Annotated in this window: 55 protein-coding genes, 1 tRNA gene and 2 pseudogenes (1 of these 58 cut by a window edge); 31 read left to right on the top strand and 27 right to left on the bottom strand. The window is 68.8% G+C overall.

Annotation, left to right across the window (positions count from 1 at the left end; genetic code table 11):
- Positions 1-141, bottom strand: partial view of a helix-turn-helix transcriptional regulator gene (locus E4V01_RS05525; RefSeq protein ID WP_135297660.1) — the start only. Its footprint begins 1026 nt before the window's first position; only the first 141 of its 1167 coding nucleotides appear in the window; its start codon is at positions 139-141; its stop codon lies beyond the left edge, outside the window.
- Positions 142-523: 382 nt separating this feature from the next.
- On the opposite strand from E4V01_RS05525, the pseudogene E4V01_RS05520 reads away from it, so the two are divergent.
- Positions 524-1216, top strand: a pseudogene (locus E4V01_RS05520) (MBL fold metallo-hydrolase); the annotation flags it as partial.
- Between the two features lie 27 nt (positions 1217-1243).
- Here the strand turns inward: E4V01_RS05520 and E4V01_RS05515 are convergent.
- Positions 1244-1549 (bottom strand): alkylphosphonate utilization protein, encoded by a 306-nt coding sequence (locus tag E4V01_RS05515; RefSeq protein WP_060769578.1) that lies wholly within the window; start codon positions 1547-1549, stop codon positions 1244-1246.
- 205 nt (positions 1550-1754) lie between these two features.
- Between E4V01_RS05515 and E4V01_RS05510 the strand changes: the two genes are divergently transcribed.
- The gene (locus tag E4V01_RS05510; RefSeq protein WP_135297659.1) at positions 1755-2309 is read left to right on the top strand and encodes a DUF2059 domain-containing protein; all 555 of its coding nucleotides are present in this window, start codon (positions 1755-1757) and stop codon (positions 2307-2309) included.
- A 6-nt stretch (positions 2310-2315) separates the two neighbouring features.
- Here the strand turns inward: E4V01_RS05510 and E4V01_RS05505 are convergent, their stop codons facing one another.
- The 3 genes from E4V01_RS05505 to hemA are packed head-to-tail and all read right to left on the bottom strand — an operon-like array spanning position 2316 to position 4372.
- Complete coding sequence (locus E4V01_RS05505; RefSeq protein WP_135297658.1) at positions 2316-2783, bottom strand: hypothetical protein; 468 nt, start codon at positions 2781-2783, stop codon at positions 2316-2318.
- Complete coding sequence (locus E4V01_RS25570) at positions 2780-2944, bottom strand: hypothetical protein (protein WP_193763146.1); 165 nt, start codon at positions 2942-2944, stop codon at positions 2780-2782. Before E4V01_RS25570 ends, E4V01_RS05505 begins: the two co-directional genes overlap by 4 nt.
- A gap of 39 nt (positions 2945-2983) precedes the next feature.
- A complete protein-coding gene (gene hemA, locus E4V01_RS05500) occupies positions 2984-4372 on the bottom strand; it encodes a 5-aminolevulinate synthase (RefSeq protein WP_060769575.1) in 1389 nt (462 codons plus the stop codon).
- Between the two features lie 588 nt (positions 4373-4960).
- On the opposite strand from hemA, the gene E4V01_RS25565 reads away from it, so the two are divergent.
- Both E4V01_RS25565 and murA read left to right on the top strand, forming a co-directional pair.
- Positions 4961-5110 (top strand): hypothetical protein, encoded by a 150-nt coding sequence (locus tag E4V01_RS25565; protein ID WP_193763145.1) that lies wholly within the window; start codon positions 4961-4963, stop codon positions 5108-5110.
- Between the two features lie 193 nt (positions 5111-5303).
- Positions 5304-6593, top strand: a complete 1290-nt coding sequence (murA, locus tag E4V01_RS05490; RefSeq protein ID WP_012253521.1) for a UDP-N-acetylglucosamine 1-carboxyvinyltransferase — start codon at positions 5304-5306, stop codon at positions 6591-6593.
- An 88-nt stretch (positions 6594-6681) separates the two neighbouring features.
- On the opposite strand, the gene E4V01_RS05485 is transcribed toward murA, so the two are convergent.
- Entirely contained in the window at positions 6682-7062 is a 381-nt protein-coding gene (locus E4V01_RS05485; RefSeq protein ID WP_135297656.1) for a hypothetical protein, read from the bottom strand.
- Positions 7063-7355: 293 nt separating this feature from the next.
- On the opposite strand from E4V01_RS05485, the gene E4V01_RS05480 reads away from it, so the two are divergent.
- From E4V01_RS05480 to E4V01_RS05465, 4 genes are all read left to right on the top strand, one after another.
- Positions 7356-7811, top strand: coding sequence for a DUF2948 family protein (locus E4V01_RS05480; protein ID WP_135297655.1), 456 nt, complete (start codon positions 7356-7358; stop codon positions 7809-7811).
- 31 nt (positions 7812-7842) lie between these two features.
- Positions 7843-9138, top strand: coding sequence for a histidinol dehydrogenase (hisD, locus tag E4V01_RS05475; protein WP_135297654.1), 1296 nt, complete (start codon positions 7843-7845; stop codon positions 9136-9138).
- Positions 9139-9396: 258 nt separating this feature from the next.
- Entirely contained in the window at positions 9397-9921 is a 525-nt protein-coding gene (locus E4V01_RS05470; RefSeq protein WP_060769572.1) for a UPF0262 family protein, read from the top strand.
- Between the two features lie 307 nt (positions 9922-10228).
- On the top strand, positions 10229-10702 hold the full coding sequence (locus tag E4V01_RS05465) for a low molecular weight phosphatase family protein (RefSeq protein ID WP_060769571.1): 474 nt from the start codon (positions 10229-10231) through the stop codon (positions 10700-10702).
- Positions 10703-10824: 122 nt separating this feature from the next.
- Here E4V01_RS05465 and E4V01_RS05460 read toward each other — a convergent pair whose 3' ends face one another.
- On the bottom strand, positions 10825-11655 hold the full coding sequence (locus E4V01_RS05460; protein ID WP_371688510.1) for an FTR1 family protein: 831 nt from the start codon (positions 11653-11655) through the stop codon (positions 10825-10827).
- Positions 11656-12107: 452 nt separating this feature from the next.
- Here E4V01_RS05460 and E4V01_RS05455 point away from each other — a divergent pair, with 452 nt between their 5' ends.
- From E4V01_RS05455 to E4V01_RS05440, 4 genes are all read left to right on the top strand, one after another.
- Positions 12108-12356 (top strand): hypothetical protein, encoded by a 249-nt coding sequence (locus E4V01_RS05455; protein WP_060769569.1) that lies wholly within the window; start codon positions 12108-12110, stop codon positions 12354-12356.
- A 246-nt stretch (positions 12357-12602) separates the two neighbouring features.
- Entirely contained in the window at positions 12603-13040 is a 438-nt protein-coding gene (locus tag E4V01_RS05450; protein ID WP_135297652.1) for a hypothetical protein, read from the top strand.
- A 104-nt stretch (positions 13041-13144) separates the two neighbouring features.
- Complete coding sequence (locus tag E4V01_RS05445; protein ID WP_060769567.1) at positions 13145-14041, top strand: diguanylate cyclase; 897 nt, start codon at positions 13145-13147, stop codon at positions 14039-14041.
- A gap of 211 nt (positions 14042-14252) precedes the next feature.
- Complete coding sequence (locus E4V01_RS05440) at positions 14253-14960, top strand: response regulator transcription factor (protein WP_135297651.1); 708 nt, start codon at positions 14253-14255, stop codon at positions 14958-14960.
- Positions 14961-15108: 148 nt separating this feature from the next.
- Here E4V01_RS05440 and E4V01_RS05435 read toward each other — a convergent pair whose 3' ends face one another.
- Positions 15109-16524, bottom strand: coding sequence for a cytochrome ubiquinol oxidase subunit I (locus E4V01_RS05435; RefSeq protein ID WP_135297650.1), 1416 nt, complete (start codon positions 16522-16524; stop codon positions 15109-15111).
- Positions 16525-16834: 310 nt separating this feature from the next.
- On the opposite strand from E4V01_RS05435, the gene E4V01_RS26530 reads away from it, so the two are divergent.
- Complete coding sequence (locus E4V01_RS26530; RefSeq protein WP_135297648.1) at positions 16835-17929, top strand: methyl-accepting chemotaxis protein; 1095 nt, start codon at positions 16835-16837, stop codon at positions 17927-17929.
- 18 nt (positions 17930-17947) lie between these two features.
- Here E4V01_RS26530 and E4V01_RS05420 read toward each other — a convergent pair whose 3' ends face one another.
- Positions 17948-19150 carry a DNA topoisomerase IB gene (locus E4V01_RS05420; RefSeq protein ID WP_135297647.1) on the bottom strand — a complete coding sequence of 401 codons (1203 nt, stop codon included), beginning with the start codon at positions 19148-19150 and terminating at the stop codon, positions 17948-17950.
- 83 nt (positions 19151-19233) lie between these two features.
- Here E4V01_RS05420 and E4V01_RS05415 point away from each other — a divergent pair, with 83 nt between their 5' ends.
- The 5 genes from E4V01_RS05415 to E4V01_RS05395 all read left to right on the top strand — a co-directional run bounded on the left by E4V01_RS05415 (position 19234) and on the right by E4V01_RS05395 (position 23900).
- On the top strand, positions 19234-20385 hold the full coding sequence (locus E4V01_RS05415; RefSeq protein ID WP_135297646.1) for a glycosyltransferase: 1152 nt from the start codon (positions 19234-19236) through the stop codon (positions 20383-20385).
- Positions 20382-21032, top strand: a complete 651-nt coding sequence (locus E4V01_RS05410; protein ID WP_135297645.1) for a methyltransferase — start codon at positions 20382-20384, stop codon at positions 21030-21032. Before E4V01_RS05415 ends, E4V01_RS05410 begins: the two co-directional genes overlap by 4 nt.
- A gap of 101 nt (positions 21033-21133) precedes the next feature.
- Positions 21134-22384, top strand: a complete 1251-nt coding sequence (locus tag E4V01_RS05405) for a NupC/NupG family nucleoside CNT transporter (protein ID WP_135297644.1) — start codon at positions 21134-21136, stop codon at positions 22382-22384.
- Positions 22385-22441: 57 nt separating this feature from the next.
- On the top strand, positions 22442-22798 hold the full coding sequence (locus tag E4V01_RS05400) for a hypothetical protein (RefSeq protein ID WP_135297643.1): 357 nt from the start codon (positions 22442-22444) through the stop codon (positions 22796-22798).
- Positions 22799-22916: 118 nt separating this feature from the next.
- The gene (locus E4V01_RS05395) at positions 22917-23900 is read left to right on the top strand and encodes a hypothetical protein (RefSeq protein WP_135297642.1); all 984 of its coding nucleotides are present in this window, start codon (positions 22917-22919) and stop codon (positions 23898-23900) included.
- 39 nt (positions 23901-23939) lie between these two features.
- On the opposite strand, the gene E4V01_RS26100 is transcribed toward E4V01_RS05395, so the two are convergent.
- On the bottom strand, positions 23940-24128 hold the full coding sequence (locus E4V01_RS26100) for a hypothetical protein (RefSeq protein ID WP_245517429.1): 189 nt from the start codon (positions 24126-24128) through the stop codon (positions 23940-23942).
- Positions 24129-25116: 988 nt separating this feature from the next.
- On the opposite strand from E4V01_RS26100, the gene E4V01_RS26525 reads away from it, so the two are divergent.
- A complete protein-coding gene (locus E4V01_RS26525; RefSeq protein WP_256371241.1) occupies positions 25117-25239 on the top strand; it encodes a hypothetical protein in 123 nt (40 codons plus the stop codon).
- Positions 25240-25362: 123 nt separating this feature from the next.
- Here E4V01_RS26525 and E4V01_RS05380 read toward each other — a convergent pair whose 3' ends face one another.
- Positions 25363-25602: a hypothetical protein gene (locus E4V01_RS05380; protein ID WP_135297641.1), complete on the bottom strand. Its 240-nt coding sequence runs from the start codon at positions 25600-25602 to the stop codon at positions 25363-25365.
- A gap of 225 nt (positions 25603-25827) precedes the next feature.
- Here E4V01_RS05380 and E4V01_RS05375 point away from each other — a divergent pair, with 225 nt between their 5' ends.
- On the top strand, positions 25828-26052 hold the full coding sequence (locus tag E4V01_RS05375) for a hypothetical protein (protein ID WP_060769556.1): 225 nt from the start codon (positions 25828-25830) through the stop codon (positions 26050-26052).
- 145 nt (positions 26053-26197) lie between these two features.
- Here the strand turns inward: E4V01_RS05375 and E4V01_RS05370 are convergent, their stop codons facing one another.
- Positions 26198-26515, bottom strand: coding sequence for a hypothetical protein (locus tag E4V01_RS05370; protein ID WP_135297640.1), 318 nt, complete (start codon positions 26513-26515; stop codon positions 26198-26200).
- 318 nt (positions 26516-26833) lie between these two features.
- Positions 26834-26959, bottom strand: coding sequence for a hypothetical protein (locus tag E4V01_RS26520; protein ID WP_256371240.1), 126 nt, complete (start codon positions 26957-26959; stop codon positions 26834-26836).
- On the opposite strand from E4V01_RS26520, the gene E4V01_RS05365 reads away from it, so the two are divergent.
- The 3 genes from E4V01_RS05365 to glpX all read left to right on the top strand — a co-directional run bounded on the left by E4V01_RS05365 (position 26958) and on the right by glpX (position 30815).
- On the top strand, positions 26958-28064 hold the full coding sequence (locus tag E4V01_RS05365) for a tyrosine-type recombinase/integrase (RefSeq protein WP_245517427.1): 1107 nt from the start codon (positions 26958-26960) through the stop codon (positions 28062-28064). The genes E4V01_RS26520 and E4V01_RS05365 overlap by 2 nt on opposite strands.
- A complete protein-coding gene (locus E4V01_RS05360; protein WP_135297638.1) occupies positions 28061-29383 on the top strand; it encodes a homoserine dehydrogenase in 1323 nt (440 codons plus the stop codon). Before E4V01_RS05365 ends, E4V01_RS05360 begins: the two co-directional genes overlap by 4 nt.
- A 436-nt stretch (positions 29384-29819) precedes the next feature.
- On the top strand, positions 29820-30815 hold the full coding sequence (glpX, locus tag E4V01_RS05355) for a class II fructose-bisphosphatase (protein ID WP_060769553.1): 996 nt from the start codon (positions 29820-29822) through the stop codon (positions 30813-30815).
- A gap of 70 nt (positions 30816-30885) precedes the next feature.
- On the opposite strand, the gene E4V01_RS05350 is transcribed toward glpX, so the two are convergent.
- The 4 genes from E4V01_RS05350 to purE form a co-directional block, all read right to left on the bottom strand.
- On the bottom strand, positions 30886-31266 hold the full coding sequence (locus E4V01_RS05350) for a response regulator (RefSeq protein WP_060769552.1): 381 nt from the start codon (positions 31264-31266) through the stop codon (positions 30886-30888).
- Between the two features lie 484 nt (positions 31267-31750).
- Positions 31751-32611: a tetratricopeptide repeat protein gene (locus E4V01_RS05345; RefSeq protein ID WP_056194475.1), complete on the bottom strand. Its 861-nt coding sequence runs from the start codon at positions 32609-32611 to the stop codon at positions 31751-31753.
- Between the two features lie 388 nt (positions 32612-32999).
- Positions 33000-34112, bottom strand: a complete 1113-nt coding sequence (locus tag E4V01_RS05340) for a 5-(carboxyamino)imidazole ribonucleotide synthase (protein WP_135297637.1) — start codon at positions 34110-34112, stop codon at positions 33000-33002.
- Between the two features lie 17 nt (positions 34113-34129).
- Positions 34130-34627 (bottom strand): 5-(carboxyamino)imidazole ribonucleotide mutase, encoded by a 498-nt coding sequence (gene purE / locus E4V01_RS05335; RefSeq protein ID WP_015822543.1) that lies wholly within the window; start codon positions 34625-34627, stop codon positions 34130-34132.
- A gap of 301 nt (positions 34628-34928) precedes the next feature.
- Here purE and E4V01_RS05330 point away from each other — a divergent pair, with 301 nt between their 5' ends.
- Entirely contained in the window at positions 34929-35105 is a 177-nt protein-coding gene (locus tag E4V01_RS05330) for a DUF3606 domain-containing protein (RefSeq protein WP_083530819.1), read from the top strand.
- A 150-nt stretch (positions 35106-35255) separates the two neighbouring features.
- Here E4V01_RS05330 and E4V01_RS05325 read toward each other — a convergent pair whose 3' ends face one another.
- On the bottom strand, positions 35256-35477 hold the full coding sequence (locus E4V01_RS05325) for a YdcH family protein (RefSeq protein ID WP_003603178.1): 222 nt from the start codon (positions 35475-35477) through the stop codon (positions 35256-35258).
- A gap of 251 nt (positions 35478-35728) precedes the next feature.
- Between E4V01_RS05325 and E4V01_RS05320 the strand changes: the two genes are divergently transcribed.
- The gene (locus E4V01_RS05320; RefSeq protein ID WP_003603176.1) at positions 35729-35905 is read left to right on the top strand and encodes a YdcH family protein; all 177 of its coding nucleotides are present in this window, start codon (positions 35729-35731) and stop codon (positions 35903-35905) included.
- Positions 35906-36121: 216 nt separating this feature from the next.
- Positions 36122-38053: a propionyl-CoA synthetase gene (locus E4V01_RS05315; RefSeq protein WP_135297636.1), complete on the top strand. Its 1932-nt coding sequence runs from the start codon at positions 36122-36124 to the stop codon at positions 38051-38053.
- Between the two features lie 92 nt (positions 38054-38145).
- On the opposite strand, the gene E4V01_RS05310 is transcribed toward E4V01_RS05315, so the two are convergent.
- Positions 38146-38805 (bottom strand): ceramidase domain-containing protein, encoded by a 660-nt coding sequence (locus E4V01_RS05310; protein ID WP_135297635.1) that lies wholly within the window; start codon positions 38803-38805, stop codon positions 38146-38148.
- Positions 38806-38963: 158 nt separating this feature from the next.
- Between E4V01_RS05310 and xth the strand changes: the two genes are divergently transcribed.
- Complete coding sequence (gene xth / locus E4V01_RS05305) at positions 38964-39758, top strand: exodeoxyribonuclease III (protein ID WP_060769546.1); 795 nt, start codon at positions 38964-38966, stop codon at positions 39756-39758.
- A 65-nt stretch (positions 39759-39823) separates the two neighbouring features.
- Here the strand turns inward: xth and E4V01_RS05300 are convergent, their stop codons facing one another.
- The 5 genes from E4V01_RS05300 to E4V01_RS05280 all read right to left on the bottom strand — a co-directional run bounded on the left by E4V01_RS05300 (position 39824) and on the right by E4V01_RS05280 (position 45440).
- Positions 39824-40165: a hypothetical protein gene (locus E4V01_RS05300; RefSeq protein ID WP_135297634.1), complete on the bottom strand. Its 342-nt coding sequence runs from the start codon at positions 40163-40165 to the stop codon at positions 39824-39826.
- A gap of 63 nt (positions 40166-40228) precedes the next feature.
- Entirely contained in the window at positions 40229-41116 is an 888-nt protein-coding gene (locus tag E4V01_RS05295) for a tetratricopeptide repeat protein (RefSeq protein ID WP_135297633.1), read from the bottom strand.
- The gene (ilvD, locus tag E4V01_RS05290) at positions 41103-42833 is read right to left on the bottom strand and encodes a dihydroxy-acid dehydratase (RefSeq protein WP_060769544.1); all 1731 of its coding nucleotides are present in this window, start codon (positions 42831-42833) and stop codon (positions 41103-41105) included. Before ilvD ends, E4V01_RS05295 begins: the two co-directional genes overlap by 14 nt.
- A 445-nt stretch (positions 42834-43278) precedes the next feature.
- Positions 43279-44061, bottom strand: coding sequence for an ethanolamine ammonia-lyase subunit EutC (gene eutC, locus E4V01_RS05285; RefSeq protein ID WP_135297632.1), 783 nt, complete (start codon positions 44059-44061; stop codon positions 43279-43281).
- Complete coding sequence (locus tag E4V01_RS05280; RefSeq protein ID WP_135297631.1) at positions 44058-45440, bottom strand: ethanolamine ammonia-lyase subunit EutB; 1383 nt, start codon at positions 45438-45440, stop codon at positions 44058-44060. Before E4V01_RS05280 ends, eutC begins: the two co-directional genes overlap by 4 nt.
- A gap of 620 nt (positions 45441-46060) precedes the next feature.
- Here E4V01_RS05280 and oxlT point away from each other — a divergent pair.
- The gene (oxlT, locus tag E4V01_RS05275) at positions 46061-47359 is read left to right on the top strand and encodes an oxalate/formate MFS antiporter (RefSeq protein WP_060769541.1); all 1299 of its coding nucleotides are present in this window, start codon (positions 46061-46063) and stop codon (positions 47357-47359) included.
- Between the two features lie 116 nt (positions 47360-47475).
- Here oxlT and E4V01_RS05270 read toward each other — a convergent pair whose 3' ends face one another.
- Positions 47476-49566, bottom strand: a complete 2091-nt coding sequence (locus E4V01_RS05270; protein WP_245517425.1) for a methyl-accepting chemotaxis protein — start codon at positions 49564-49566, stop codon at positions 47476-47478.
- A 414-nt stretch (positions 49567-49980) separates the two neighbouring features.
- On the bottom strand, positions 49981-50946 hold the full coding sequence (locus E4V01_RS05265; RefSeq protein WP_135297630.1) for a hypothetical protein: 966 nt from the start codon (positions 50944-50946) through the stop codon (positions 49981-49983).
- Between the two features lie 258 nt (positions 50947-51204).
- On the opposite strand from E4V01_RS05265, the pseudogene E4V01_RS05260 reads away from it, so the two are divergent.
- Positions 51205-51354, top strand: a pseudogene (locus E4V01_RS05260) (oxalate/formate MFS antiporter); the annotation flags it as partial.
- 267 nt (positions 51355-51621) lie between these two features.
- Here the strand turns inward: E4V01_RS05260 and E4V01_RS05255 are convergent.
- Positions 51622-51696: transfer RNA gene (locus E4V01_RS05255), tRNA-Val, on the bottom strand.
- A 321-nt stretch (positions 51697-52017) separates the two neighbouring features.
- Here E4V01_RS05255 and E4V01_RS05250 point away from each other — a divergent pair.
- Together E4V01_RS05250 and E4V01_RS05245 are read left to right on the top strand one after the other, a co-directional pair.
- Complete coding sequence (locus E4V01_RS05250) at positions 52018-53064, top strand: hypothetical protein (RefSeq protein ID WP_135297629.1); 1047 nt, start codon at positions 52018-52020, stop codon at positions 53062-53064.
- 6 nt (positions 53065-53070) lie between these two features.
- Positions 53071-55224, top strand: coding sequence for a glycosyltransferase family 2 protein (locus E4V01_RS05245; RefSeq protein WP_135297628.1), 2154 nt, complete (start codon positions 53071-53073; stop codon positions 55222-55224).
- Positions 55225-55318: the final 94 nt, after the last annotated feature.

The raw sequence follows: 55318 nt of genomic DNA, 5'->3' as shown, positions 1-55318 counted from the left end.
CACCTCGCGCCACAACTCGGGCAAGGCCGCCGCCTCGTAGATCCGGTCGATCAGGGCGGCGCCCTCGGCCGACAGGGCGGCAGCCGGCTCGATCGAGGCCGAGCGGATCGCGGCGGGGAAGGGGTGGGAATGGATCGTCATGAACCGAGCGAGAACAAGGGACCGAACGCGGTCACACGGCCGGAATTTGGCATCTACGCAGGCCGCGGGATACTGTACCCGGCTCATTGAAACAGTATTTTGTCGGATTCTGCCCCCTGAAAAGCAATTCCAGCCTGCGCACGGTCAGACTCTACCCCTCTAACAGGACACAGAAATCAGTATGCCGCGCTGAATTCGAATTTCCAGCAGATTAACAAATGAAATTAAACCTGTCTCTTTTGACAGCGGGCCTGCGTCTTGCCGACACGCGGGAGACGCCCTCCGAAGAATGCGCGCGATCCACGCCGGCCGGAGACGATTGATCGCGGCGCCCGGTGACCGAAATCCCCGCCGAAGGTCGGCAAGGCAGAGGGCGTGAGTCATGCGGCTTCAAGTTCTCGGTTGCGGAGACGCGTTCGGCTCGGGCGGGCGCTTCCACACCTGCTTCCACGTCGATGCATCCCCCGACGCGTCTGTCGATGCGCGCGGCGGCGCCTTCCTCATCGATTGCGGCGCCTGCGCGCTCATCGCGATCCGGCGCTTCGGAGCCGAGCCGAACCGTATCCGCACGGTGTTCCTCACCATCTCCACGGCGACCATTTCGGCGGCCTGCCCTGGCTGATCCGCGACGGGCAGTTCGTCAGCGGGCGCACGGAGCCGTTGACCGTGGTCGGGCCGCCGGGGCACGGCCGAGGGCCGGTTCCGGATCGAGGTCGTGGAGATGGAAGCCGGGCGCCCGGTCGAGGCCGGGGGCGTGCGTGCCACCGCCTTCACCATGCGCCACCCCTCCGGCGCGCCCGCGCACGCCCTGCGGATCGAGGCGGCGGGCAAGGTCGTCAGCGATACCGGCGACACCGAGTGGGTGGAGGACATCGTCGCCGTGGGGCGGACCTGATGATCGCCGAGGGCTACACCGTGGAGCGTCCGGTGAAATTCCACCTCGATTGGGCGACGCTGAAGCGGCGCCTGCCCGAGATCGCCCCCAAGCGGCTGATGCTCACGCATGAGTCCGGAGGTGATCGCTCACCCGCCGGACGGTTACATCGCGGCGGAGGACGGGCGCGTCGTCACCCTTTTGCCCCGCCTCGCTCGCTGCGCGCGATCAGCGCTTGCGCACGAATTCCGTGCGCAGGACGAGACCCTTGATGCTATCGTGGCGGCAATCGATTTCTTCCGGATCGTCCGTGAGGCGGATCGACCGGATGACGGTGCCCTGTTTCAGGGTCTGGTTCGCGCCCTTGACCTTGAGATCCTTGATCAGGGTGACCGCATCGCCGTCGGCCAGGATGTTGCCCGCGGCGTCGCGGACAGGCGCCCTCGCAGCCGCCGTCTCGGCCGCCGCCGCGCCAGCGGGGCGCCATTCGCCGAGCGCTTCGTCGTAGATGTAGGTGTCGTCCGTATCCGGCATCGTCTGGCTCCCCACGGTCACGCCACCGTGAGCGCGGCCATAGCGGTGCCTCGGGCCGGCCGACAAGCGCGTTGCGGGCATGGCTCCGAACCGACTACCGTTGCGGGAGTTGGGGCCGGGTGCTCCAAGGATCACCGTCGCCTGCGCGTCGTCCCGCTCGGCTCGACAGCCCGACCCCATGCTCACGACCGGAAACACTCCGACCATGCGCCAGAAAATGCTCTCCGGACTGCTGGGCCTCGGCCTGCTCTGCGCGCCGGCCCTCGTCGCCGGCACCGTTCCTGCCTCGGCGCAGGCGCCCGCCAAACCCGCCGCCCCGGCTGTCACCGCCGATCCCGAGCGCTTGGCCGCCGCCCGCGAGGTCGTCGCCGCGGCGCAGGGAGACCGAGCCGCCGTGCTCGCGGCGATGAAGGCGCCGATGGCCGGGGTGATGCAGCAGATGGGTCTGACGGACCCGAAGAAGGCCCAGGTGATGGTGGACGAGGTGGTGATGCCCACCCTCTCGGAGAATTACGACGACCTGCTCGCGATCCAGGCCCTCAGCTTCGCCTCCGTCCTCTCGAAGGAGGATCTGAAGGCGATTGCCAGCTTCTACGCCACGCCGGCGGGCAAGAACCTCGTCAAAGCGCAGCCGCAACTGAGCCAGGCGATGCTGACGGGCATGCAGCAATGGATGGGCACGCTGTTGCCGCAGCTCAAGGAGAAGGTCGAGAAGGCCGCCGCGGCGCATGGCTGGTCGAACGAGGTCAAGCGGCGCTGAGCCCCCTCACCGCTCCGGCTCGAACAAGGCCGCGGCCGCGGGCCCCTGCGGAAAGGTCAGGGGCATCCGGACCACGCCGCGGTGATAGGGGAAGCGGGCGCGCTGGAGCGGGTCGGGCCCGGTGAAGATCAGCCGCGGCCGGAACGAGACCGGGCTGACGCAGAGCAGGTAAGTGCGCAGGTTGCGCTCATCGGGCACGAACATCGCCCTGTCGAGGTAGCGGGCCTCGTGCCGCACCCAAGCGGGGATGAACGGCAGCCGCCAGCGCCGGGCGAGGTGCTCGCCGACCCCGCCGAGGAACGCGTCGGGCCGCGCGTCTCCCAGAAAGCCCGGATCCTCGGCGATCATCGCCCCCTGGGCGGCGGTGTCGCCGTCGCGCGCGTAGAAGGCATCGAGGAAGTTCTGCAGGTGGTGATCCCAGTCGCCATCCGCGCGCGCCCGCTCGACCACCGCGCGCAAGGAGGCGGGCCTCATCGTGGTCCATCCTGAAGCACCGACCGGAAGCGCAAACTCGCCTCGTCCGGTGGTGCCTCGTCGTAGACGGCGAGTTCGACGAACAGCCCCCGCGCGGACAGATCCGCGCCGAGCCGTTCGAGAGCCTGGAGGAGGCGGGTGCGGTCGAAGGCCAGGGCCATGCGGACAATGTAGCCGATGCCGCAGCCTTCGTGAAAAGGCTACTCCGCGGCTGCGGCGAACACCGTCCCGGCCCGCGGCAGATCCAGCGTATCCCAGGTTTCCACCAGCGCGGCCGTCAGCGCGCCGATCCGCTCGTCGTCATGGAAGGGCGAGGGCGTGATGCGCAGGCGTTCGGTGCCGCGCGGGACGGTGGGGTAGTTGATCGGCTGGATGTAGATGCCGTGGTGCTCCAGCAGGTGGTCGGCGGCTGCCTTGCACAGCTCGGCGTCGCCCACCATCAGCGGCACGATGTGGGTCTCGGTGTGCAGCACCGGCAGACCGGCGGCCTCCAAAGCCGCCTTGGTGCGGGCGGCCTGGCGCTGATGCGCCTCGCGCTCGGTCTTCGAGCGCTTGAGGTAGCGCACCGAGGCGCGCGCCGCCGCGGCGACCGCCGGCGGCAGGGCGGTGGTGAAGATGAAGCCGGCCGCGTGGCTGCGGACCGCGTCGCACAGGGTCGCCGAGCCGGTGATGTAGCCGCCGACGCAGCCGAAGCCCTTGGCGAGCGTCCCCTCGATCACATCGACCCGGTGCATCACGCGATCGCGCTCGGCGATGCCGGCACCACGCTCGCCGTAGAGGCCGACCGCGTGGACCTCGTCGAGATAGGTCATGGCGCCGTAGGCGTCGGCGAGGTCGCAGATCGCGGCGATCGGCGCCACGTCGCCGTCCATCGAATAGACCGACTCGAAGGCGATCAGCTTGGGCCGGTCGCCGGCCTCGGCGAGCAGTTGCTCGAGATGTTCGAGGTCGTTGTGGCGGAAGACGCGCTTCTCGCAGCCGGAATGGCGCACGCCCTCGATCATCGAATTGTGGTTGAAGGCGTCCGACAGGATCAGGCAGTTCGGCAGCAGCTTCGCGATGGTCGAGATGCCGGCCTGATTCGAGACGTAGCCCGAGGTGAAGACGAGGCCCGCCTCCTTGCCGTGCAGGTCGGCGAGTTCGCGCTCCAGATCGACCAGCGGCGAGTTGTTGCCGGCGATGTTACGGGTGCCGCCGGCGCCGACGCCGCAACGGGCGGCCGTGTCGGTCAGGGCCGCGACGACCTCGGGGTGCTGGCCCATGCCGAGATAGTCGTTGGAGCACCATACGGTGATCTCGCGGTTGCCGCCCTCCGGGCGCCGCCACGTGGCCTGCGGAAAGCGGCCGGAGATCCGCTCGATGTCGGCGAAGACGCGGTAGCGGCGCTCACTGTGCAGCCGGTCGAGGGCGGCGCGGAAATGGCCGTCGTAATCCGTGCGCGGGCCGGCGGGGCGCACCGGCGGCCGCTCGAATTTGGCCCGGCCATTGCTCGCACCGGCATCGTCCACGCCGCCATCGCCGCCGACGATCGACTCGTCGGGCAGGGTGGCGCTGTCGGCCGCGTTCACAGGCATCAGGTTCACGGGCATCCGTCCTCGACGCTTTCGGCTGGCCGGGCGTTCTTCTTGGGACGCCTCGGTTCTAAAGAGATTCGGGCCCGGGCCCTACCCCGGAGAGCGTGGCCGAACCGTTCGCGGCCGGTGCGGTGATCTCCCGAGGTTCAGCCCCCAGGGAGCGGCACGGCCTTCGCCGCGCGTCATCGTCCGACCGGCGGCTTTTCGCGTTCCGTCCGGGACGAGTCCCTCGCCGGCGCCGCCGTGAACGCAAGATAGGAGGTAATTTCGAACTGGTTCAAGGTGAGTTCGAGACATTCCTGCTTTGCACAGGCGCGAAGGGCCCTGCGATCTTGCCCGGATCCGGGCTCGATCATCGAATGCTCGCCCTGCGATGCCGTCGTAGCGCGACCTCATGCAACGCCCGCGAGAGCCGAAGCCGGCTGATTCGCTCATGAACCCCGCCTTGGGTGACGATGGGTCGCGGCGGGAAACGAGGCCCGTGCTTGGCAGCCGATGCGCTGGCGACGGGGACGAAATCGGGATACGGCTTCACGCGTGACGGCCAAGCGCGCGCATCCGGCGACGGATGCTCCGCCGGGTGAAATCGTTTCGGAACGCGCGATGGCGACCAAGGACGAGGAGCGTGCCGCCCGCCTCAAAGCGGCCCTGCGCGACAACCTGCGCCGCCGAAAGGCACAGGCCCGGAGCCGGGCCGACGACGCCCCCGAGCCCGCGAAGGCGCAGCCGGCCGAACCGACCGAGAAGAGTTAGCTCCCGTCGACCGGCCTGCCTCTCCTGCGCCACGTTGTCGGAGCGATGCTTCGGGCGCGGGATGGAACCGAACGGCCACGCTTCTTCTTTTTGCCGGATACCGCCTATACCTCCACCCTGAACGAGGGGCGCCCGCGCGCCCGGCACGCAAGGCGACCTCCGCGATCGGAACGGGGGTGCTCCGAGGATCCCGATGGACCGCATCCACATCACCGGCGGCACGCCGCTCAACGGCACGATCCCGATTTCGGGCGCCAAGAACGCGGCACTGCCGCTGATGATCGCGAGCCTTCTCACCGGGGAGACGCTGGAACTCATCAACGTGCCACGGCTCGCCGACATCGCGGCGCTGACGCGCATCCTCGGCAATCACGGCGTCGATCACATGGTCGTCGGCAAGCGGCCGGGACAGACCGCCGAGACCGGCCAGACGGTCCGGCTCACCGCCTCGAACGTCATCGACACCACCGCGCCCTACGAACTCGTCTCGACCATGCGGGCGAGCTTCTGGGTGATCGCGCCGCTGCTGGCCCGCTTCGGCGAGGCCAAGGTCTCGCTGCCCGGCGGCTGCGCCATCGGCACCCGGCCGGTCAACCTGCTGATCATGGCGTTGGAAAAGCTCGGCGCCGAGATCGAGATCGATGGCGGCTACGTCGTCGCGAAGACCAAGAACGGCTTGCGCGGCGCCGAGATCGTCTTCCCCAGCGTCACCGTCGGCGGCACCCATGTCGCCCTGATGGCGGCCGCGCTCGCCTACGGCACCACCGTGATCGACAACGCCGCCCGCGAGCCGGAAGTGGTCGATCTGGCCGAATGCCTGATCAAGATGGGCGCGCGGATCGAGGGGGCCGGCACCTCCCGCATCGTCGTGGAGGGCGTGGCCCGCCTCGGCGGCACCCGGCACGAGGTTCTGCCGGACCGGATCGAGACCGGCACCTACGCCATGGCGGTCGCGATGACCGGGGGCGACGTCTCCCTGGTCAACACCCGGACCGACCTGCTCGCCTCGGCCCTCGAGACGCTGGCCTCCACCGGCACCGAGGTCACGGCCCTGCCCGACGGCATCCGCGTGCGCCGCAACGGCGGCGGCATCAGCCCGGCGGACGTGACGACCGATCCGTTCCCCGGCTTCCCGACCGATCTCCAGGCGCAGTTCATGGCGCTGATGACGCTGGCCAAGGGCCAGTCGCGCATCCGCGAGACGATCTTCGAGAACCGCTTCATGCACGTGCAGGAGCTGGCCCGCCTCGGCGCGCGGATCCGCCTCGACGGCGACCTCGCCGTGGTCGAGGGCGTGGAACGCCTGAAGGGCGCGCCCGTCATGGCCACCGACCTGCGCGCCTCAGTCTCGCTGGTGATCGGCGCGCTCGCCGCGGAAGGCGAGACGCAGATCAACCGCGTCTACCACCTCGACCGCGGCTTCGAGGCCCTGGAGGCCAAGCTCGCCCGCTGCGGCGCGCAGATCGAGCGCGTGCGGGCCTGACGGCGCCCATCTGACCGCTCGGCCCCCGACGAAAACGGCCTGCACCGCGCGGCGCAGGCCGAGACTGTCTTGAGACGATCCCGAGGGGTCAGCGGGCGATGGCGCCGCGCTTCACGCCGAAGCCGGGAATATCGCAGGCACAGGGCGCGTTCGGGGGCGCGAAGCCCGTCGCGCAACTGCCGCGGGCGGTGACGCAGACGCTGCCGCCACGTCCGCCGCGGGGCGGCCCCCGGAAGCGCGGACCATCGTCGTCATCGTCGAAGCGGCGGCGGCGGCCGCCATCATCGCCGTAGCGGCGGCGACCATAGCCGTCGTCGTCATCGCGGGAGCGGCGGCTGTAGCCGTCGTCGTAGCGGCGCGGACCGTCATAGCCGTCGCGATCATACTGGGCGCTCGCCGGGCTCGCCGCGAACCCGAGGGCCAGGACGACCCCCAAGGTGCGCCCTATGGCCAGAACTCCGTTTTGCATCGTCCGCATCCCCTCCGGATGACTTGAAAATGTCACGCTGACCGTAGCCATGCGCTCATGAACGCACGATGAGCCCGAAAGAACCGCAAGGTCATCATCCCCGCTCGGACCTGACGCGCCGGGCACGGCACGCGCTCCCGGGCGGGGCGGACTTTCGGATGCCGAACCGGCTTCCCGGTCGCCGAAGCGGCCCGACCCGTCCGGCTGCCGGTTGCCGCAGGCGGGTCGCGTCGCTACCTACGCCTCGAAATCCGCTCGCCGCGCGTTCGGTCGGGGAGCTCGGAGCGTCAATGATGGAGCTTCTCAAGCTCGCCGCCCTCGATGCCGAGGATCTTGCCGTCATCTCCGCCCACCTTCAGGACGCGATCCTGCGGGCGCAGGATCTCGCGTGGCTGCCGGGCGAGCACCGCTTCGCCCTGGCGGCGCGCCGCTTCGATTGGTCGGTGCCGCCGGGCCAACCGCCCCGGCGGCGCCTCTCGGGCCTGCATTTCGAGCGCGTGCTCTCCGTGAAGACGAAGGGCATCACGCCGGGTGCGACCTCCGGCGATCCCTTGAGCCTTCTGGCGATCACCTTCGAGGAAACCGAAGCGCCCTCCGGCGTCGCCACCCTGGTCTTTTCGGGCGGGGCCGCGATCCGGCTCGAACTCGAATGCATCGAGGTGCGCCTGAAGGATCTCGGCCCCGTCTGGGAGGCCGATGGCCGCCCCGACCACGAGGCCGTGCGCAACCTCGTCGAGAACCGCCCGTGACCCCCCTCCCCCGAACCGCCGATATCGCCCGATGATCCGTCTCGACAGCCGCTCTCCCGATTTTGCGGAGGCGTTCAAGCGCCTGCTCGGCCTCAAGCGCGAGATCTCCGAGGATGTGGACGAGACCGTGCGCGGCATCATCGCGGGGGTCGTCTCCGGCGGCGACGCGGCTCTCGTCGATTACACCCGCCGCTTCGACCGGCTCGGCCAGGACTTCTCGCCGGCCTCCCTGCGCATCACCGCCGAGGAGGTGGAAGCGGCCGTGGCCGCCTGCCCGGCCGAGGCTCGCGCCGCCCTGGCTCTCGCGGCCGAGCGGATCGAGGCCTATCACCGCCGCCAGATCCCCGAGGATCATCTGTCCACGGACGATCTCGGCGTCACCGCCGGCTGGCGCTGGACCGCGATCGAATCGGTCGGCCTCTACGTGCCCGGCGGCACCGCGAGCTATCCCTCCTCGGTGCTGATGAACGCGGTGCCGGCCCGCGTCGCGGGCGTGCCGCGCATCGTCATGGTGGTGCCGACCCCCGAGGGCCAGCTCAACCCGCTGGTGCTGGCCGCGGCCAAACTCTCCGGCGTCACCGAGATCTACCGGGTCGGCGGAGCGCAGGCGGTGGCCGCGCTCGCCTACGGCACGGAAACCATCGCTCCGGTGGCCAAGATCGTCGGACCCGGCAATGCCTGGGTCGCGGCGGCCAAGCGCCGGGTGTTCGGACAAGTCGGCATCGATATGATCGCCGGCCCCTCCGAAGTGCTGATCCTGGCCGACCGCCACGCCAACCCCGACTGGATCGCCGCCGACCTGCTGGCCCAGGCCGAGCACGACACCGCGGCGCAGGCCGTGCTCGTCACCGATTCGGATGAGCTGGCCGATGCGACCGAGGCCGCGGTCGAGCGCGCGCTCTCGACCCTGAAGCGGGCCGAGATCGCCCGCGCCAGTTGGCGCGATTACGGCGCGATCATCCGCGTCCGAAATTTCGACGAGGCGGTGCCGCTCGTGGACGCCATCGCACCCGAACATCTCGAGATCGAGACCGAGGACGCCGACGCGTTGTCGATCAAGATCCGGAACGCGGGGGCGATCTTCCTCGGCGCGCACACGCCCGAAGCCATCGGCGATTATGTCGGCGGGCCGAACCACGTGCTGCCGACCGCCCGCTCGGCGCGGTTCTCCTCGGGACTCGGGGTGCTCGATTTCATGAAGCGCACCTCGATCCTGCGCTGCGATCCGGCCGCGCTGCGGGCGCTCGGGCCCGCCGCGATCGCCCTGGGCGAATCCGAGGGCCTGGACGGGCATGCCCGCTCCGTATCGATCCGGCTCAACCTCTAGAGCATCATCCCGAAAGGTGGTCTCCGGCATTCGGAAAAAAGATGATGCGAAAACAAGAGGCTCGAGCATCGTCCCGAAAGGTGGTTGCCGGCTTTCGGAAAAATCGATGATGCGAAAACAAGAGCCTGAAGCATCCGTTCGGCCGGAATCACGTTTCGGATCGATCGCCCGGAGAGCTTGCGTGCGGGCTCGGCTTTCGGCTCATGTGACGGAAACAGGGCGCCCGGATTCGGGTGCCGACGCGAGAAGGCGCCGGCGATGAAGGCCGAAGCGAAGCAGGGGGCGCAAGACGCGCAGGGCGAGGCACCGGCGAGGCCGCGAAATCGGCTCGCGGCGGTGCATCTCGACGAGGGCTCGATCGGCCGGGGCAACCCGGACCAGGAGCACGAGCGCGCCATCGCGATCTACGACATCCTGGAGGAGAATTCCTTCACGATCCCCGAGCGCGACGAGGGCCCGTACGGGCTGGTCCTCGGCCTCGTCGAGAACAAGCTGTCCTTCGCGATCGCGACCGAGGCGGGCGATCCGGTGATGACCCACCTGCTCTCGCTCACGCCCTTCCGCCGGGTCATCCGCGACTACGAGATGATCTGCGAGAGCTATTACAGCGCGATCCGCACCGCCTCGCCGACGCAGATCGAGGCGATCGACATGGGGCGGCGCGGCCTGCACAACGAAGCGTCCGAGCTGCTGAGGCAGCGCCTCGAAGGCAAGGTCGATCTCGACCATGACACGGCACGGCGCCTGTTCACTCTGATCTTCGCCCTTCACTGGAAGGGCTGACGATCGCGGCTTTACCCGGCCCGAAGGTGGAGCGCTCGGCAGAACGTTACGCTTTCGGGAAGTCCGGGGCGGATCTATATCAGCGTGCGCGCGAGCACCTCATGAAACGCCCGACCCGTGGTGCATCGGTGCAAGACGGCATGGGCGTTTCGCGAGGGGTCACGGTGTTTGCATCGTCTTTTCCGACAAGCCGGCGCCCGTTCCCGGCGATGCTCTCGGAATGCGCCACAGGACTTCCGGTCGTTGACCGCTCTCCTGCAAGAATGACGGTGTGGCGGGGGTTTCGTGGGAAGCACCCAGGCGGGGCATGACGGACGACACCATCCCCGGGACCGGACCCAAGAAACGGCGGGTTCAGTCCGTCCTGTTCATGTGCAACTTCAATGCGGTGCGCTCGCTGGCGGCGGAGGCGATCGCGCGCCATTATTTCGGCAAATCCACCTACGTGCAGTCCGCCGGCGTGCGCTCGGGCGAGCCGAGCGATCCGTTCATGGTCGCGGCGCTGGACGAGATCGGCATCGACGCCTCCCGCCACAAGCCGCGCACCATCGAGCAGCTGGAGGATTGGGAGGGGCTGAACTTCGACCTGATCATCACCCTCTCGCCGGAGGCGCATCACCGGGCGCTCGAACTGACCCACACGCTTGCGGCGGATGTCGAGTACTGGCCGACACCGGACCCGACGCTGGTGCAGGACGGCACGCGCGAGCAGCGCCTCGACGGCTACCGCGACGTGCGCGACGGGCTGACCTACCGGATCAAGTCCCGGCTGAAGGTGTGAGGGCCCGGGCCTCTCGCCCTGAAACGAAAACGCCGCCGATGACGGCGGCGTGAAAGCAAAAGGGCTCCCCGAGCGGGGAGCCCCATCGCCAAAATCAGGACGCGAAAATCAGGACGCGAAAATCAGGACGCTGCCGAGACCGGCCGCCCCTCGCGCACCTCGGTGGCGCCGCCTGCCTTGCGCCGGAGGCTGACAAGGGCCGCCGCCGCGGCCACGGCCAGGATCGCGAGCTGGGTGCCGAGCGCCTCCCAACTGCCGTTGCTCAGGCCCCATTCCGAGACGAAGGCGGGCACGCCGTCCGTGGTGAAGGGGATCAGCGCCTGCTCCTGAAGCTCCTGGAACGCCTGGCCGACCATCCGCAGGCCCATGAAGAACAGGAAGGCCGAGGTCACGACGAACATCGGGCGCAGCGGCAGGCGCAGCGCCAGCCATTGCATCGCCACGAACATCGCCACCAGCGCCAGGGTCGCGGCCGCGAGCCCGCCCAGCAGCGCGGCATCGAAGCCGTTGGCGGTCTTGGCCAGGGTGTGGACGAACAGGATCGTCTCGGCGCCCTCGCGGAACACCGCCAGGAAGGCGATGCCGGCGAGCGACAGCATGGTGCCTGCACCGAGCGCCCGCTCGGCAAGCCGGTTGAGGTCCGCCTGCCACGCCTTCGGATCCTGGCGGAGGAACATCCAGCCGCTCATGTAGAACAGCAGCACCGCGGCCGCGAGCATCACGCCGGCCTCGAACAGGTCGCTGTGATTGCCGTCGTAGAAGGTCGCGAACACCCACGCCATGACGATGCTGGCGACGACGGCCGCAAGCGCACCCATATAGACCGGCGCGATTCGCTCCGCGGCATTCGCGCGGCGAAGGAAGGCAGCGAGCGCCGCGATCACCAGCAGAGCTTCCAGTCCCTCGCGGAACAGGATGATGAAAGCCTGCACTAACGTCGATCCGTCCGTCATCCGATTGCTCCCGTTTCGATCGGCGGAACGCGCGTCCCGGCGAATTGTCTGCCTCAACGGCGATGCGGCGTCTCGCAGCATCGCGAATACTTGTCACGATACAATGATGTTCTAATGCAAAACGTAGTTTGGAACCGTTCCTAACAAGAAGAGCGGTCCAGTTTCGGACGACGAAGCCCGATGTTTCGCTTCGCGTGCCAGTACAACCCTTTGCACCATTCTCGCAAGCATCGCAGAGGGCACACGCGATCGCGCTCCGTTGCCGCAGGCAACACCGCGAACAACGCATGGAGGCGGAGACAAATTTTTGCCGTTTTCCGGAAGGTCGCGCGAAACCCAACGGCCACGTTGTGGATTGTTGATTCAATATGCGGCGGCGCCTGCACGGCGGGACACCGGCCGCCCCAACTGAACCGTTGAAGCGCGCCCCCGCGGTGCGCGGGTAGGATATCATGAACGCGCACTCCACCGCCGCGGCCGTCCTCGGCCTCGCCCTGATCGGCTTGACTGCGACGCCGAGCCTTGCCGCACCGGGCACGGGCCGCAGCACCACCCAGGTCGCCGAGGCCGCGCAGGTCTCTCAGGCAGCTGCGACGACCTCGGAGAGCGACGAGGAGAGCGCCAACTGCAACAAGCAGCGCCGTCGCCTGTGGATCGAGGGCGAGGGCTGGATCGTCCGCCGCGTCACAATCTGCCGCTAAGCGGCTCTCACCAAACGCCCGCCGCGCTGTCATCGCCAGAACGAGAACGGTCAGAGACCGGGAGTTTTATGAGGCGCTCTGAACACGGAACGACGAAGGCGAATGCCGTCGACCGGCAGAGCGCCCGTCTCAGCATTCTGCATCGGCTGGCGGGACGAGGGGGAGCGGAACGAGCATAGGCGCCGCCGATTTGGTTTCATGAATCGCGCATGTTTCGCCAATGCGCCACCGGAGAAGCCCCGCCCCATGCGCCCTGCCCTCGCCGCCGGTCTCGCCACCCTGCTCACACTCGGCGCCGCCTCGGGCGCCGCGGCCGACCCTTACGTCTACGGCTACGGCAATGGCGGATACCGCTTCGCCGGTCCGGTGATCGAAGGCGCTTATCTCGGCGCACCATTCACGCATCTGCCCAGCACGAGCCGCCTCGTGCCGCCGGCTTGGGGCTACGGCACCTACGGCATCCCCACGGCTGCCGGCATCCGCGACGCCCCCGCCGCACGCCCGACCCTGACCGTGATCGAGCGGCCCGCCTCCGCCGGTCTCCGCCCCACGGCCCGGCGACACGGCGCCCGCGTCCTCTCGAAGGATTCCCGGGGCATCTGGACCGATCCGGCACCCCGTTCCGAGGGTGAGGGAATCGGTGCCCAGGTGGTGTCGGTCCGGGTCCCGGCCCGTTCCCGGTAGGGTCGTCTCCCGAGCCGCGCCTTCCTCCTCAATGCGGCACGCGTTCTAGACGGGCCCTTAACCGGTCTTGCGCACAATCTACTCCTGTCAGCGGGGGTAGAGCCGTGCACATCGTCATCGTGGATTCGAGCCGTGTCGTCCTGCGGATCGTGGCCGGCATGCTCGAACCGCGGGGGCATGTGGTGACACAGTTCACGGATTCCGGTGAGGCCCTGACCTACATCACCGACAATCCGAAGGTCCGTGCCCTGATCACGAGCCTGGAAGTCCGTCCGCTGAGCGGATTGGAGCTGTGCTGGTCGGCCCGGCTGCTCGCCGAATCGAGCCGTCCGCTCTCGATCATCGCCATGTCCTCGGCCCGCAACGCCCGCAACCTCGCCGAGGCTCTCGACAGCGGCGCCGACGACTTCATCGACAAGCCGCCGGGCGCCGAGGAATTGCAGGCGCGCATGCGGGCGGCCGAGCGCCTCACCACGCTTCAGAGCGATCTGATCCGGCTCGCCGAGACCGATTCGCTCACCGGCCTGCTCAACCGCCGCGCCTTCCTGCAGCGCACGCGGGAGGCCGCCCAGAAGGCCGGGTCGTTCGGGCATCTCTGTGCCGTGATCCTCGACATCGACCATTTCAAGCGCATCAACGACGAGCACGGCCACGATGTCGGCGACATGGCGATCAAGGCCGTGGCGGGGATGATCGAGGCGGAGGGCATTGCGGGGCGCCTGGGCGGGGAGGAGTTCGCGGTGATGCTCGCCGGCCAGCGCCTCACGGAGGCCGAGGCGGTCGCCTCCCGCCTGCGCCTCAAGACCTCGGACCTGCGCATCCGCTCGACCAAGGGTCCGGTGCGGCTCACCTGCAGCTTCGGCGTCAGCGAATGGTCCGAGGGCGAGACCGTCGAGGGCCTTCTGAAGCGGGCCGATATCGCCCTGTACGAAGCCAAGACGACAGGCCGCAATCGGGTGGTCTCGGCGATGTCCGACCTCGTCCTCTCCCGGACGGCGTGAAACACGCGCGGCCGGAGCACTGTCCCGGCGTCCGGACCGCAGCGGGAAATGGGCCGCTCCCACCCCGTCCCGAAGCGGGACGGTGACCGCCGGGCGGCGCCGCGAGGGAACGTTTCGGGGCAATAATGGCCCCTAAACCGCTGGAACGACTCTTGTTCTTCTCTTCCCGTACAAGCCGCACCGTTCTGCGGCGGGACGAGAGGGGAGCGGCATGAGTCAGGCCGTCAATCACACCGCCAGCCACACGGCGAGCCGGGCTGTCGAGCTTTTGATCGTCGACGAGCCGTCGGGGCTCGACGCACGGATGCGCGCCGAGCTGGAGCACGCGCCGGCCCTGCGGACCATCGGCGAGGACGATCTGGCCCGTGGCGGTCCGGTGCCGGCCGTCGCGCTGGTCCCGGTGGACGGAGCGCGTGCGGAAGCCGGCTGCGCGCGGATCGCGGCCTTGCGCGACGGGAGGCCCTGGCTGCGGGTGCTCGCGGTGTTCCGAACCCTCGATGCGCCGGCGATGAACCGGCTGATCGCCGCCGGCGCCGACGCCTTCGTCGGCTGCGGCACCCCGGCGGACGAGGTCTGCGCCAGCGTGCTCGCCCTCGCAAAGGGAGCGTCACCCGCGCCGTCAGCCGCATCGTCGGCCGCCTCCCCCTCCGCCGAGGAGCCCGTCATCGGTCTCACCCCGCGCGAGGCGGAGGTTCTGCGCTTCCTCAGTGCCGGATTCAGCAACAAGGAGGTCGCCCGGCGGCTCTCGCTGAGCGTCCGGACGGTCGAGACCCACCGGCTGAACCTGCGCCGCAAGACGCAGACCGGCCGCCTCAAGGACCTCGTCACCCTCGCCCGCCAGCTCGGCCTCGCCCCGGTGCTCGACACCGAGATACCGCGTGGCCCGACCCGCCACACCGCACACGCCGCCCGTGCCTGAAGGCCTGTCCGCCCGATCGTATCGGGCAGGCGTATCCGAGCCATGGTTCCGACGCGCCGTCGGACGCTTGGCCGGGACGATGCTTGAGGCTCTTGTTTTCGCATCATCTTTTTTCCGAAAGCCGGCGACCACCTTTCGGGACGATGCTCTAGATGGAGCGCGGCTCCAGCTTCTCGTCCAGCGCCGAGAAGGGACGCTTGGGCTTGCGGCCGACCTCATCGCCGGGCACCGAGGGCTCGAACGGTTCGGGGCCTTTGCGCAGCAGCTTGGCGAGATAGTAGCTGCCGAAGCCGAAGATGATCGCGTAGGCGACGATGAAGGCGATCAGCGAGGTCGTCACCGCCTGGGCCGTCAGCGGCGAATGGGCGTCCGCCGTCTTGAGCTGGCCGTAGACGATGTAGGGCTGACGCCCGATCTCGGCGGTGAACCAGCCGAAGATCACCGCGCCGAAGCCCGCGGGCGTCATCAGCATGGCGCAGTTGAGGAAGACGCGGTTCGTGTACAGCGTGCCCTTCCAGCGCAGATACAGGCTCCATAGGCTCAGGAGCAGCATGGCCATGCCGATCGCGACCATGGCGCGGAACGCGTAGAACACCGGCCAGACCGGCGGGCGCTTGTCCGGCGTCACGTCCTTGAGGCCCGGCACCACGCCGGAGAAGTCGTGGGTGAGAATGAACGAGCCGAGCTTCGGGATGCCGATCTCGAAGTCGTTGCGCTCGGCCTCCATGTTCGGGATCGCGAAGAGCAGCAGCGGCATGTTGGCCTGGCTGTCCCAGTTCGCCTCGATCGCCGCGAGCTTGGTCGGCTGGTGCTTGAGCACGCCGAGGCCGTGGGTGTCGCCGACGAAGATCTGGATCGGCGTGAAGATCAGCGCGAACCACAGGGCCATGGAGAGCGAGACCCGGGCCCCCTGGACCTTCGCCGGCGGCTCCTTGCGGGCGCGCAGGATCATCCAGGCGGCCATGCCGGAGACCGCGAAGGCGGTCGTGAGGAAGCAGCCGAGCACCATGTGCGCGTAGCGGATCGGGAAGCTCGGGTTGAAGATCACCTCGAACCAGTCGGTGGCCACCGCCCGTCCGTTCTCGATCGCGAAGCCCGCCGGCGTCTGCATCCAGGAATTGGCCGAGAGGATCCAGAAGGCGGAGATCAGCGTGCCGAGCGAGACCATGCAGGTCGCCAGGAAGTGCAGCCGGTCGCCGACCCGGTCCCAGCCGAACAGCATGATTCCGAGGAAGCCCGCCTCCAGGAAGAAGGCGGTGATGACCTCGTATTGGATCAGCGGGCCCAGCACGTTTCCGGTGAAGTCGGAGTAGCGCGACCAGTTCGTGCCGAGTTGGTAGCTCATCACGATGCCCGACACGACGCCGAGGCCGAACGAGACCGCGAAGGCCTTCACCCAGAAGCGGTAGAGCACCCGGTACATCGGGTTCCTCGTCCACAGCCACTGCGCCTCGAGCCGGACGAGGAAGGCGGCGAGACCGATGGTGAAGGCCGGGAAGATGATGTGGAAGGCCATCGTGAAGCCGAACTGGATGCGCGAGAGCATCAGGGCGTCGAGTTCCATCGCTTCACCTTCCTGACCGTGGCGTCACCGCGGTTCGCCCGGCCGCGGCTTCTGTGCCGTACGGACGGCCGCGGCGATTCATCCGTCAACCGGTCTTCGACGACGCTGGTTCTGCGCGCCCATCCCTCGTGTGGACTGACGGCGCCGGGATCGGCCATTGCCAACCCCGAACCCTAGACAGGTCAGCCGGCGTGCCAACGCGCTGATTTCTCTCCGATGTCTCGGCTTGGACGGCGCTGCGCGTCATTATTTAGATCTATGTTAATCCTGCTGCCGATAATCCGGCTTGCACGCAAACCGGGTTATCGCCATGCCGGCACCAGCATTGGTTCCTTCCTCGTCCCAAGCCGAAGCCGGGCAACAGCCGGATCCCGAGCCGAAGACCATCGCCGACCTGACCCGGGAAGTCGGCCGCATCGCCCAGGACCGGGTCGGACGCATCCGGCAGATCACCGCTCAGGCGAAGATGCTGGCCCTCAACGCCTTGATCGAGGCTGCCCGCGCCGGTGAGCACGGGCGCGGCTTCTCGGTGGTGGCGCAGGAGGTGCGCGGAATCGGTGCCGAGATCGAGGCGTTGGCGCGGGAACTGGAAACCGGCCTGACCGCGCGGATCACCGAGTTGCAGCAGGGCGTCGACGTGATGACGGCGAAGGCGCAAGGAGAGCGCTTGGTCGATCTCTCCCTCAACGCCATCGAGCTGATCGACCGCAACCTCTACGAGCGAACCTGCGACGTGCGCTGGTGGGCCACCGATCCGGCGGTGGTCGCCTGCGCCGCGCGGCCGGACCGGGGCGGCGGTTCGGAGACCGCCGACCATGCCTCCAAGCGGCTCGGGGTGATCCTCTCGGCCTACACGGTCTATCTCGATCTCTGGCTGTGTGGCCGTGACGGCACCGTCCTCGCCAACGGCCGACCCGAGCGCTACCCGAACCTGCGCGGACGCAGCGTCGCGAGCGAACCCTGGTTCCGGGAAGCGATCCGCTTGCCGGGCAGCGACGACTACGTTCCCGGCGAGGTCCGGCGTGAGGCGCAGCTCGGCGGCGCACAGGTCGCGACCTATGCCGCCGGGATCTACGAGACGAACGGCGCTCCGGCCTGCGGCGTCCTCGCCATCCACTTCGATTGGGAAGCCCAGGCGAAATCGATCGTCGAAGGCGTGCGGATCGCCCGGGAGGACCGGGCGCGCACCCGCGTGGTGCTCGTGGATGCGCAACGGCGCATCCTCGCCGCTTCCGACGGCAGGGGCTCGCTCACCGAAACGCTCGCCGTGGACCTGAACGGGCAGGAATGCGGCATCGTCCGCGATGCCCGGTCCGGCAGCGTCACCGCGTTTCACAGAACGCCGGGCTACGAGACCTATCGCGGGCTCGGCTGGTACGGCGCCATCGTCCAGAGCGGCAGCTGACCGGCGTCTGAGGGCGTCTCACGCTGCCCGTCTGCCTCCGGACGTACGCGTCGTGCCGGTCGCCCTCGCCTTGCGGCCTCCGGTCTGACGCGGCGGCTCGATCTTTGTCGTGCTCTCGATCTTCGTGCCCTTGGAAGCCGCCTTCGTCGCCCGTTCCAGCCGGGCCCGAAGCAGGCTGAGCACCGCCGCCTCCTCCGGGCGCAGCGCGCCGAGGTCGTTCTTGAGTTCGCCCTCGACCGCCTCCTTCACCTGCAGCAGCATCCCGCCTTCGAGATAGCAGTCGAGGATCTGCGGGTGGATGTAGCACTTGCGGCAGATGGTCGGCGTGTTGCCGAGCCGGGACGACACCGACTCGATCGCCGCGCGCAGGTTCTTCTTGGCCTTGGCCGCGTTGTCGAACGTCTCGAACTCCCGCAGCGCCAGAGCCGCCAGCACCGTGCCGGCCCAGGTGCGGAAATCTTTTGCCGTGAAATCCTCGCCCGTGATCTCGCGCAGGTAGGCGTTCACGTCCGAGGAGGTGACGTCGCGCCGCTCGCCCTCCCCGTCGAGATACTGGAACAGCTCCTGGCCGGGCAGGTCCTGGCAGGCCTTGACGATCTTGGCCACGCGCCGGTCGCGCACCGAGACCGACCATTCCTTGCCGCTCTTGCCCTTGAAGCGGAAGCGCATCTCGGAGCCGGCCACCTTCACGTGCGGATCGCGCAGGGTGGTGAGGCCGTAGCTCTTGTTGGAGCGGGCGTAATCGTCGTTGCCGACGCGGATCAGCGTGGTCTCCAGGAGGTGGACCACGGTGGCGAGCACCTTTTCGCGGGGCAGGCCACGCTTGCCCATATCGGCGTCGATCCGCGCGCGGATGCCTGGCAGCGCCTCGGCGAAGGCCATGATGCGGTGGAACTTCGAGGCCTCGCGCGCCTCGCGAAAGCGCGGATGGTAGCGGTACTGCTTGCGCCCCTTCTCGTCGCGCCCGGTCGCCTGGATATGGCCGTTCGGGTGCGGGCAGATCCACACCTCCGTGTAGGCCGGCGGGATCGCAAGGCTTTTGAGCCGGGCGATCTCCTCCGCGTTGCGGACCGGGGCGCCCTTCGAGTCGATGTAGCGGAAGCCCTTGCCGTTGCGCTTGCGCCGCAGGCCGGGCTTGGAATCGTCCACGTAGCGCAGGCCCGCATCCCGCGCGGCCTCGCGGGGATCGACCACGCCGGCTCCGGCCTCCTCCGATAGCATCACGCCCTCCCTCATTCGTAGGGCGACAACGGGGCGGACGGCGGCGCTGTTCCGGAGCGGGCCCCGTGCTATGGCCACCCACGATGACCGCCTCAACAGCCTCTTACGCCGGCAAAAGCCTCGTCTTCGTCGTCACCGAGGACTGGTTCTTCGCCTCGCACTTCCTGCCGATGGCGCGCGCCGCCCGGCAGATGGGACTCTCGGTCGCGGTGGTGACGCGGGTGCGCGCGCACCGCGCCGTGATCGAGGCCGCCGGCATCCGCGTCGTGCCCTTGGAAGCCGAGCGCTCCAGCCTCAACCCGATGGCGGCGGGCTACGCCGCGGGCCAGCTCGCGGGCATCCTGAAGGCGCTCGAGGCCGATATCGTCCATTGCGTGGCGCTCCGCGGCATTCTCGTCGGCGGCACGGCCGCGGCGATGGCCGGCATCCCGCGCCGCGTCTTCGCGCTGACCGGCCTCGGCCTGCTCGGCGCCCGCGCGGACGCGACCGGGCGGCTGTCGCGGCTGGCGCTGAAAGGGCTGATCCGCGGTCCGCTCGCGAGCCGGCAGACCCGCTTCCTGTTCGAGAACCCGGACGACGCCCGCGCGCTCGGCCTCGACCCGTCCGACACCGCCGTGACCCTGGTTGGCGGCGCGGGCGTCGATCCCGATGCCTTCGCGCCGCGCCCGCTGCCGCTGCCGACCCCGCTGAAGGTGGCGATCGTCGCGCGGATGCTGTGGTCGAAGGGCATCGACGTCGCGGTCGAGGCGGCGCGGCAGGCCCGCGCCGGTGGCGCGGCGGTGGAACTCTCGCTCTACGGCGCGCCCGACCCGTCGAACCGCCGGGCAATTCCGGAGGCGACCCTGCGGGACTGGTCGCGCGACGGGATCACCTGGCACGGCCCGACCGCGGATGTGGCGGGCATCTTCGCCGCCCACCATGTCGGCTGCCTGCCCTCCCGCGGCGGCGAAGGGCTGCCGCGCACGCTGCTGGAAGCGGCCTCCTGCGGCCGGGCGATCCTCACCAGCGACGTGCCGGGCTGCCGCGACCTCGTGCGCGACGGCGTCGAGGGCCTGCTCGTGCCGCCGGGCGACGCCACGGCGCTCGCCGCCGCGCTGACGCGGCTCGCCGCCAATCCGGCGCTCGTCGCGCGGATGGGCGCGGCGGCGCGGGCGCGCATCCTCGAAGGGGGCTATACGGAAGCCGCCGTCGCCGAGACGGTGGCGGGGCTCTACGCGGAGCTTCTCGCCTCGTGACCCCGGTTCGCGATCCCGCCCGCTTCATCCGCGAGCACACGGCGTTGCGCACCGTCCCGCACGCCCCCGAGATCGTCCTGCACGTCGCCGACGAGGCGACCGCGCTGTGGCAGAAGACCGAGGACGAGTTGGAGGCGATCGGCCTGCCGCCGCCGTTCTGGGCCTTCGCCTGGGCTGGGGGACAAGCGCTCGCCCGCTACATCCTCGACAACCCCGCGACCGTGGCGGGGCGGCAGGTGGTCGATTTCGCCTCGGGCTCCGGGCTCGTCGCCATCGCCGCCGCGATGGCCGGGGCGGCCCACGTCACCGCGAGCGACCTCGATCCCTTCGCGCTCCACGCGATCCCGCTCAACGCCGCGGCCAACGGCGTGGCGGACCGCATCACCGCGGACGGCAGCGACCTGATCGGCACGGATGCGGCCTGCGTTCTGGCCGCCGACATCTTCTACGAGCGCGACCTCGCCGCCGCGGTCGGCGGCTGGCTCGGCGACCTGCATGGGCGCGGACGCACGGTCCTGATCGGCGATCCCGGCCGCTCCTACCTGCCCCGCGAACGGCTGATCCCGCTCGTGACCTACGACGTGCCCGTCACGCGGGCGCTGGAGGATGCCGAGATCAAGCGATCCTCGGTCTGGCGCTTCGCCTGATCCGGAGCCGCGGCCGTACTCCCTTGCCGTACTCCCTTGAGGTCCTGGCCCGGTTCGCGCATTCGCCGGAAAGCCCCCCTCTCCGCGCCCGGTCCGAAAAAATGCTCGACAGGTTGTTCCATGCCGGCGCGAGCGTTGCCCTGCTGCTCGCCGTGGCGTGGCTGTTCTCGGTGAACCGGCGGGCGATCCGGCCGCGGGTGGTGCTCGCTGCCCTGGCGCTTCAGGTCGGGATCGGCGCGCTGATGCTGTTCGTGCCCGCCGGGCAGAGGGCGCTCGGCGCGGTGGCGGATGTCGTCACCACCGTGCTCTCCTTCGGTGACCGGGGCACCGCCTTCCTGTTCGGCGGCCTCGTCGAGCCGCGGATGTTCGAGCTGTTCGGCGGCTCGGGCTTCATCCTGGCCCTGCGGGTCCTGCCGCAGATCCTCTACGTCTCGGCGCTGATCGGCGTGCTCTACCATCTCGGGGTGATGCAGGCGCTGGCCCGGTTTCTCGGCGCCGGTTTGCGAAAACTGCTCGGTACCTCGCCGATCGAATCGTTCTCGGCGGTCGTCACCATCTTCATCGGGCAGAGCGAGATCGCCGTGGCCCTGCGCCCCTTCCTCCTGGCGCTGACCGGGGCCGAACTGTTCGCGGTGATGACGAGCGGGGCGGCCTCCACCGCCGGCTCGATCCTCGCCGGATACGCCGCGCTCGGCGTGCCGATGCCGTATCTGCTGGCCGCCTCGTTCATGGCGATTCCCGGCGGGCTGCTCTACGCCAAGATCCTCGTGCCCTCGACCGAGCCGACGCGCATCCTCACGACGCGGGTGGAGTTCGGCGAGGCGCGGGCGGCCAACCTGATCGAGGCCGCCGCCGACGGCACACAGAAGGGCCTCGGCGTCGCCGTGGCGGTCGGCGCCATGCTGATCGCCTTCGTCGGGCTGATCGCGCTGGTGAACGCCGCCATCGGCTGGGCCGGCGGCGTGTTCGGGTTCGCCGGACTCTCGATCGAGGGCATTCTCGGCGTCGTGCTGGCCCCGCTGGCTTGGTTGCTGGGCGTGCCGTGGGAGCAGGCGACCCTCGTCGGCGGGGCCATCGGCCAGAAGATCGCCTTCAACGAGTTCCTGGCCTATGCCAGCCTCTCGCCGATTCTGAAGGCCGGCCCCCTCGATCCGCGCACGAGCGCGATCCTGTGCTTCGCGCTCTGCGGCTTCGCCAACCTCGCCTCGGTGGCGATTCAGCTCGCGAGCTTCACCAGTCTCGCCCCCGAGCGCCGGCCCGAGATCGCCCGGTTCGGCCTGCGGGCGATCCTGGCGGGCACGCTCTCGAACCTCACCAGCGCGGCCATCGCCGGATTGTTCATCACCGGATAACGTGGCGAATGAACGAGCATCGGCGAACCTTTCGGCCCGCACCGTCATTCTGAGAGGATGGAGAACGCGCGCGACATCGAACCGGCCCGACCCACGCCAACCTCACCGCAGGCTCCGGCCCCGGTCACGGCGCGTGATTGGGACGAGCGGGTCGACCGCGCCAGCCGGAGGCTTCCCGAGCGGGTACAGCGCGGGCTGGCATGGCTGCGGGAGCCGGCGCGCTTTCCGGTGCGGCTGCTGGCCGCGATCCTGCTGATGCTCGGCGGCATCTTCTCGATCCTGCCGGTGCTGGGTCTGTGGATGCTGCCGCTCGGCCTCGCGCTGCTGGCCCAGGACGTGCCCGGCCTCAAGGTGCCGATGGAGAAATCCGCCCGCTGGATCGAGCGGCAATGGCGGCGCTGGCGCGGGAAATAATCCCTGCCCCTTCTTCGCTGTTCTTCGGCGTTCTGCCGCGCTTGACAGGATATCCGCGGCGGACGACCCATCGCGGATGGGCCTCAAGCCGAGAAGGGCTCTTCGGAGACGACTTGTGATGCCGTTGCGTCTGTTCTCCCGCGGGCTCGCCGCCGCCGTCCTTGCGGCGACCGTGCTGGCGGGGGCCGTGTCCGCCCCCGTGTCGCCGGCACGTGCCGAAGACGCGATCTTTCCGCCGAGTTCGCGGTTCGGCTTCAAGCCCCCGTCGGACATGACGATCTCGAAGCGCTTCACCGGCTTCGAGCGGCTCGGCGGCGGGGCGATGCTCTCCGTGGTGGAACTGCCGGCCGGCGCCTATCCGGAACTCAAGCAGAGCTTCACCGACGAGAACCTCAAGACGCAGGGGCTCGTCGTCCAGACCCGCGAGCCGGTGACGCTCGATGGCGGGGCCGAAGGCGTGCTGTTCACCGGTGAGCTGACGCCCGCCGACGGCCAGGGCATGCCCGCAGCGCGCAAGTGGCTCCTCATCGTCGGTGCCACGGAGGTGACCGGCATCATCATCGCCCAGGCCGCCGTCGATGCCGAGACCGACGAGTCGATGCGCGGCATGCTCACGGGCCTGCGCATCCGCGGGGCCTTGTCCCTCGACCAGCAGATCGCCGCCCTGCCCTTCCGCATCGGCGACCTCGCCGGTTTCCGCCCGGTGCGGGCGCTGGCCGGCAATTCCGTGCTGCTGACCCTCGGGCCGCGCGATCAGGTCACCAATCTGGAACAGCCGATCCTCGTGGTCGCCCAGGCGGTGCAGCAGGCGACGCCCCAGGAGCAGCGCGACGGCTTCGCCCGCGCCTCGCTCTACGCCAACCAGACGATGAAGGACTTCGTCATCGAGCGTTCTCAGAGCTATCGCCAGAACGGCATCGATTGGCACGAGATCGTGGCGCGCGCCATCGACATCCCCTCGAGCCAGCCGGTGGTGGTCTCGCAGACGATCCGCTTCAACCCGGACGGCTATATCCGCGCCGTGGGCGTCACCCGCGCCGACCAGCGCGAGCAGATGCTGCCCCTGTTCCGGCAGGTGGTGGACAGCCTGCAACTGCGCTGAAATCCTCTCCTCCCCGCAAGGGAGAGGAGAGAAACCGTCTCACTCGCAGACGCGCACACGCCGGATGTAGATGTCGCCGTAGGGGTCGATGGTCTCGCGGCGCTCGAAGTGACAGATCGGGCCTTCGACATGGACCGGCCGCGGGGGCGCGCGGTAGACCGGCTTGCCGGGATAATAGGGATCGTTGGCGGCCGCGATCGCATGGCCGACGGCAAGGCCGCCGAGCACGCCGCAGCGCCGCCCGGACCGATGCCGTCCCGTGTCTGGGCGACGGGTGCCGTGCCGAGCGCCAGGGCGCTCGCCACCACGCCCCCGAGGAGAATGCCCCTCATCGTCGAAACTCCTCAGATTCGCGCCCAGCGGCGCCATCGCGTTGCGACCGGCAGCGCGGCCGGAGCCTGCGGCTCGAGCGTGGCGCCGCCGAGGCAGATCGCAAATAATATAAACAAATCAACTACTTAACCACCGCTTCCAGCCTAACGGCACCTATTGACGATCAACGGATATGTTCGGCGCTCCCCGCACCCGTTTCAGATCATAGAACGGGGGGATGAGTCGTGGTCTTGAGCGTGGCGCAATCCGGCAGGAGACATCTTGGCCAGGGTAGCCTCTGCGCGATAGGTTCACCCCAAGGACGGTTCGCCCCCTTTCCGACCCGACACGGCCAAGGGCGCTATCGAAGGCGAAGGCGACTTCCTGTTGCCGATCTGCGCACGCAAGCCCGGCTTGCTGATGGGCGAAATGCTGGCGGTGATCGTGCTGACGACCGCATGGCCGAGGTGCGGAAGCGGATGCTGGCGGCTGACCGCGTTGAATGACGGGGTACGCGATGTTCGCAATTGAGGACGAATTGCATTCCGAGACAATCGGACAGTTCTCCTCCCGCGAGGAGGCGATGATGGAGCTTCGCCGCTTAGCAGCACTCCCGTGGGATGCAGAGCCAAACCAAGCTCCCTGTCTAGGGTGGCAGACTTGCGGGCGAAACTACGAACTCGTGGAGTATGATGCGGAGGCGACACCTTGGTGCGAAGTGAGCCGAGAGCCGATCCTCGATATCTCCTCAGCCGGCCCACGCTGGCTCACAGGCTGAGATCCTGCTGGCGCGGGCGCAGAGCGGCTGAGCATGCGCACCAATCGTCGAGATTAACAACGACAGCGCCGCAGCCGTCCGCGATGGCGGGCAGGAAGTGGCCGAGACCTGCTGGCCCGAGCCCTGATGTCCGGCAGCGACGCGGCGTGGGACCGGCTGCGCCGCTACAGGATCAAGCGCATTGTTGAGCTTCACCCGACCGAGCCGGCAAAAGTCGTCGTTGGCGAGCGCGAGATCGCGGTCCGGTAGGCCAGAAACGAAAAACTCCGCCTCGGCTGAGCCGGGCGGGGCTGGGCAGTGGTCGGCAATGGCAGCGAGCACCGGCTCGCCTCGACGTCACCCGCACGGATCACGACGGCTGCGCCTGCCCGCTCATGATCTCAGCGACGCGATCAAGGGCATCCCGCGCAGTCTGGCGCGTTCGTAGGACGCCGAGTCAAAGGCCCACGCCTCGTGCGCCTCGACGCTCCCATGCGTGGGGTAGACAGGTTCGGCGGACGGACCTTCGTCGCGGATCTCCTTCAGACCGTCGGCGGCTTCGGTCACGGCGCGTTCAAGCGGCCCACCGGAACCCTTGTCGTCCGGCTCCGTGGTCGGATGGGTGATGACCATGCTGCGCCTCCAACGGCGGGGATTTGCCGAAGGATCGAGGCCGCATAAACAAACATATGTTGTATAGGCCTCGCTGCCACGTTCTTCTGCGCGGCGGGTGCCGGCGGGGCTGGGTAGGCCTGCGATGTTGGGCGGTGTCAGGTCGGCGCGGGCCCGATGTCCGGCCGGGTGGCAACGATGGCGGTCAGAACGCGATTAAATCCCAGCGCGCCCTAGATGCGACGGATGAGCAAACCTCTCGTCAAACGTCGCGTCGTCATCGCACTGCTGAGCGGCGTGTGCTGTGGGCTCGTCGCCCTCGGCGCTCTTTGGCTGCTGTGGCCACAGCAGCTTGCGCCGATTCCTGCCGTTGCCGTCGCACTGGCAGGCGTTCTTGGATCGGCGGGCGGCGCGTTCGGTGCGCTCTTCGCGCTGAGCCAGACCAAGTCGGAGCAAGGCCAGCAGGGCTGAAGCGCACAGGTGGGGCACGTTACGGCGAGCCCCGCTCCACGCATGGCGCTCGCACCACCTCCCTCCGGCGTTTCTCGGGCGAACGTCGTCAGCGGCCCGATGGTGATCTCGGATCGAGCGTGAGGGCGATCGCCCGGCGCTGTCATCACCGGGCTGATGCGCGTGCTCGGCCCGATGTAGAGATCGGCGCGAGCGTCTTTGGCCGGCTTCCCGCTGCCACTCGTGAGCCTGCAGCCCGAGCCCCGCGTACCTGCTCCGTGAAGGCGGCCTTCCGCCGGTCGAGTTCGGCGGTGTCGGCGGCCTCCGAAATCGCCCCGACGGCCAGGGCCTGACGCAGCTCGGCGAGGCTGCTGCGATAGGTCTGCTGCGCAGCGAACAGGGGATCGTACTTCGCCCGCAGGCGGTCCATCTCGATCGCCGCCGCATCCGCCGCCGCCGTCACCGCCTGAGCACGACGACCCACTGTCCGAAGACAACGACCCAGAACAGTGCGACGAAGCCGAGTGATCCGACTGAGCGCTGTAGGCTCCACCGTAGAAGGCGGGGTTGTAGCCGGCGTCGCCACCACCGTCGGCCGACCGTGACCGCCGGGCCTGCGCTGACTCTTCACGGCGACGGCGCGCCCCCGCCCGCCCTACCTCAATCGCGAGACCACCCGCCACGGCACGGTCGTCTGGTACGTTCGCCGCGGCGAAGGTCCGCGGATCCGCATCAGGGGCGAGTACGGCTCACCCGCCTTCCAAGCGGCCTACGACGCGGCCGTTCGCGGCCAGCCGGCGCCTCAGGCCAAGCCGAACACCGTCGGCACCGTCGCGTGGCTGGTCGAGCGATACCTGACGTCGCGGCAGTGGAGCGAGGAGCTGTCGGCTGCATCGCGCGCGCAGCGCCACGGTCTGCTCAAGGCCATGGTCGAGATCGCCGGCCAGGAACGCGCCGACGCGATCACCCGTCGCGCCATCCAAGACGGGATGGACCGTCGCAAGGCCAAGCCGCACGGGGCCAATAACTGGCTCAAGACCATGCGGGGACTGTTCGCCTGGGCGGTCGATGCGGAAATGGTGCCGGCCGACCCGACGCGCGGCGTGAAGCTGATGAGCGGGGCGAATGACCGCAACGGCTTCCACACCTGGACCGAGGAAGAGGTCGCGCGCTTCGAGGCGCACTGGCCCGTCGGCACCCGCGAGCGTCTTGCGCTCGACATCCTGCTCTACACCGGCCTGCGCCGGGGCGTTGCGGCGCGGCTCGGTCGGCCACACGTCCGCAACGGCATTGCACGCATCGTCACGGCGAAGACCAGCCAGGAGGTGACGATCCGCATCCTGCCACCTCTGGCCGATTCGATCGCCGCGAGCCCGACGGGGGATCTCACGTTTCTCGCGGGCGAACGCGGCCGGCCGATGACGAAAGAGAGCTTCGGCAACTGGTTCCGGGACGCATGCGTCGCCGCCGGGGTACCGGGGCGGGCGCACGGCCTTCGCAAGGCGGGAGCACGCCGCGCAGCCGAGAGCGGCGCGACGGAAGCCGAATTGAACGCGTGGTTCGGGTGGGCGGACGGCAGCCGGGAGAGCGCGACCTACATGCGCGGCCCCAACCGGGCGAAACGCGCGGAGCGGATCGCCGGGCGCTGGAACGACGACGCTATCCCCGCACCTTCCGATCCAGTGCGGGGTTTGGCGCCGAAAGCGCAGCATTCACGGAATTTTAGAAAGTTGTTGGCTCCCCGAGCAGGAGAAGAGCCCCGGTTTGAGGCCAATCTTCGGCAAGCCGGCCCCCGCGCAGCACCCCCGGCCTCAGCGGCGCACGCGGCTCACCAAAGACCCCGCCCCACCTCTTCCCGTCCCGTTTCCTTGCGCACCCGCCCCAAATCGTTGCAGAAGTGCGCGCCGTCCCGGTTGTCTTCCGCGCCCTCACCGGACCGCCGCTCAGGCGATCCTTCGAGCGAGCAGCGGCCGTCGGGCGGCGATCCGGAACAGGTCCGGTGCCAACGTCGATTACGGTGCGAACTTCCATGACGCAGACCCTTCGCCTCGGCATTGCGGGGCTCGGCACGGTCGGTGCTTCCGTCCTGCACATGATCGCCCGCCGCGCCGAGGCGCTCACCGCCGCGACCGGCCGCACGATCACCGTCACCGCCGTCTCCGCCCGTGACCGGACCCGCGACCGCGGCGTCGATCTGTCGGGCCTGCACTGGTTCGACGATCCCGTCGCGCTCGCGCGCTCACCCGAAATCGACGTGTTCGTCGAACTCGTCGGCGGCTCGGAAGGGCCGGCCAAGGCGGCGGTCGAGGCGGCGCTCGGTGCCGGCAAACATGTCGTGACCGCCAACAAAGCGCTGCTCGCCCATCACGGCGCGGCGCTCGCCCGTTTGGCTGAAGCGAACGGCGTCGCGCTCGCCTACGAGGCGTCGGTGGCGGGCGGCATCCCGGTCATCAAGGCGATCCGCGAGGGGCTTTCCGGCAACGCGATCTCCCGCGTCTACGGAATCCTCAACGGCACCTGCAACTACATCCTCAGCCGCATGGAGGCGGAGGGGCTGACCTTCGAGGCCTGCCTCAAGGACGCGCAGGCGCTCGGCTACGCCGAGGCCGACCCGACCTTCGACGTCGAGGGCTTCGACACCGCCCACAAGCTCGCCATCCTCACCAGCCTCGCCTTCGGCGTGGAGATCGACGCCGAGGGCGTCTCGGTCGAGGGCATTTCGGCGATCCAGCCGCTCGACCTCACCATGGCCGACGAACTCGGCTACCGCATCAAGCTTCTGGGCGTCGCGCAGGCGACGGAGGCGGGGATCGAGCAGCGGGTCCACCCGACCATGGTGGCCAAGGCCTCGGCCATCGCCCAGGTCATGGGCGTCACCAACGCCGTCACCGTCGATGCCGACGCGGTCGGCGAACTGACCCTGATCGGCCCCGGCGCGGGCGGGGCGGCCACGGCCTCGGCCGTCGTCGCCGACATCACCGATGTGGCACTCGGGATCGTGCGCCCCACCTTCGGCCAGCCGATCGCGGGACTCGCGCCGCCGCGCCGGGTCGAGATGCAGCGCCACGAGGGCGGCTACTACATCCGGCTGACCGTGCACGACCGCACCGGCGTCGCGGCCGGCGTCGCCACCCGCATGGCGGAGGCCAACATCTCGATCGAGAGCATCGTCCAGCGCCGTTCGGCCAAGGCCGCCTCCAGCGATCCGCAAGGTCTCTCCGGCCAGCCGGTGCCGCTCGTGCTGATCACTTACGCCGCGACCGAGGGCAATGTCCGCGAGGCGCTGGCCGCCATCGACCGCGATGGCCTGCTCGCCGAGGCGCCGCAATTGATCCGTATCGAGCGCGAATAGGCACGAGAGCCAAGACGTCCGCCGCCGTTTTCCGACGAGATCCCGCCGAAAGCGCCATCCCGTACAGGAACGGGATGGCATGACGTGACACTGACCGGGCGCTGACTTGGCGCTTCGTCCCGAATGGCCCTCGCAGCGGCCGGGGCGAGATGAAACAATCGGAACCGGCCGGAACAGGCTCGGCCGAGAGCGTATTCCGACGAATCGGTCACCGGTCCGTCGAAAGAATCCGCGTCAAGACAAGGGCCTAGAGCATCGTCCCGAAAGGTGGCCTCCGGCTTTCGGAAAAAGATGATGCGAAAACAAGAAGCTAGAGCATCACCCCGAAAGGCGGCCACCGGCTTTCGGAGAAAGACGATGCAACAACAAGAGATGAGCGCACCGCCCCGGATCCGATATCAGGGACGATGCGCTCGGGGATAAGGAACGTAGGGCAATGTCGGCGGCCAATTCCGGGATCTTCAGCGATCCCACGGCACGGGGCCTGACCCTCGAACTGGTGAGGGTGACCGAGGCGGCGGCTATCGCCGCGGCCCGGCTGCGGGGCCACGGCCGCGAGAAGGAGGCCGACCAAGCCGCCGTCGATGCGATGCGCGCCGAGTTGATGGTGCTGCCGATCGAGGGGCGCGTGGTGATCGGCGAGGGCGAGCGCGACGAGGCGCCGATGCTGTTCATCGGCGAGGCCGTCGGCACCGGTAACGGCCCGTCCGTGGACATCGCGGTCGATCCGCTGGAGGGCACGACGCTCTGCGCCAAGGACATGCCGGGCGCCATCGCCGTGATGGCGCTGGCCGAGCGCGGCTCACTGCTCGCCGCCCCCGACGTGTACATGCAGAAGATCGCCATCGGCCCCGGCTACCCGCCCGGCACCGTCGATCTCGATTGGAGCCCGGACCGGAACATCGCTTCGCTCGCCCGCGCCAAGGGCGTGGAGACCTCCGGCATCACCGCGATCATTCTCGACCGTCCGCGCCACATGGACCTGATCGCCGCCGTGCGCGACACCGGCGCCAGCATCCGCCTGATCTCGGATGGCGACATCGCCGCGATCATCCATTGCACCAAGCCCGACGAGACCGGCGTCGACATCTACATGGGCACCGGCGCCGCGCCGGAGGGCGTGATCGCCGCCAGCGCGCTCCGCTGCATCGGCGGGCAGATGCAGGGTCGGCTCATCCTCGATTCCGCCGACAAACGGGCGCGGGCGGTCAAGATGGGCATCACCGACCCGAACCGGAAATACGACATGCACGACATGGCCCGGGGCGACGTCATCGTCGCAGCCACCGGTGTGACCACGGGGGCCCTGCTCGCGGGCGTGCGGTTCAGCCCCGGCCTCATCGAGACGGAGACGGTGGTCTACCGCTCGAACACCGGTACGGTCCGGCGCATCGCCTGCGAGCACCGCCGACTGGAGAGTGCGCCGGGCTGATCGCGATCGCGGGCGGGGCATCGGCCGGAACCGAAGCGGAGCCGGAGCCGCCCCCCTGCTCGGCTCAAGCTCAGCCGGCGACGGCTTGACCGAACAGCGCCTTGGCCAGACGCACGGGATCGATCGGCTTCTCGCAATGAAGCGCGTCCCGCAGGCGCGTCGGGATGGCATTCTCCTCGTAGCCGGTGGCGAAGACGAAGGGGACGCCGCGCGCCCTGAGCGCGTCGGCAACCGGAAAGACCATGACCTCACGCAGGTTGATGTCGAGCACCGCGCCGTCGATGCGCGGGCATGTCTCGATCATCGCCAGAGCGTCATCGAGGTTCCCCACGGGGCCGACCACTTGCGCGCCCCTCTCTTCGAACGCGCGCCGTATGTCTTCGGCGATGAAATATTCGTCCTCGACGACAAGGACGTGCCTTCCGTTGAACAATTCGGTTCCGTCCGGCATCGGCCTCTCCCTCTACGCTCTCTCGATACGCTCAAGATCGCGTTTGATACGGAAGTATAAACTGTGAAATCCGTTTCGGAGAGCCCCACCCACAGATTTCAAGTTGCCCGCAACCCGGCGGAGGTTGCACCCGCTCCCAGCCCACCCGGATCGCGAGACGCGCTGGCCGACGCGGATCAAAGCCCTTCCCTTCGCGTCGCGGGTTCGGCGACCGCTGGTCAGCAATCAGCCTGAAAGGGCGCTCGGACAAGGTGGATCGGGCAGGTTCTTCCGGATTTCGCTTCGATGCTTGAGGTACGCTCGGCCCGTCGGTCGACCGTTCCAAGCCGTCTGGACGGGCGCTTCTCGACGCCCCCGCGGCCCCTTGCAAGGGACCGTGCCCTCGAGCCGCACCCGACCTGACGGCATCAGGGCGGCGCCTCTAGGTGCTTGTTTCAAAACGCTTTCTTTCGACAAACCGGTGACCGCTTCGTCGAAATGCGCTCTAGAACAAGCCGCCCTGCATGCGGCCGACGCCCTGCTTGGCCACGGCGTTATTGGGATCGAGGCGAGCGGCCTGCTGATAGCTCTCGTTCGCCTCTTTGCGGCGGTTCGTCTTCTCGTAGGCCAGCCCGCGATAGGCCCAGGATCCGGCGTCCTTCGCGTTCACGTTCAGCGCCGCGTTGAAGTCCTCGATCGCCTTGTCGTACTGGCCCAGCGAGATCAGGCTCTGGCCGCGAGCGGCGTAGGGGGCGGCCACGAAGGGATTGCGGTCGATGGCCGCAGCAAAGTCGCCGATCGCCTCCGGATTGTGGTTTTGCTTCTGCCGCACGAGGCCGCGGGCGTGGTAGGCCTCGGCCGATTCCGGGGCGAGGCGGATCGCGACGTTGAGGTCGTTCAGCGCGCCGTCGAGGTCACCCTGGGCGCGCTCGAGGTTCGCGCGGCCGATATAGGCGGCGGAAAAATTCGGGTCGTTGGCGATCGCCTTCGAGAAGTCCTGCATCGCCGCATCGGCGCGGCCGGTCTGGCGGTAGGCCAGCGCCCGGTTGTTGTAGGCCGAGGCCGAGTTCGGATCGAGCTGGATCGCCTTCGAGAAGTCGGTGATCGCCTCGCCGAACTGACCCGCACGGGCATAGGCCGCGCCGCGGGTGTTGTAGGCGCCGGCATCCGACGGGTTGCGCGAAATCACGTCGCTGAGCGAGGCGATGTTGACGTTGGTGGCGCCCGTCGTGTCGGTCTCCAGCACCGCGAATTGGCGCGGAGCCGTCGCGCTGCCATAGGTCTCGCAGCCGGCCAGCGCCGCGGCCGTCAGCGCGAGGGCACCGATCAGCCTCGCCTTGCGTCCGTCCAGCGTCATCCCGATCATTGTCCCGTTCTCCCCCGCGCCCGCTTGCCCGGATCTCCGCGGCGGCCCCTTGAGGCCCGGATCATCCCGTCGCGCGCACGCTGCCGCAACACGGTGAATGGGCGCTTAAAGTGCCTCGCAAAACATCCGCATCGCCGACGGGGCCCGCGCGGGCCGAGCCGTGGAGCGGAGGTTTTTGCGAAACGAACCCGGGAAAACCAAGCGAGCCCGTCCAGCCGTAGACTGGAAGAACACGCACGATGCTTCCGCGGACGCCCCGTACCCTCCGCTCAAACCTCGGGATGTGGCGAAGGTGTGGCCCGCATCCTCACGCTTTCGCCGAATGCTTCGAACCGGGCTCGACTGTGGTTTTCTGTTGCCGAGAGGCGACAGATTGAATGGTCAAGCTTTAGTCGAGCGGCTTGAGCCGGGTGACGTGACCCATCTTGCGGCCGGGACGGGCCTCGGCCTTGCCGTAGAGGTGAAGATGGGCGCCCGGCTCCGCGAGCAGGTCCGCCCAGGCATCGGCCTCGGCGCCGATGAGGTTCTCCATCTCCACGGCCATGCCGCCGGTGCGGGCGGTATCGCCGAGCGGCCAGCCGCAGACCGCGCGCACCGCTTGCGCGAATTGCGAGGTCAGCGCGCCCTCGATGGTCCAATGCCCGGAATTGTGCACGCGGGGCGCGATCTCGTTGACGACGAGGCGGGCCGCCCCCTCGGGCCCGGCGATCTCGAACAGCTCGACCGCGAGCACGCCGACATAGTCCAGCGCCTCGGCGATGGCGCGGGCGATGGCGACCGCCGCATCGCCCGTCGTCCGGGTCAGGCCGGGAGCGGGGACGCGGGTGAGCGCGAGGATGTGGTCGCGGTGCTCGTTGGCGCAGGGGTCGTAGGCGGCGAACGTCCCGTCCGGCCCGCGGGCGGCGACCACCGAGATTTCGCGCTCGAACGGCACGAACCCTTCGAGGATGCAGGGCGCGCCCTTGAATTCGGCGAGGAGGGCGGCCGGCTCGTCGCCCTCCCGGATCATCCGCTGGCCCTTGCCGTCGTAGCCGAAGCGCCGGGTCTTCAGCACGGCGGGTCGGCCGAGCGTCTCCAGGGCGTGCACGAGATCCTCGGCCGTATCGACGGCCCGGTAGGGCGCAGTCGGGATGCCGAGCGACGTCACGAAGTCCTTCTCGGAGAGGCGATCCTGCGTCGTGAGCAGCGCCGTCGCGCTCGGGCGCAGGGTCGCGTGCTCGGCGAGCACGGCCGCGGTGGCGTGGGGGATGTTCTCGAACTCGTAGGTGACCACGTCGCAGGCATCGGCGAAGGCGGCCAGGGCCGCCGCGTCGTCGTAGGGCGCCAGCGTGTGGGCATGGGCCACGTCGAAAGCCGGGCTGTCGGCGTCAGGGGCGTAGAGGTGCACCTTGAGGCCGTAATTGGCCGCCGCGAGCGCGATCATGCGGCCGAGCTGGCCGCCGCCGACGATGCCGAGGGTGCCGCCGGGCCGGATCTGCGGCGAGGAGGTGGGAGAGGCCATGGCGCTTCGTGTCGTTGTCAGGCTTGAGAGGGGTCCGGCCGTTCGGCGACGGATGCGGTCTGGCGGTCGCGCCAGGCATCGAGCCGCTCGGCGAGCCCGGCATCGGTGAGCGCCAGCACGGCGGCGGCGAGCAGGGCGGCGTTGACGGCCCCGGCCCGGCCGATCGCCAGCGTGCCGACGGGAATGCCGGCGGGCATCTGCACGATGGAGAGCAGGCTGTCCTGCCCCGAGAGCGCCTTCGACTCGACCGGAACGCCGAAGACCGGCAGCGACGTCATCGCCGCCGTCATGCCCGGCAGATGCGCGGCCCCGCCCGCCCCGGCGATCACCACCTTGAAGCCGGCCTCCCGCGCGCCCTTGGCGAACGAGACGAGGCGGTCCGGGGTGCGGTGGGCCGAGACGATGCGGGCATCGTAGGCGACGCCGAGCGCGTCCAGCGTTTCGGCGGCGTTGCGCATGGTCGCCCAGTCCGACTGGCTTCCCATGATGATCGCGACCGGGGGCGATCCCAGCATCGTCGTCTGGCCCATTGCGAGGAAGCGGGCCCGTCGGCCCGCGAAAGGGCCGAATAACAGGGGGCGCCGCACCCCGGCAAGGCGAGACCCCGCAAACACTTGAAATGCGGGTGCACGGCGGGCCGGCCACAAGGCGCAAGCCGCGCCCCTGGCGCGGCGTCGAGGCCACGCGGAGGCACCGGCGACGCTCTGTGAAAATCCTCCGATTCTCGCCGAACCGGGCGGAGCCGAAATCGACCGGCCGCGTTGTGCTGGAAACGGCCATCGAGCGGCCCGGCCCCTTACCTCAGCGAGCTCTCAAATGTCCTCCGTGGACCAGACCACGCGCGCCCGCACGGCAACCCATATCGACATCCACGACAGCACCACCCGGAAGCACTGGGCCGACCTGCTTCAGGTCTCCGACGAACGCCTGCGCAAGGCGGTCCGGCTCGTCGGAACCCGGGTGTCGAGCGTCTCGGCCTATCTCGCCAAGTAACCGAACCGCCCATCGACGGCAGCTTCGCCGGGGAGGCCGTGACCTTCCCGGCGTTGCCGCGCGAGCATCGCCCCGAAAGGCGGCCATCGGCTTTCGGGGCGATGCGCCAAAGCGCATTCCGACGAAGTCCTTGGTTCAAGAGAATGCGCTCTAAGCGATGATATCCGGCGTGATCTGGTCTTCCAGATGCGTGATCCGGTCGCGCAGGACGAGCTTACGCTTCTTGAGCCTCTGCAACTGGAGCTGATCGACGGCGACGCTGACCTTCAGTGCCTCAATGGCCTCGTCAAGATCCCGGTGCTCTTCGCGCAACCGCGTCAGCTCGCCGGCCGGATCCGCGACCGCGTCGTTGGCAATCTCGTCCGCCATCATCGCTCGAAACACACCACCGGCCTTGACCGGGCGCGACCATGCGCCAAGCTCCCGGCCGGAGCAAGGCATGGCACCCGGTTCTCCCGTCTTGTCGGAGCTTGCAACGGCCAAGATCAGCGCACCGCCCCGCTCCGGAAGATTTGAAATTGCCCTGTTATCGATCCATCCACTTTGCCGCCGAATGGCTTCGACACGTGCGCCATCCTGTGCCAGTCTACTCCAGTCGGAAACTGTGACAGGAGCGACACCTCATGTCCTTGCAGACGCATTTGAGCCAGCTCGCCGCCAAGCACGAAGCCCTCGAGCGCGAGCTTCACCACGCGATGCAGTCCCTCGCCAGCGACGATCTGCGCATCGCCGAACTCAAGCGTAAGAAACTGCACCTCAAGGACGAAATCGAGCGCCTGCGCGGGGACACCCTCCACTAGCGACATCCCGGCCGGCGTCGCCCCGGGAGGCGCCGCCGGCTCCGCTTCTTCTCCCGCCTCGGACAACACCGCCACCGCCGCCTGGGTCACCAGCGCGGCGGTTCTGCTTTGAGGGCGCGCATTTCGAGGCATCGTAGTTGGGCGCGCAGCGGTCGAAACCGCGCTATCATCGCCCTCGAACAGGCCGGATCAACAGGCCGCGCGAGGGAAACGCCGATGTCCGCCGCCACGCCCACCGCGCCTGAGGGCGCCCATGCTGCCGTCCACGCCGCCTCGCTCGCGGACCGGAACGGCTTCTGGCTGAAGGCGGCGGCAGCGATCGATTGGGACGTCGCCCCCACCCGCGCCTTCGATGCCGAGCGGGGCGTCTACGGCCGCTGGTTTCCGGACGCCCGGCTCAATGTCTGCCGCAACGCCGTCGACCGGCACGCGGAGGGCGGTCGCGCCGACCAAGCCGCGATCATCCACGATTCGCCCGTCACCGGCTCCAAGCGCCGCATCAGCTACGGGGAACTGCGCGACGAGGTGGCGGTGCTCGCCGGCATTCTCGCCGATCTCGGCGTGACCAAGGGCGACCGGGTGGTGATCTATATGCCGATGGTGCCCGAGGCCCTGTTCGGGATGCTGGCCTGCGCCCGGATCGGAGCGATCCACTCGGTGGTGTTCGGCGGGTTTGCCGCCAACGAACTCGCCGCCCGCATCGAGGATGCGGCACCCAAGGTGATCCTGGCCGCCTCCTGCGGCATCGAGCCGGCCCGCGTCGTCGCCTACAAGCCGTTGCTCGATGCGGCGATCGCCCGCTCGACCCACAAGCCCGACGCCTGCCTGATCCTGCAGCGCCCGCAAGAAGAGGCCGGCCTCGTCGAGGGGCGCGACCGGGATTGGGCGGAGACCGTCGCGCGGGCGCGCCGGGCCGGACGGCGGGCCGAGCCGGTGCCGGTCGCGGCGACCGACCCGCTCTACATCCTCTACACCTCCGGCACGACCGGGCGGCCCAAGGGCGTGGTGCGCGACAGCGGCGGCTATTGCGTCGCGTTGGCGTGGTCGATGACGAACCTCTACGGCGTCGCGCCCGGGGAGGTCTATTTCTGCGCCTCCGACATCGGCTGGGTGGTGGGCCACTCCTACATCGTCTACGCGCCGCTGCTGCACGGCTGCACCACGGTGCTCTACGAGGGCAAGCCCGTCGGCACGCCGGATGCCGGCGCCTTCTGGCGGGTCGCCGCCGAGCACGGCGCCGCGGTGTTGTTCACGGCGCCCACGGCCCTGCGCGCGATCAAGAAGGAGGACCCGCGGGCGGAAAAGATCGCGGGCTACGACCTCTCGCGGTTCCGCGCCCTGTTCCTGGCCGGCGAGCGGGCCGACCCGGATTCGGTGGCCTGGGCCGAGCGGGCGCTGGAGCGGCCGGTGATCGACCATTGGTGGCAGACCGAGACCGGCTGGGCGATCGCCGGCAACCCGCTCGGGCTGGAACGGCTGCCGGTGAAGTATGGCTCCACCGCCAAGCCGATGCCGGGCTACGACCTCCACGTGCTCGACGAATCAGGCAAGCCGGTTCCCCCCGGCACGATGGGCACCATCGCCCTGAAGCTGCCGCTGCCGCCGGGCTGCCTGCCGACCCTGTGGGGCTCCGACGAGCGCTTCCGCCAGAGCTATCTCTCCACCTTCCCCGGCTTCTACGACACTTCGGATGCGGGTGTGGTGGATGAGGACGGCTACGTCACGGTGCTGGGCCGGACCGACGACATCATCAACGTGGCCGGCCACCGCCTCTCCACCGGCGGCATGGAGGCCGTGCTCGCCGCGCACCCGGATGTCGCCGAATGCGCGGTGATCGGCATCCGCGACGCACTGAAAGGAGAGGCGCCCTGCGGCTTCGTCGTGCTGAAGGCGGGCGTCGCCAAGGATCCCGAGACGGTCGAGCGCGAGCTTGTCGCCCGAGTGCGCGAGGAGATCGGCCCCGTGGCCGCGTTCAAGCTGGCACTCACTGTGGGACGCCTGCCGAAGACCCGCTCGGGCAAGATCCTGCGCGGCACGATGAAGCGCATCGCCGACGGCGAGGCGTTTTCGATGCCCCCGACCATCGAGGACCCGGCCACGCTGGAGGAGATCGGCGACAGCCTCAAGGCCCGCGGAATCGGCGGCTGAAACTCCAGGCTTCGAAAGGACAGGTCCTTTCGCGGGTCCAGGGCAGAGCCCTGGTGAAGGGACGATCCCTTTGCGATCCCGGAACCCGGGCCTCAGGCCCTGAACCGGGTCGCCGCGATCAGCAGGCGGTAGAGCACCGCCGCGTTGAGGACGTGCCAGAGGAAATGCGTGCCGAGCGGCAGGCTGGCACAGCTCGCCACATCGACCGTGCGGAAGGTCAGCGACACGAGGAAGATGCCGGCGGTCCCGAGCACCGAGCGGGCCGTGCCGGGCGCCCGCTTCAGCAGGGCGAGGCCGACGCCGAGGAGTGCCAGGATCGCCGGGGCGTAATCGACCGAGCCGTTGGTGAGGCCTGAGACCGAGCGTCCGCTCAGCGCGTCGAGGGCCGGGGTCAGGCCGAAGCTGAGGGCGGCAAAGGCCAGGGTGAGGGCGGTCGCCGCCGCCGGCCGGAGGCCGAAGAAGCGGGCCATGGCGAGAGCGAAGTAGCCGTAGATGAAGACGGCGATCGGAATCACGTCGGCCAGCATCGACCAGCGGTTCGCCAGGGTGTGGAACAGGAACGAGCCGATCCCGACCACGAAGGTCACGCCGGCCAGCACCAGGACCGGCCCGTCGCCGCGGGCGCGCCGCGCCGCGAGCCCGGCCGCGATCAGGAAGGCGGCGTTCGTCAGGGCATTGATCGGCTCGGCCCAGAACCCGGCGTCGCCGCGCTCGCAATAGGCCCGCACCGGCTCGAACCACGACGCGTCCATGGGGGCATTCCTCAGCCTCAAACGCCGGCGGCCGCATCCGCGGCCTCAGGCTTCCACTCCGCGGGGCGCTCTTCGCGCCCGACAGGCGGCCCCGCCTTGCCAGGGCCGCGCGAAGGCCCGATGACGAGAGCCCCTCCGGCCGAGCCTCCCCACACCCCATGCGGATCACCACCTGGAACGTCAATTCGATCAAGCAGCGGGTCGGCCACCTGCTGGGCTTCCTCGACGAGGCCAAGCCCGATGTGGTCTGCCTGCAGGAGCTGAAATGCCAGGACGCGTCCTTCCCCCGCGAGGAGATCGAGGCGGCGGGCTACGCGGTCGAGACCCTGGGGCAGAAGGCCTATAACGGCGTCGCCCTGCTGGTGCGCGCGCCGCTCCAGTACACGCAGCTGCTGCGCGGCTTGCCCGGCGACGCGGAGGACGAGCAGGCGCGCTACATCGAGGCGCTGGTGCACGGCGAGGGCGTGGCGCCGGTGCGGGTCGCCTCGATCTACCTGCCGAACGGCAACCCGGCTCCGGGGCCGAAATACAGCTACAAGCTCGCCTTCATGGCCCGCCTGCGGGCGCATGCCCGCGCCCTGATGACGACCGAGGAGGCGCTGGTGCTGGCGGGCGACTTCAACGTCATTCCCGAGCCCGAGGATGCCGCCGACCCCGCCGCCTGGACGCAGGACGCGCTGTTCCTGCCCGAGACCCGCCGCGCCTTCCGCGCGCTGCTGGCGGAAGGTTTTACGGATGGCCTGCGGGCCTGCGAGCCGAGCGCGGGGCTCTACACCTTCTGGGACTATCAGGCCGGCTGCTGGCCGCGGAACCAAGGCATCCGCATCGACCACCTGCTGCTCTCGCCGCAAGCCGCCGACCGCCTCGTCTCGGCCTCGGTGCAGCGCCACCTGCGCGGGCTGGAGAAGCCGTCGGACCACGTGCCGGTGACGGTGGAGCTGAGCGACGGGTGATCGGACCGCCGATGCCGTCGGAGACAAGGCACGACGCCCCTACGCCCATTACGGCTTCGTGACGATCAGCGATGCGGTGGAGGGTCCGACACGGATGGTGATGCCGATGACAACGGTCGCGGATCTGCTTCGGGAGCCGTAGAAACCTGCCGTGAGGTCTGCCTCCAGCGCCGCTGCGCAACCTCGCGCCGAATTTCGTCGAACACCATCGGCGGCTTATCAAGCAGTGCCGGCAACGCGTCGAATTGCAGTTCCGGCACGAGCGTCGCGATGGCGGGCTCGTCGACCGACGTCTCGATCGTCCGACGTGGGGACGCGCGCGATCCGCCGCCGAATGCAAGGCGAAGGGGGCGGATACGGCCGGCTGTGCGAACGCGCTCCTTCATCGGCGTCACGGATGCAAACATATATCCGCACCGCTCATCCGAGCCGAGATACGCGGTAAATCTACCGCACCGGGCGCGACGGCCTCACCGCCGCCGGCGGGTCGAACCCGTCGACAGCGACTGCGCCTGGGCCATCGCGTCCGCCCGGTCGGTCTCGTTGGCCGAGGCCCAGGCCTTGTCGTAGAGAGTGACGATCCAAGCGTCCGCCGCGCCCTGCGCCCCGCCGCGGGCGATGGCGAGCCAGGTCAGCCCTTTCACCGGCTGGCGCTGCACGCCGGTGCCGTTGACGAGCATGTCGCCGAGCAGCGCCTGAGCCGGGCGGTGGCCCTTCTCGGCGGCGAGGTTGAACCAGCGCGCGGCCTTGCGCGGATCCTGCTCGACGCCGGTGCCGTCGAGATAGAGCCGGGCGAGGTTGTACTGCGCGTTGGGGTCGCCGAAATACGACGCCGCGTAGTTGAACATGTCGTAGGCGCGCTCGGCGCTCGGGCGCACGTAGGTGCCCTTGATCCCCTCCAGAAAGTAGGTGCCGAGCGCGTTGAAGGCGCTCGCCACCACACCCGAATTCGGCGTGTCGGGCGAATCGTCGGTGTTGTCGTCGGCGATGCGCGAAAAGTACTCGAACGCCTTGAGGTCGTCGTGGGGCACGCCATCGCCGTCCGCGTACATGCGGCCGAGCTTCCACAACGCCAGGGTCTGGCCCTGGTCGGCGGCGTATTCCAGCGCCCGCACGGCGCCCTGCTTGTCGCCCGCGTTGTAGTCGCGCACGCCCGAGCGCAGGGCGTCGCGGCCCGAACGGTATCCCTTCTCGGGGACCGGCGTGCGGGCGGTCGCGTCGAGCGCCGTGCCGGGATCGACGGCCGTGAGCATCAGCGCAAAGCCGAGGAAGCTGGCGAGAAGCCCCGCCCGGAGCCGACCCGGATCGGCCCCGGCCGGCCACATGGGCCGGAAAGGGGCAGTCCTAGATGTCGGCATAGACGTTCGTCTCCCCCGCGCCGCCCGGATGCGTCACGGCGCCGTTCACCGCAGGCCCGACGGTCTGCGCGTATTTCCAGAGGTAGCCGGAGGTCGCGGTGTTGCCCCGCGGCGTCCATTCGCTGCGGCGCTGTGCGAACTCCTCGTCGGAGAGCGCTACGTCCAGCGTACCCTTGATCGCGTCGAGGGTGATCATGTCGCCGTCGCGCAGCAGGCCGATCGGCCCGCCGATGGCGGCCTCGGGGCCGACATGGCCGACGCAGAAGCCGCGGGTCGCGCCGGAGAAGCGCCCGTCGGTGATGAGGGCGACCTTGTCGCCCATGCCCTGGCCGTAGAGGGCGGCGGTGGTCGAGAGCATCTCGCGCATGCCGGGGCCTCCCTTCGGGCCCTCGTAACGGATGACCAGAACATCGCCGGGCTTGTAGGTGCGGTTCTGCACCGCCTCGAAGCAGGCCTCCTCGCCGTCGAAGACGCGGGCCGGGCCGGTGAAGACCTGGGCCTCAGCCGGCATGCCGGCGACCTTCACGATGGCGCCCTCGGGGGCGAGGTTGCCGCGAAGGCCCACCACGCCGCCGGTGACGGTGATGGGCTTGTCGGCGGGGTACACCACGTCCTGGTCGGGGTTCCAGGCGACCTTGGCGAGGTTTTCCGCGATCGTCCGCCCGGTGACGGTGAGGCAGTCGCCGTGGAGAAAGCCGTGGTCGAGCAGCGTCTTCATCAGCAGCGGGATGCCGCCGACCTCGAACATGTCCTTGGCGACGTAGCGCCCGCCGGGCTTCAGGTCGGCGATGTAGGGGGTCTTGCGGAAGATCTCGGCGACATCGAACAGAGTGAACTCGATGCCGCATTCATGCGCGATCGCCGGAAGGTGCAGCGCCGCGTTGGTCGAGCCGCCCGAGGCGGCCACCGTCGCGGCGGCGTTCTCCAGCGCCTTGCGGGTGACGATGTCGCGCGGGCGGATGTTCTTGGCGATCAGCTCCATGACCTTCTCGCCGGCGGCGGCGCAGAATTGGTCGCGGATCTCGTAAGGGGCGGGCGCGCCGGCCGAGTAGGGCAGCGCGAGGCCGATCGCCTCGGAGACGGTGGCCATGGTGTTGGCGGTGAACTGCGCGCCGCAGGCGCCGGCCGAGGGACAGGCGACCCGCTCCAGCTCGTCGAGGTCGTCCAGGCTCATGTCGCCGACGGCGACCTTGCCCACCGCCTCGAACAGATCCTGCACCGTCACCGGCCGGCCGCGGAACGAGCCGGGCAGGATCGAGCCGCCATAGATGAAGATCGAGGGCACGTTGAGGCGCACCATGGCCATCATCATGCCGGGCAGGGACTTGTCGCAGCCGGCCAGCCCCACGAGGGCGTCGTAGGAATGGCCGCGGATCGTCAGCTCGACCGAATCGGCGATGACCTCGCGCGACGGCAGCGAGGCGCGCATGCCGCCGTGGCCCATGGCGATGCCGTCGGTGACGGTGATGGTGCAGAACTCGCGCGGGGTGCCCTTGGCGGCGGCGACGCCCTTCTTCACGGCCTGGGCCTGGCGCATCAGCGAGATGTTGCAGGGCGCGGCCTCGTTCCAGCACGAGGCGACGCCGACCAGCGGCTGGTGGATCTGCTCGGTCGTCAAGCCCATGGCGTAGAGGTACGAGCGGTGGGGCGCCCGCTCGGGCCCCTCCGTCACGTGCCGGCTCGGCAGCTTCGACTTGTCGGTCTGACGCGCGTCCATCGCTGATCTCGTGCCCCGGTCCCGTTACGCCCCCGAGGTCCGCACGGCCTGTTACGGCCTGGCACGGAAAAACGTCCTTCGACGTCCTCGAAACTCTGCGGTAAGGCGTTGGAGCGACAGCGTTTACCGCGACCCCGGAAGTCGTCCCGGTTTATGGTGGGATTGCGGCGCTCAAAGGCACAGCTCAAGGCAAAGTCAGGTTGCTTTCGCGGTGTGTCAGGCCCGCAACAGCCGAGCTTGTGTCGGCCCTGGGAAGACTTCGCAAAACCAACGCGCGCACACCCTCGCGCGGTCCCGCACGACGGCTGTTTTCAGCTAAAATTCACGCGACATCGGTGCGCGCAACTCAGGATTCGCGAACAACCTCGACAGTGCCGTCCCTGGTTTTCCTTTGAAAGCCGGCGACCCTTTCGCGGGGCGCCGGCCAAATCTCCGTCGAATTCACTCAGAGTCCGCTGATGGCAGGATCAGGCGCGGCGGCCTCAAGCATCCGATCGCTCTCGTCCTTGAGATTCACGCCCGTCAGCCCGCGGGCGAAGGCCTGAGTCAGGAGCCAATTCAGCTTGAACGCGGCCAGCTCGAAGCTCAGGCCGGCGGGCCGGACGTTCGAGATGCAGTTTCTTTCCGCATCCGAGCGTCCGGGCTTCGGATCGAAGGTGACGTAGAGGCCGAGGCTGTCGGGCGAGGACAGGCCGGGACGCTCGCCGATCACCACCACGACCGCGCGGGCTCGCAGCGCCGCGCCGGCCGCATCCCCCAGCGCGACGCGGGCCTGGGTGGCGATGGTCACCGGAGCCAGGCGCCAGCCGGCCGCCTCCGCGTGGGGCTTGAAGGCAGCGAGCAGCGCGGCGGCGCCCTCGTGGACCGCGCGTGCCGAGAGACCATCCGCCACCACGATCGCGAGATCGACGGGCTCGGCCGCGGAATCGGAAAGAGCCCTGAGGCTCTCCGGCGAGAGGCGGCGCCCGTAATCGGGGCGGCGCAGGTAGGTCGCGCGATCCTCCGCGCCGGAGGTCACGGTCACGGTCGGCAGGCCCAGCGCCTCAATGGCGCCCGCGATCGCGGCGGCGTCCATCGGCGTATGCACGGCATCGCGCGCCTGGGCGTGGGCGAGGCCGAATTTCAGCACCTCGCGGGTCGGCAGGCCGGCGCCGGCGCGGCCGAGGCCGATCCGGGCGGGGGTGAGGCGGGCCAGCCGCTGCCAGAGGGTGTCGCTCCGCCTGCTCATGCGGCCAGCTCCGGCGCGGCGGTGAGCAGGCGGGCCTCGGCCCCGCCGGGCAGGAGCGTGCCGTCCGCATCGGTGAGGCCGATGCGGGCGAGCCATTCCTCGAATTCCGGCGCGCGCCTCAGGCCCAGCACCTCGCGGATGTAGAGCTGATCGTGGAACGAGGTGGACTGGTAGTTCAGCATCACGTCGTCGGCGCCGGGAATGCCCATCACGTAGGTGCAGCCCGCCGCCCCGAGCAGGGTCAGGAGCGTGTCCATATCGTCCTGATCGGCCTCGGCGTGGTTGGTGTAGCAGACGTCGACGCCCAGCGGCACGCCCATCAGCTTGCCGCAGAAATGGTCCTCCAGCCCGGCGCGGATGATCTCCTTGCCGTTGTAGAGGTATTCCGGCCCGATGAAGCCGACGACGGTGTTGACCAGAAGCGGCCGGTAACGGCGGGCGACGGCGTAGGCGCGGGCCTCCAAGGTCTGCTGGTCGATGCCGTGATGCGCATCCGCCGAGAGAGCCGAACCCTGGCCGGTCTCGAAATACATCACGTTGTCGCCGAGCGTGCCGCGCTTGAGCGCGAGCGCCGCCTCGTGCGCCTCCTGCAGGATCGGCAGGGTGACGCCGAAGCTCGCATTGGCGCGCTGCGTGCCGGCGATCGACTGGAACACGAGATCGACCGGCAGGCCCCGGTTCATCGCGTCGAGCGTCGTCGTGACGTGGGTGAGCACGCAGGCCTGGGTCGGGATCTCCAGCCGGCCGATGATGCCGTCGAACAGGCGCAGCAGCGTCCCCATCGTCTGGATCGAATCGGAGACCGGATTGATCCCGATCACCGCATCGCCGCAGCCATAGGAGAGCCCATCAAGGATCGAGGCGGTGACGCCGGCCGGGTCGTCGGTCGGGTGATTGGGCTGGAGCCGCACCGCGAGCGTGCCGGGCAGGCCGATCGTGTTGCGGAAGCGGGTGACCACACGGCACTTCTTCGCGACCAGGATCAGATCCTGATTACGCATGATCTTGCATACCGCGGCGGCGATCTCCGGTGTCACGCCCGGCGCAATCCGCGCAAGCGTCGCAGAAGAAGCCGTCAGCAGGAACTCGCGAAAATCCCCGACCGTCAGACCGGCGATCTCGGCAAACGCCGTCTCGTCGTGGTCGTCGAGGATCAGGCGGGTGACGTCATCCTCTTCGTAGGGGATCAGCGGAAGGGCCAGGATATCCTTGAGCGGCACCTCGGCAAGGCACCAGCGGGCGGCCATGTTCTCCTCGGCCGATTCCGCGGCGATGCCCGCGAGACAATCGCCGGAGCGCACCGGCGTCGCCTTCGCCATCAGCGTCGCCAGATCGGCGAAGACGTGGGTGCGGGGGCCAACGGTGTGGCGGTAGGGCATCGACTGGCTCCTTGGCCTCGCCGGACAGGATGCAAGGATCGCGAGACCTGTCGAGGCGGATTCGCGCGGAATGGGCGCTCGGCCCACCCCGCACGCGCCCTCTAGCAAGAACGACGCCCTCTCGACGTGGGTCGACGTCGGACGCGGCTCTCGCGCGCGATCTGGCTATTCGGCCATGTGCCAGCGTAAATTTCAGGGCGATCGGGCCGCGCGCGAAGTCCTCCAAAGGACGAGCCGAGACGTCTCCGGCCCCGTGATTCGGTCGACATGCCGGCTGCCGCGCAATGGCGGCTGCCGAAAGACGCGCGGGATCGTGACGGCTGAGGCGCTCTACACACGGCACTCCGCGATTTTTTGCAGGCCGACCAACGCGTTTCCCGTTGAGTTCCGACTTTTCATCCTTTCGATCCGTCACTTTCGTGTCAGATTGCGCATTATTTCGCTTGCCTGCATGGCTGGTATACCAAATAATGCATACCAATGCCCGGAACGAGACCGCCGCTCGGCTCCAGTGGGCAGACGAGGAAACGCAGCAACCTGCACTGAACGCTTCTCAAGCCCAAAACGCCAAACCTACGCAACAGGCCTTCACGTCTGTGCAGGAACGAGGGAGCACGCTCATGGCATTGTCGTCCATTGCCCCGGATCGGCCGGTACCGTCTTCAAACCGGTGGCTACAAATCATCTTCGGCGTCATCTGCATGGTGGCCGCGGCCAACATCCAGTACGCTTGGACCCTGTTCGTCCCCGAAATTCAGAAGACGTTCGGCTGGGATCGCGCCGCGATCCAGGTGGCCTTCACGATCTTCGTCGTCGTCCAGACCTGGCTGACCCCGATCGAGGGCTACTTCATCGACAAGTACGGTCCGAGCCGGGTCGTGATGTTCGGCGGCCTGATGACCGGCGCGGCCTGGGTGATGAACTCCTATGCCACCTCGCTGACCGGCTTCTACATCGGCTCGGTCCTCGGCGGCATCGGCGTCGGCTGCGTCTACGCCACCTGCATCAACAACGCACTGAAGTGGTTCCCGGACAAGCGCGGCCTCGCCGTCGGTCTCACCGCGGGCGGCTACGGCGCGGGCTCGGCCCTGACGATCATCCCGATCGCCAAGATGATCGATGCCGGCAGCTACGCCCAGGCGTTCTTCATCTTCGGCCTGATCCAGGGCACCGTCATCATCCTGGCCTCCATCTTCATGCGTTCGCCGGCCAAGGACGAGGTCAAGTTCTCGACCAAAGTGCTGCAGACCCGCCGCGACTACACCCTCGGCGAGGCGCTGCGGACCCCGGTCTTCTACGTCATGCTGCTGATGTTCACCTGCACGGTGACCGGCGGCCTGATGGCGGTGGCGCAGCTCGGCGTGATCGCGACCGACCTCGGCGTGAAGAACTTCCAGGTCAACCTGTACTTCTTCGCCATGGCCGCGCTGCCCTTCGCCCTGATGCTGGACCGCGTCATGAACGGCATCTCGCGCCCGCTCTTCGGCTTCATCTCCGACCGGATCGGCCGTGAGAAGACGATGTTCATCGCCTTCGCGATGGAAGGCATCGGCATCGTCGCGCTCGGCTACTTCGGCTCGAACCCCTGGGCCTTCGTGATCCTGTCGGGCATCGTGTTCCTGGCCTGGGGCGAAGTCTACTCGCTGTTCAGCGCCACCGCCGCCGACACCTTCGGCTCGAAGCATATCGGCAAGATCTACGGCGTCCTCTACTGCGCCAAGGGCTTTGCCGCACTGTTCGTGCCGGTCGGGAACCTGATCATGCAGGCGACCGGCACGTGGTCGACGGTGCTCTACACCGTGGCGACGATGGACCTGATCGCGGCCGCACTCGCCATCGCCGTGCTGCGGCCGATGCTGAAGCAGCACCACCTCTCCAACAACGCGGCGGTGCCGAACGCGGCGCTGGCCCACGCCTGACCCGCCGCCGCCGATCCTTCGGGATCCGATGCGAAACCGTGAAAGCCCCGCCGGAAACGGCGGGGCTTTCCTCGTTCAGGCAGGGCCGGCGCTCGAACGCCCGCCCGATCCCCCCCTTACGACACCCGGACTTTGCCGAGGAAGGCCGCGACCTGATCGGACAGCTGCGTGGATTGACGGCTGAGTTCGGAGGCCGCACCGAGCACTTGGCCGGCCGCCGCCCCGGTCTCCTCGGCCGCGAGCGCCACGCCGGTGATGTTGGTGGTCACCTCCTCCGTCCCGACCGCGGCCTGGGCGACGTTGCGGACGATCTCCTGCGTGGCCGAGCCCTGCTCCTCCACGGCGGCGGAGATCGAGGTCGCGACCCCGCTGATCTCGCGGATGCGCGTGGCGATCCCGTTGATCGCGACGACGGCCACGCCCGTCGAACCCTGGATCTGCGCGATCTGGCTCGAGATCTCGTCCGTCGCCCGCGCGGTCTGGGTCGCCAGTTCCTTGACCTCGGCCGCGACGACGGCGAAGCCGCGCCCCACCTCGCCGGCGCGGGCCGCCTCGATCGTGGCGTTGAGCGCGAGGAGGTTGGTCTGGGCGGCGATGGCGGAGATCGTCCCCACCACATCGCCGATCCGGGCGGCCGTCGCGCTGAGATCCTGCACCAGCCCCCCCGTCTGCGCCGCTTCCGCGACCGCGGTCTGCGCCAGCCGCACCGATCCCTCGGCCTGCCGACCGATCTCCTGCACCGACGATCCGAGTTGCTCGGCGGCCGACGCGACCATGGTGACGTTCACCGAAGCCTCCTCGGCGGCCGCGGCGACGGTGACGGACTGGCTGGCGGTCTGGGTCGCGGTGCCGGCCATGGCCTGCGCCGTCGCTTGAAGCTGGGTCGCGGCGACCGTGACGGAGTCGATGACGCCGCTCACGCCTTCCTCGAACGCGTCGGCCATCTGCCGCATGGCGAGCTTGCGCTGCGCTTCCATTCCCGCCCGGGCCAGGGCCGCCTCTTCCTCCAGGCCGCGGGTCCGGATCAGGTTCTCCTTGAAGACGCCGACCGCGGCGGCCATCGCGCCGATCTCGTCGCGCCGGTCCAGGTACGGGACGCGGGCGTCGAGATCGTCGTGGCTGAGCTTCGCCATCGTGTCGCGCATCACCGTGAGCGGCTTGATCACCCGGTACTGCGTGACGGCCAGTCCGCCGAGCGCGACCGCGAGCACGGCGACGATGCTGGCGAGCGCGTACATCATCGCGTGGCGCGCCTCGTCGGCGGCGATCTCGGTGGCGGCGATCACCGCATCCATCGCCGTCGTCGCGACCCGCAGCACGCTGAGGTGCCGCGTGTCGGTGTCGCGCTGGAAATCCTTGAGCGGCATCGGGAAATCACCGGTGGTCAGGCCCTCGGCCATCCCCTTGCGAAGGGTCGCGCTCTCCGGGGCGAACATCGACGCCTGCGCCCCCGCGTAGGCCTGTGCGAGGGTCTCCGGAATGCCGGGCAGGCCCATCTCGGCCCGGACGGTCGCCCAATGGGCGTCGGCCCTGCCCAGATCGATGGCGATGGCTTCCGCTTCGCCGGGCGTCAGCGGCCGGCCTTGGGCGATCACGCGGATGAGCGTCGCGTAGACGCCGCCCACGGCCGAGCGCGCCCGCCACGCGGAGGCCTCGATGTCGACGAGCGCGGCACTGCCCGGCGTCATCCGCTTGATGTTCTCGCCCACGTGCCCGGACAGCCGCTCGAGACTTCCCAGGGCCTTGTCCGCGCGCTGCATCCAGAGGCCGATGAGCGCGGCCTCGCGTTCGCCGACGTTCTTGGCGATCGCCTCGTCGACCCGCGGCCTCAGCAGCGCGAAGTTGCGGTAATCGGCGTGGGCATCCTTCAGGGCGGCCTCGAATCCCGCGTCGCCGAGGGAGGCGCCCTGATCCTCGATCGTTCCCAGATGCGTCCCGATCGCCGATCGCATCGAAGCGATTTTTTCGCGAAGGGCGCTCGCCTGATCCGGGCTCACCTGGAGCGCCTGGGCGCTCACGCCGCGTTCCAGACGCAGGGACTGCATCGCGTTGAGGATGGCCTTGTCCACGACGGCGTTGCGCTTCGAGACCTCCGATGTCTTCACGACATCCCAGGCTTCGAGGAGATGATGGGCCGCGCCACCGATCAGAACCAAGCTGAGGAGGCCGACGACCGCGAACAGGCAAGATCTTACAGAGATGGACATCATTTTCATACCGCGAAGACCCGACAAATTTCTCGCACCCTACGTTTCATAAGTTAAAAACTCGACACCGGCTTCAATCCATGCAATATTTACAACATATAAATCCAAAACATCGGCCTTAGAGCATCGTCCTGGATATAGGATCCGGAACGATGCTCTAGCCTCTTGTTTTCGCATCATCTTTTTTCGAAAGCCGGCAACCACCTTTCGGGACGATGCTCTCGTGTCTCCCGCAAAACTCCCGCCGCGCTGTCATCGCCGGAGCGAGAACGGTCGGAGACCGGGAGTTCTGTGAGGCACTCTTCATGCTGATGAAGGTTTGTGACGCGCGCGGGATAGCGCGTTCCCGGCTGCGGAGTTGGCCCGGCGGCCGGGAACGCGGCGGCATCGGAACGGTCCGACGCCACGGGATCGTCAGAACGCCGTGAAGCTCACGCCGGCGAGGAAGGACGTGAACTGCGCGCCCGGAACGACGCGGGAATTGGCGCCGAGCAGATTCTTCTGGTGCAGCACGCCGATGAAGGCCTTCACCCGATTGGGCTTGTTGTCGATGAGTTCGCCGAGGTCGAGGACGAGGTTCGCGCGCGTGAGGACCTCGGCCTTCAGCCGTCCGCCCTTCGGGTCGTCGCCGCGGGGCGGATTGTAGGAGGCGAAGCCCGTCAGGGCCAAGGGCAGGCCCGTGAACTTCAGGGGGATCAGGTAGGTGGCCTCGAGGCGGGGCACGACGTCCGTCCCGGTCTGGCGCCGGGGCGGCAGCAGGTCGGCGAACCGGAACCAGTCCTTCTGCGCCATCACGGCGATGTTGACGAAGCCGACCGGGACGTCGAACGAGAAGCTCAGACCGCCCATCGCCCGGCTTCGCAGCAGCGACAGCTTGGTGTCGTCGCTCTGGTGATCGACGCCGTAGGCCAGCGACACGTCCTTGATGATGCCGGGCAGGACGAACAACGGCTGTTCGGCCAGGGCGTTGCCGCTCAAGGTGCCGCGATAGGTCAGGAACAGGGTGGTTTGGCCGTAGTCGAAGGTCGTGGCCGGTCCGGGAAAGGGCGGCCGGCCGGCCGGGATCTGCGAGCCGTAGCGCCGCAGATCGAGGTTCACGAAGTTGGTGCCGTACTCCCAGCCATGGACATGGGTGAGGCTCAGCATGTTGCCCGGCGCGCTACGCCCCTCGATGGAGCGTCCGGCCCGGCCGCCGGTGACGCCCGGCTGCCGGAGATCGTTCAGGTAGGTGTAGGCGACCTGCGTGTCGCTGAACCGGAAGAAGGGCGCCGTGGGCGTGTTCGGCTCCGCCGGCAGGGGGGCGCCCGACGGCCCCTGGATCAGCTCCTCCGCCAGGACCGGGCCGGCCGCCCCGAGGAGCAGGCCTGCGGCGGCGAGCACCGCGGCGGTGCGTATGCTCCGGCCTTTTGCGGGTTGCGAGCGTCTTGGCCGGGCGAACGGCAGAGATGTCGAAAGCGGGCCGAGGGACATCCGAGATTTCACTTATGTTATCGGGACGCCCTGTTCTGGATTAACATACTTAATCATTGGCTAACGGCGCGCTTCGCGTGGGCGGCGTTAGCAAAAAAGAGCGCGGGCGCTGCGTCCTAGGCTCGCCAGCGGTCCGGAGAACGATCGTGTCCCCGTCGCGGCCTCTTTACGGGCACGTGGTCGACGCTGCTCTACACTGGGGCGACGATGGACCTGATCGCGGTCGCACTCGCCATCGCCGTCCTGCGGCCGATGCTGAAGCAGCACCACCTCGCCAACAACGCGGCGGTGCCGAACGCGGCGCTGGCCCACGCCTGAGCCAGCGTCTCCGCTCCTCGGGAGCGGAGGCCGGAATGAGAGCGCCTCACGAGACTCCCGATCTCTGACCGTTCTCGCTTTGGCGAGGGCGGCGCAGCGGGAGTTTTGTGAGAGGCACGCAGAAAGCCCCGCCGGAAACGGCGGGGCATTTTTTGAAACGGATTTCCTCAGCGCGCCGGCCCACGATCTGGGAGATGTCGATCGGCCAAAGAAAAAGGCCCCGTCTCCGGAGCCTTGGTCCACTCGAACATCCCACCGGGGGTGGGATGGTGGGCGCGACAGGGATCGAACCTGTGACCCCTACCATGTCAAGGTAGTGCTCTCCCGCTGAGCTACGCGCCCCTGCAAGCCGTCCGGGTGGCCCCGGTGTCCTGCGAGGCCGCGGCTATAGCCGGTGCCGGGCGGCTCCGCAAGCGGGACTTTGGCGGAATCTGATCCCCTCCTTCGAAACACCCCATGCCGTCCCGTGGCGGCCCCACCCCGCCGCAGCCCGTTGCACGCGAGCGGCAAAAATCGGCTAAGAGTGCACCGCGGGACGACCGATCACCGGATCTCCCCTCCGCTCCCCTCACGGCTGCATTCCGACGGCGGAGGCATCGCGAGGGAAAGGCGGGACAAACGGGCGTACCGATCAGCACACGGGGCCGAGGACGGCGAACAAGGATGCGGTTTCTCCTTTCGTCCGACGAGGGCAACGTGATCCGGGGCTGGGTGGTGCCGGACAACCCGCAGGCGATCAGCCGGGTCTGCGTCTGCATCGAGGGGCGCCGGGTGGCGGAGGTCTCGGCGATCCACGCCGACCCGAACTTCGTCAGGTTCGGCTGGCACGCGACCGGGCAATGCCATTTCGAGATCCGTGAGACGGACGTGCCGGGCCTTCCCGGCATCGAGCGGCTCGAGATCTACGATGTCGACACCAATGTGCTGATCTACCGACGGCTGCCGCGGACAGGCCTCACCGACAAGAAGGTCATCCTGCTCAACGGGCATATCCGCCCGGAAACGGTGATCCAGACCGCGCTGTATCCCTATTTCCGGCAATCGTATTTCGGCATTGGCCGCTTTCCGGACGAGATCCTGCGGGCGATGTTCGACACCGTCACCCTCGATTCCTGCCTGATGGCCGGCTCGATCATCTTCCCGCGCTACGAGGGGCACTTCGTCCAGAGCGGCGCGCTCACCATGCTGATGATCCACGACCCCTTTGTGGAACTGGCGAGCCGCCTGTACTGGCTGCGCGAGCGGGCCAGCCTTGCCGCCAACGCGGAGCAGCACTGGCGTCTCGGCAACCTCGTGGAGGCGGCAGCCTTCACCCTCGATTACGACTTCACCGACGTGAAGAGCCTGAAGCGGCTGTTCCGGATGATGCCGGAGCCGGCCTATCACCTGCTCTACAACCCCCTGACCCGCCAGCTCAGCACCCACGTGCCCGAGGACCGGCTGATGCCGGGCAGTTCCATCATCGCGGTCGAGGTGCTGTCCCGCATCGACGTCGTCGGCCACCGCGACTACTTCGAGGCCTTCATGGCCTCCGCATTCCACCATATCGGGATCGAGGCGCCGCTGCCGCTGCCCCTGCCGATCCCCAACGAGACACTGGCGCTCGCCGAGCTGCTGCGCGGCATGCGCTTTGCCCGCGATATGGTGGTCTACGACACCGTGCTCAGCGACGCCGTGCGGGCCTCCGTCTCGAAGAGCTGGGAGACCTGAGGGGCGATGGCGGAACGGGCCGGGCCCATAGCGTCGCTCGCGGGCCGGGCGCTGCCGGTGACGGGTGCGGACGGGGCCGAGCTGCGCATCGACCTCTCCGGCGCCGACCTCGGCGGCACCTGGGTGAGCGTGACCTGGCGCGATGCCGGCAGCGGCGGCATCGCCCGCGCCCTCGTCAGCGCGATCTCGGGCGACGGCGGAAACGTGGCGCTGGTCGAGGAGCCGCTCGGCGGCGACGCCTTCGCCTGGACCGGCCGATTGCCGCCGGGCGTCTCGGGCTTACGCCTGAGTGCCCTGTCGCGGACCAATCCGTTCGTGCTGCAAGACCTCGCCATCCGCCGCCGCGGTCGCCTCGGGATCGTGGCGCGGGCGAGCGCCCGCCAGCCCGGCCTCACCGCGCAGGCAGTCTATTGGCGCATCCTCGGTCTGAAGGTCCGCGCCCGCGGGCTGATCGCGCGGGCCCTCTCCCACCGGGCCGAAACCGGCTACGCGGCCTGGATCGCCCGGTTCGACCGCCTCACGGCGACGGAGCGGGCGCGCATCCGCGCCGAGATCGCGGGATGGGAGGCGCCGCCGCTGATCTCCGTGCTCATGCCGGTGCACGATCCCGATCCGCGCGTGCTGGAGGCGGCGATCCGCTCGGTGCGGAGCCAGCTCTATCCGACCTGGGAACTCTGCATCGCCGACGACGCCTCGACCGATCCGCGCATTCCGCGGCTGATCGCCCGCCACGCGGCCGAGGAGCCGCGCATCCGCTCCGTGCGCCGACCGGAGAACGGCCACATCGCCCGCGCGACCAACGACGCCCTGGCGCTGGCGAGCGGCGCCTACACCGCCTTCCTCGACCACGACGACCTCCTCTCGGAAAACGCCCTGTTCGAGGTCGCCGAAGCCATCCGGACCGATCCGGATCTGGAGCTGATCTACAGTGACGAGGACAAGGTCGATGGACGCGACCGCCGCTTCGAGCCGCATTTCAAGTCGGGCTACGACCGCGAATTGCTGTGGGCCCAGAACTACGTGAACCATCTCTGCGTGGTCCGCACCGACACGCTGCGCCGGCTCGGCGGCCTGCGGCCCGGTTTCGAGGGCAGCCAGGATCATGACCTGCTGCTGCGTCTGACCGAAGGACTGGCAGCGGAGCGGGTGCGCCACATCCCGAAGGTGCTCTATCATTGGCGGGCGGCGGCCGGCTCCGGCACCTTCTCGGATCGAGCCCTGGCGCGGGCCGAGGCGGCGCGCCTGCAGGCGCTCGCCGAAGTGGCCGCGCGCAGGGGAGCCCGGGCCGAGCGGGGAGAGCAGGGGTTCAACCGGCTGATACGCCCCCTGCCGGAGCCGCCGCCCCTCGTCTCGGTCATCATCCCGACCCGCGACCGGGCCGAACTGCTCGGCGTCGTCATCGACGGGCTGTTCTCGCGCACCGATTATCCGGCCCTGGAGGTCGTCGTCGTCGATAACGGCAGCACCGAGCCGGCGACGCGGGATCTGTTCGCGCGCTACAGTTCCGAGCCGCGCCTGCGCGTGCTGCCCGCACCGGGTCCGTTCAACTTCTCGGCGTTGTCGAACCGGGGTGCCGCCGCGGCGCGGGGCACGATCCTGTTGTTCCTCAACAACGACATCGAGGTGTTGGAGCCGGGCTGGCTCACCGAACTCGTCTCGATCGCGAGCGACCCCGAGATCGGCGCGGTCGGCGCGAAGCTCCTCTATCCCGACGGCACGATCCAGCATGGGGGGATCGTGCTCGGGATCGGCGGGATTGCCGGTCACAGCCATCTCGGCCTGCCGGGCAACGAACCCGGCTACTTCGCGCGGATGCTGCTGTCGCAGGAGGTCTCCGCGGTGACCGGCGCCTGCCTCGCCATGCGCGCAGAGGTCTTTTTCGAAGTCGGCGGCTTCGATGCCGCGCATCTCGCCGTGGCCTTCAACGACGTGGATCTGTGCCTGCGGATTCGTGCGGCCGGCTACCGCATCGTCTGGACGCCGCAGGCCCGCCTCCTCCACCACGAATCGAAGAGCCGGGGCGCCGAGGACACGCCGGAGAAGCGCGCCCGCTTCGAGGCCGAATCACGGGTGATGCGCGAGCGCTGGGAGCCGGTGCTGCGGGCCGACCCCTATTACAATCCGAACCTTTCGCGCGCGGCGGCGCATTACCGGCTGTAGAGCGGCTGCGCGGACGATGGTTTGCGCCGGCTCCGAACCGGGCTAAACACCGCACTGCAACACGCCGGATGCGTTCCGGCCGCCCCGGCGGAGA

It is taken from the genome of Methylorubrum sp. Q1 (assembly GCF_004683995.1).
Lineage (GTDB): Bacteria > Pseudomonadota > Alphaproteobacteria > Rhizobiales > Beijerinckiaceae > Methylobacterium.
This window is presented reverse-complemented; position numbering and strand designations above follow the sequence as displayed.

Coding starts and splice junctions, on each gene's coding strand:
- E4V01_RS26530 (WP_135297648.1), top strand. CDS start 16,835: ATGCCGGCACCAGCATTGGTTCCTTCCTCGTCCCAAGCCGAAGCCGGG.
- E4V01_RS05310 (WP_135297635.1), bottom strand. CDS start 38,805: ATGGACGCGTCGTGGTTCGAGCCGGTGCGGGCCTATTGCGAGCGCGGC.
- E4V01_RS05395 (WP_135297642.1), top strand. CDS start 22,917: ATGCCGTTGCGTCTGTTCTCCCGCGGGCTCGCCGCCGCCGTCCTTGCG.
- E4V01_RS25565 (WP_193763145.1), top strand. CDS start 4,961: ATGGCGACCAAGGACGAGGAGCGTGCCGCCCGCCTCAAAGCGGCCCTG.
- E4V01_RS05295 (WP_135297633.1), bottom strand. CDS start 41,116: ATGCCGACATCTAGGACTGCCCCTTTCCGGCCCATGTGGCCGGCCGGG.
- eutC (WP_135297632.1), bottom strand. CDS start 44,061: ATGAGCAGGCGGAGCGACACCCTCTGGCAGCGGCTGGCCCGCCTCACC.
- E4V01_RS05325 (WP_003603178.1), bottom strand. CDS start 35,477: ATGATGGCGGACGAGATTGCCAACGACGCGGTCGCGGATCCGGCCGGC.
- E4V01_RS05330 (WP_083530819.1), top strand. CDS start 34,929: ATGTCCTCCGTGGACCAGACCACGCGCGCCCGCACGGCAACCCATATC.
- E4V01_RS05505 (WP_135297658.1), bottom strand. CDS start 2,783: ATGAGGCCCGCCTCCTTGCGCGCGGTGGTCGAGCGGGCGCGCGCGGAT.
- E4V01_RS05315 (WP_135297636.1), top strand. CDS start 36,122: ATGTCCGCCGCCACGCCCACCGCGCCTGAGGGCGCCCATGCTGCCGTC.
- E4V01_RS05345 (WP_056194475.1), bottom strand. CDS start 32,611: ATGATCGGGATGACGCTGGACGGACGCAAGGCGAGGCTGATCGGTGCC.
- E4V01_RS05270 (WP_245517425.1), bottom strand. CDS start 49,566: ATGTCCATCTCTGTAAGATCTTGCCTGTTCGCGGTCGTCGGCCTCCTC.
- E4V01_RS05480 (WP_135297655.1), top strand. CDS start 7,356: ATGGAGCTTCTCAAGCTCGCCGCCCTCGATGCCGAGGATCTTGCCGTC.
- E4V01_RS05375 (WP_060769556.1), top strand. CDS start 25,828: ATGAGCAAACCTCTCGTCAAACGTCGCGTCGTCATCGCACTGCTGAGC.
- E4V01_RS05280 (WP_135297631.1), bottom strand. CDS start 45,440: ATGCCCTACCGCCACACCGTTGGCCCCCGCACCCACGTCTTCGCCGAT.
- E4V01_RS05360 (WP_135297638.1), top strand. CDS start 28,061: ATGACGCAGACCCTTCGCCTCGGCATTGCGGGGCTCGGCACGGTCGGT.
- E4V01_RS05250 (WP_135297629.1), top strand. CDS start 52,018: ATGCGGTTTCTCCTTTCGTCCGACGAGGGCAACGTGATCCGGGGCTGG.
- E4V01_RS05515 (WP_060769578.1), bottom strand. CDS start 1,549: ATGCCGGATACGGACGACACCTACATCTACGACGAAGCGCTCGGCGAA.
- E4V01_RS05365 (WP_245517427.1), top strand. CDS start 26,958: ATGGTCGAGATCGCCGGCCAGGAACGCGCCGACGCGATCACCCGTCGC.
- E4V01_RS05450 (WP_135297652.1), top strand. CDS start 12,603: ATGCGCCCTGCCCTCGCCGCCGGTCTCGCCACCCTGCTCACACTCGGC.
- E4V01_RS05470 (WP_060769572.1), top strand. CDS start 9,397: ATGAAGGCCGAAGCGAAGCAGGGGGCGCAAGACGCGCAGGGCGAGGCA.
- E4V01_RS05320 (WP_003603176.1), top strand. CDS start 35,729: ATGTCCTTGCAGACGCATTTGAGCCAGCTCGCCGCCAAGCACGAAGCC.
- E4V01_RS05300 (WP_135297634.1), bottom strand. CDS start 40,165: ATGTTTGCATCCGTGACGCCGATGAAGGAGCGCGTTCGCACAGCCGGC.
- purE (WP_015822543.1), bottom strand. CDS start 34,627: ATGCTGGGATCGCCCCCGGTCGCGATCATCATGGGAAGCCAGTCGGAC.
- E4V01_RS05510 (WP_135297659.1), top strand. CDS start 1,755: ATGCGCCAGAAAATGCTCTCCGGACTGCTGGGCCTCGGCCTGCTCTGC.
- E4V01_RS05460 (WP_371688510.1), bottom strand. CDS start 11,655: ATGACGGACGGATCGACGTTAGTGCAGGCTTTCATCATCCTGTTCCGC.
- E4V01_RS05485 (WP_135297656.1), bottom strand. CDS start 7,062: ATGCAAAACGGAGTTCTGGCCATAGGGCGCACCTTGGGGGTCGTCCTG.
- E4V01_RS05340 (WP_135297637.1), bottom strand. CDS start 34,112: ATGGCCTCTCCCACCTCCTCGCCGCAGATCCGGCCCGGCGGCACCCTC.
- E4V01_RS26525 (WP_256371241.1), top strand. CDS start 25,117: ATGTCCGGCAGCGACGCGGCGTGGGACCGGCTGCGCCGCTACAGGATC.
- E4V01_RS26520 (WP_256371240.1), bottom strand. CDS start 26,959: ATGGCCTTGAGCAGACCGTGGCGCTGCGCGCGCGATGCAGCCGACAGC.
- E4V01_RS05435 (WP_135297650.1), bottom strand. CDS start 16,524: ATGGAACTCGACGCCCTGATGCTCTCGCGCATCCAGTTCGGCTTCACG.
- hisD (WP_135297654.1), top strand. CDS start 7,843: ATGATCCGTCTCGACAGCCGCTCTCCCGATTTTGCGGAGGCGTTCAAG.
- E4V01_RS05420 (WP_135297647.1), bottom strand. CDS start 19,150: ATGCTATCGGAGGAGGCCGGAGCCGGCGTGGTCGATCCCCGCGAGGCC.
- oxlT (WP_060769541.1), top strand. CDS start 46,061: ATGGCATTGTCGTCCATTGCCCCGGATCGGCCGGTACCGTCTTCAAAC.
- E4V01_RS05380 (WP_135297641.1), bottom strand. CDS start 25,602: ATGGTCATCACCCATCCGACCACGGAGCCGGACGACAAGGGTTCCGGT.
- E4V01_RS05245 (WP_135297628.1), top strand. CDS start 53,071: ATGGCGGAACGGGCCGGGCCCATAGCGTCGCTCGCGGGCCGGGCGCTG.
- E4V01_RS25570 (WP_193763146.1), bottom strand. CDS start 2,944: ATGGCCCTGGCCTTCGACCGCACCCGCCTCCTCCAGGCTCTCGAACGG.
- E4V01_RS05415 (WP_135297646.1), top strand. CDS start 19,234: ATGACCGCCTCAACAGCCTCTTACGCCGGCAAAAGCCTCGTCTTCGTC.
- E4V01_RS05440 (WP_135297651.1), top strand. CDS start 14,253: ATGAGTCAGGCCGTCAATCACACCGCCAGCCACACGGCGAGCCGGGCT.
- hemA (WP_060769575.1), bottom strand. CDS start 4,372: ATGCCCGTGAACCTGATGCCTGTGAACGCGGCCGACAGCGCCACCCTG.
- xth (WP_060769546.1), top strand. CDS start 38,964: ATGCGGATCACCACCTGGAACGTCAATTCGATCAAGCAGCGGGTCGGC.
- glpX (WP_060769553.1), top strand. CDS start 29,820: ATGTCGGCGGCCAATTCCGGGATCTTCAGCGATCCCACGGCACGGGGC.
- E4V01_RS05455 (WP_060769569.1), top strand. CDS start 12,108: ATGAACGCGCACTCCACCGCCGCGGCCGTCCTCGGCCTCGCCCTGATC.
- murA (WP_012253521.1), top strand. CDS start 5,304: ATGGACCGCATCCACATCACCGGCGGCACGCCGCTCAACGGCACGATC.
- E4V01_RS05405 (WP_135297644.1), top strand. CDS start 21,134: ATGCTCGACAGGTTGTTCCATGCCGGCGCGAGCGTTGCCCTGCTGCTC.
- E4V01_RS05350 (WP_060769552.1), bottom strand. CDS start 31,266: ATGCCGGACGGAACCGAATTGTTCAACGGAAGGCACGTCCTTGTCGTC.
- E4V01_RS05465 (WP_060769571.1), top strand. CDS start 10,229: ATGACGGACGACACCATCCCCGGGACCGGACCCAAGAAACGGCGGGTT.
- E4V01_RS05400 (WP_135297643.1), top strand. CDS start 22,442: ATGGAGAACGCGCGCGACATCGAACCGGCCCGACCCACGCCAACCTCA.
- ilvD (WP_060769544.1), bottom strand. CDS start 42,833: ATGGACGCGCGTCAGACCGACAAGTCGAAGCTGCCGAGCCGGCACGTG.